The organism is Collinsella aerofaciens (assembly GCF_039758965.1).
GTDB classification, from domain to species: domain Bacteria; phylum Actinomycetota; class Coriobacteriia; order Coriobacteriales; family Coriobacteriaceae; genus Collinsella; species Collinsella aerofaciens_BR.
The window spans coordinates 1-41,741 of record NZ_JBDMSL010000022.1 but is presented as its reverse complement, the minus strand read 5'-3'; the positions used below and the strand labels follow the sequence as shown (position 1 = coordinate 41,741).

Genomic DNA, 41,741 nt, shown 5'->3' with positions numbered 1-41,741 from the left:
GGCCAAAGGGAGCTCAAGCCCATAAGGAGGGCCTACGAGGCATGGGTCGAGGCCGGACTTCCGCTCGATTGGGACAGGCAGGCCTTCGAGGCCGAGCGCAAAATGGATTCTAAAAAACACCTTGCCAAATAGGAGCGTCAGGACGCAAGAAACCCCCGCCGCACGAAGTGCGCAGCGGGGGTTTCTTGCATGTCCGAGGACGTTCTGAAAAGTAACTTCAGGACGGGCCCGGACGATAACAACCGGCTACAAGTCGATGTGCGATTCCTTGATCGGGAACGGCTCCGCGAAGTGGCACGCGCAGCAGTGACCCGGTGCGACTTCCTTAAACTCGGGAAGCTTCTCAGAGCAAATACCCTGCGCGATCGGGCAGCGCGTGTGGAAACGGCAGCCGGTCGGCGGATCCAGCGGCGACGGCGGATCGCCAGCGAGGATGATGCGCTTGCGGGTCTTCTGGATATCAGGATCGGGAACCGGCACGGCAGACAGCAGCGACTGCGTGTACGGATGGTGAGGCTCGCTGTAGAGCGTCTTCCAGTCCGAAACCTCAACCATCTTACCCAGATACATAACGGCAACGCGATCGGAAATGTGCTGCACGACGGACAGGTCGTGAGCGATAAACAGATACGCGGTACCGAACTTGTCCTGCAGTTCCTTGAGCAGGTTCAGAACCTGGGCCTGAATGGACACATCCAGAGCAGAAACTGGCTCGTCGCAGATAATCAGCTTGGGCTTCAGCGCAAAAGCGCGGGCAATACCGACACGCTGACGCTGACCGCCGGAGAACTCATGAGGATAGCGGTTGATGTGCTCGGGGTTCAGTCCGACAACGTCGAGAAGCTCGCGGACGCGCTCAATGCGCTCCTCCTTGGTGCCCACGCCATGAATGGTCATGGGCTCGGAGACGATCTCACCGATGGTCATACGAGGGTTGAGCGAAGCATAGGGGTCCTGGAAGATGAACTGCATCTCGCGACGCATGTCCTTGATCTCATGTTTGCTCATCTCGGCAACATCTTTACCCTGGAAGAACACCTTACCGGCGGTCGGCTTGGTCAGGCGCATGATAGTACGGCCCGTGGTGGACTTACCGCAACCAGACTCGCCAACCAGACCGAAGGTCTCGCCAGGATAAATCTCAAAAGAGATGTCATTTACAGCAGAGACGACACGCTTGGAGAAGCGCTTGGCGAACATGCCGGACTCAGCGGGGAACTCCTTAGAGAGGTGCTCGACCTTCAGCAGCGGAGTACGCTCGTTGGTATCTGCCATTACGCCTCGCCTCCCTTCTTGGAATCCTTGCGCGTACGGGACGTCACAGGAGCGTTCTTGAGGAACTCGGGGTCGCCAGCGTAGTGGCACGCAGAATAGTGACCAGACTCGGTAACAAAACGCTCGGGGCGCTGCTTGCGGCACTTATCCGTCGCATAGGGGCAGCGAGGAGAGAACACGCAGCCCTCGGGCAGGTTCATGAGCGAAGGCGGGTTGCCATGAATCGGCGTAAGCGGCTTCTTCTCATCGATGGCCTGCTCCGGGATGGAGCGGATAAGGCCCCAGGTGTAGGGGTGGCGGCTCTCGTAGAAGATTTCCTCAGCAGTACCGAACTCGACGGGACGGCCGGCGTACATAACCATGATCTTGTCGGCCATATCAGCGACAACGCCCAGGTCATGGGTGATCATGATGATGGCGTTGCCGTTCTTCTCCTGCATTTCCTGCATAAGCTCAATAATCTGAGCCTGAATGGTAACGTCCAGGGCAGTCGTGGGCTCGTCGGCAATCAAAATATCGGGATCGCAGGCAAGAGCCATGGCAATCATGACGCGCTGACGCATACCGCCAGAGAACTGGTGCGGATACTCATTGACGCGCTTCTCGGGCTCGGGAATACCAACGAGGTCCAAAAGCTCGGTGGCACGCTTGAGCGCCTCCTGCTTGGAGTAGCCGCGGTGCAGACGAAGACCCTCGCCCACCTGCTTGCCGATCTTATAGACCGGGTTCAAGGAGGTCATAGGATCCTGGAAGATCATCGCGATGTCGTTACCGCGAATGTGCTGCATCTCTTCCTCGGTCATCTCGAGGATAGAACGACCGCGATAGCGAACGTCGCCGCCCTCGATCTTTCCCGGAGGCATCGAGATAAGACCCATGATGGTCATGGCGGTCACGGACTTACCGGAGCCGGACTCACCAACGACGCCCAGGGTCTCGCCGCGATCGAGCGTGTAGGAGACACCGTCGACAGCGCGAACAACGCCATCCTCGGTGTGGAAATACATCTTAAGGTCATCGACCTCGAGCAGATGCTGGCCCTCGGGAACCGGCTGGTCCTTCAGGTCCACATAGTTCTTGTTCTTCTTCATCCTTATGCGTCCTTCATCTTGACGTCGAGGGCGTCGCGCAGACCGTCACCCAGCAGGGTGAAGGCGAGCACCGTCGAGAGAATTGCCAGACCGGGCATGATCATCATCCAGGGAGCAGTCAGAAGATACTGCTGACCGTCCTGAATCATGGAGCCCCACGAAGGCGTAGGCGGAATAACGCCCATGCCGAGGAAGGACAGAGCGGACTCGGTCAGAATGGCGCCACCAATGTTCATGGTCGCGTAGACCACAATGGAGGCGACGGAGTTCGGGAAGATGTGACGCACGACGATACGAGCATCAGATGCACCCATCGCGCGCGCAGCGTCAACATAATCGTTTTCCTTGACCGTCAAGATTGCAGAGCGGAAGACGCGCGCAATCGAAGGCCAGCCGAGAATGCCGATGGCAAAAAAGACGTTCTGAAGACCACGGCCGATAACGGCGATCATGGCGACAACGAAAAGCACGTACGGGAACGCCAAGAAGATATCCGCACAGCGCATGATGATCGTATCCCAGATGCCGCCGTAGAAACCGGCCAGGGCGCCCATGACCAGACCGATCAACGTGGAGATGGCAGTAGCCATAATGCCGACGGACAGCGAAACGCGTGCACCGTAGATAACACGCACGAGAATGTCACGACCGAGGGCATCGGTGCCAAACGGGTGCTCTGCACACGGAGCCATCAGCGACGTCTCGGCCATGGTGGTCGAGTCGGAAGCCGTTGGCGAACCGAGCCAGGGCTTAGCCCACAGATCTGCGGTCAGGGCAACCACAACGACGATGATGATCCAGCAGACACCGATAACGGCGAGCTTGTTCTTACGAAGACGCTTAAAAGCGTCGCCCCACAGCGTGCGGGACTTGGCGGGAGCAGATGCGGCCTTGGTGGCGGTAGCCTGCTCCTGAGACTGAGAATCAGTTTCCTGCATGAGACGTACCTCCCTTAGGCCTTATCCGACGGACCGCCAAGGCGGATGCGCGGGTCGAGGAATGCATAGCTAATGTCGACGAGCAGGTTGATCACCATGACGACGACGACGATGAGCGTAACGCCGCCCATAACGATGGGCCAGTCACGCATGCTAATGGCGCGATAGACCTCATAGCCGATACCGGGCCAGTTGAAGACCGTCTCGGTCAGGATGGCGCCCGAAAGCATGCCGCCAAAGTCGACACCAATATAGGTAACGACGGGGATGAGTGCATTCTTAAGCGCATGCTTGATGATGATCGCGCGATTGGAGAGACCCTTGGCTTTTGCCGTACGAATGTAATCCTGGTTCATGACGTCAAGCAGCTGCGAGCGCATAATGCGGGCAGCATAAGCGGTCGAAACCGAAGCCAACGTAATGGTCGGAAGCACATAGTGCATCCAATCCTGATACTGAGAGCTGGCACCGCCGGCACCCGAGATCGGCATGGAGAATGCACCGCCCGTGGCGTCCTTGAGAATGACGCCAAAGAACAGTTGCAGCAACATACCGAGCCAGAAGGCCGGGACGGCAACGAGGATCGACGTGGTGAGCGTTACCAAAATATCCCAGAAGGAATAACGCTTTACCGCCGAAATGATACCCGCACCGATACCCATGATTGCCTCGAGCACGATGGCGCACGCGGCAAGTTTGACCGTATACGGATACTTCTGGGCAAAGATTTCCGTAACCGGCAGCTTGCGCTGATACGAATTGCCCAGATCGCCATGAAGCAGGCCGTTCATGTAATACAAGTAACGGTCCACGAGCGACGTTTGAACGGGGTCGCCGTTCTCGTCAAGGATCGCGTTGCCGTCCTCGTCCGACTGGACCAGGTGATAGCGGACGCGAAGCTGAAGCTCCACCTCGGGGGACAGAGCCTTGTCTCCACCGATCAGCTTGATCGGATCTCCCGGCACGATATTCTGGAGGGCGAACAAAATCAGCGTAACGCCCAAAAACACCGGGATGAACTGAAGCACACGTTTAACGATGTACTTACCCATACCACTCCCCTATCTAGGGATTAACCTAAATGGGATGCCGATCGCCAGACCGGCATCCCAAAATTACCATCAGCCAGTTTACCCCAGGTTAGGGAGAACTGTATGTTTCCCATGAGGTCTACGTAAATACTTGACCCTCACGGAAGCTGCAAACTCTTAGGCGAGCTCAGCGGTACCCAGATCGGCGTGCTTCTGCGGATCGACATAGAGGTGCTTGATGCGATCGGAGCCGGCGATGGTGTGCGTGTAGAACATCACCGGGATGACCGGGCAGTCGGCAGCGACCATTGCATCGGCCTCCTGCATCTTAGCGACGCGCTCTTCGTCGTCAACCGTGGTACGGGCCTCGTCGACCTTGGCGTCGAACTCGGGGTTGTTGTAACCAGAGCGGTTGTCGCCACCGAGGGAGTCGGAGTGGAACAGCGGATACAGGAAGTTGTCCATGATCGGGTAGTCGGCAATCCAACCCAGACGACCGAACTGATAGTTAAAGTTCTGATACTGCTCGAGCAGGGCAGACCACTCGGGGGTATCGGAGACAGCGGTAACGCCGACCTTGGCGAGGTCGCCGATGATGGACTCCATGATCTCCTTGTGGCCACCGTCCTGGTTGTAGGACAGAGTCACGTTAATGCCACGATCGCCGTTAGCGCCAGCGGGAGCAACCTTGTCGAGGTACTCGTTAGCCTTGTCGACGTCGTAGGCGCAGAACTCCCATGCGCCCTCCTTGTAGCCATCGATGCCCGGAGGAACAATGCCGTCGGCAGGGGTACGGGTACCCTTGAAGATGGTCTTGCAGATGGCCTCACGGTTGATGGCCAGGGAGATACCCCTGCGCAGGTCGGCGTTGTTGAACGGCTCGGCCGTGTTGTTGCAGGTCAGGTAATAGGTGGAAGGCTCGGCGCCGAGCAGCATGCGCTCGCCGTCACCCATGGTGTAGCCGTCCTTGGACACGCCGCGATCCTTCTTGGCAGCGTCGATCTGAGCAACGGGAACGTCGCAGACATCGAGGTTACCGGCCTGGAACTCCTTGTAAGCGGTCTCCATGTCCTTGATGACCTGGAAGTGGATGCCATCGATCTTGGCCTTGTCGCCATAGTAATCGTCGAACTTCTTGAGGTTGATCTCCTGACCATCCTCCCACTTGCCGTCCATCATGAACGGGCCGTTACCGACCGGCGCAAGGTAGAAGCTCTTGACATCGGACTCGGCGCACTCGGGAACCGGGGCCAGAGCCGGGTGAGAGGCGACGAAGGGGAAGTCGGCGTAAGCGGAAGACAGCTTGACGACGAGGGTCTCATCGTCGGGGCAAGTAACACCGCTGAGCTCGGTAGCGTTACCGGCAAGCAGGTCGTCATAGCCCTCGACCATGGAAAGGTGATAGGAGACCTCGGAAGGGCCGTACTCGGTAGCGATGGCCGACTTGGTGTTGACCAGACGCTCCCAACCGAGCTTGAAGGACTTGGAGGTAACGTCGTCACCGTTGTGGAACTTGGCCTTCTTGATCTTGAAGGTAAACTCGGTGGCGTCGTCGTTGGCCTCAAAAGACTCGCAAGCCAGCGGAACGATCTCGCCCTTCTCGGCGTCATAAGAGGTCAGAGCGTCAAAGAGCTGGTACTCGACCTGAGTGCCCTGGTCCTCCTGGACATTGTAGGGGTCGATGCAGACCGGGTTGTTGATGTAGAAGTTCAGCGTCGAACCGGACTCAGAACCGGAAGCGTCGCCGCCCTTCTTGCCGCATGCGGCAAGAAAAGCCATGGAGCTCGCAGCGAGGGTGCCGCCAACAAAGGCGCGACGACCCATAACGGGCTGGTGGAACATAGAATCAGCCATGCCATCCTCCTTATGAGATAGGACAAAGAAATGTTCAGTCGGACATATGTCGAGACAATCCGATCCGAACCATCAAAACGCCGCCCGCTGCTATGGCTGGTTATGCACAACGGACCAACGTTTCGCAATACAGTAGCGCATTTTATGCACGATTTGGGGCTAATTCCGGTTAACGGTCGAGAATTTCTTTAGTTGGGCGAAGTATGTGGGGATATTTTGACTCTGTTACAAATATGTAAACAAAAAGGGTCCCGCACCTGCGAGACCCATTGCAAACGTATATACGCCGATGCTTAGTAGCCGACGATGCCCTGCGGGAAGAAGAACATGCACAGGACGACGCACACGGCAAAAACAACGGCCATAATTACCGTCAGGCGATCGAGGTTCTGCTCCATGACGCCCGTGGCAGAGCTGGAGTTATACAGCGAGCTAGCGATCATATCCGAAACGCCGGTGCCCTTACCGGAATGCATCAGGACGAGAATCGTCAGCGCCACGGCAGAGACAGCCCAAACGACAAACAGAAGAATCTGGAACGGACCCATAGATAAGCTCCTTAATAGAATAGTTCAAACTCCAGTACTGTACCACAATCCCCCGCTCTCCCCTACCTGCCACTCAAGGACGGGGTGGAAATGGCAGAAATACCAAAAAGGGGGTTGTCCGGTTGTGGACAACCCCCTTCTTACTAGAAAACGGTATTTGTTTTCTATTAGGCCTCGGTGGCGAGCACGCGGCCCGTCATCTCGGCGGAAGGCTCAATACCAGCCATGGTGAGCATGGTCGGAGCGATATCGGAAAGACGGCCGTCCTCGATACCGGTGAGCTGTGCCTTCTCATCAACAATGATGAACGGCACGCGGTTGGTGGTGTGAGCCGTAAACGGATGCTTGGAACCGTCGGAAGCAACGTCAAACATGTGATCGGCGTTACCGTGGTCGGCGGTAATCAGCGCAAAGCCGCCCTTGGCGAGAATCGCCGGGACAACCTTGGACAGGGCATCGTCAACAGCCTCGACAGCCTTAACGGCAGCGTCGAAGACACCGGTGTGACCAACCATGTCGCAGTTCGCGAAGTTCACGATGTAGAAATCAGCGCGATCCTCGTTGATGGCGGCGACGAGCTTCTCGGTAACCTCGGGAGCGCTCATCTCGGGCTGCAGATCGTAGGTAGCAACCTTGGGGGAAGCGACGAGCACGCGCTCCTCGCCCTCCTTGGGCTCCTCGATGCCACCGTTGAGGAAGAACGTCACGTGGGCGTACTTCTCGGTCTCGGCAGTGTGCAGCTGCTTCAGGCCATTGGCGGCGATAACGTCGGCCAGGACGTTCTCGGGGAACGTCTTGGGGAAGGCGACCTCGACGTCAAACGTCGGATCGTACTCGGTCATCGTCACAAAGTGCGAAAGCTTGATCTGCTCGCGCTCAAAGCCGTCGAACTCCTTGTCCGTGAACACGCGGGTCATCTGACGAGCGCGGTCGGGACGGAAGTTGAAGAAGATGGCCGCGTCGCCCTCGTGAATGCCCTCGTTGTGGGCAGCGAAGGGCTCGACGAACTCGTCGCCGCGCGGATCCTTCTCGTAGTAGGCCTTGATACCGGCAACGGGGTCGGTATCGGCATCGGACGCGTTGACCATGACGTCGTAGGCGCGCTGGATGCGCTCCCAACGATTATCGCGGTCCATGGCCCAATAACGGCCCGAGACGGTGGCAACGCGAGCGTCGCAACCGGTCTCCTCGGAGATCTTAGCCAGGAAGGCGCAGAACTCACTCATGTAACCGGCACCGGACTGCGGGTCAACGTCGCGACCATCCATGAAGGCGTGGACGCGAACGGTCTTGACACCGTGCTCGGCAGCCATCTTGACCAGAGCCTCGACGTGGTTCATGTGAGAATGAACACCGCCAGGGCTCATAAGGCCCATGAGGTGGAGAGTCTTACCGTCAGCCTTGACGTCGTCCATAGCCTTGACAAAAACCTCGTTCTTGGCGATGGAGCCGTCCTTGATGGCGTTGTTGATGCGCGAAAGCTCCTGGAACACGATGCGTCCGGCACCGATGTTGAGGTGACCCACCTCGGAGTTACCCATCTGGCCATCGGGAAGACCCACGTCCTCGCCCGAAGCGCCGAGCGTGGTGTGGGGGTACTTCTCGTACAGGCTATCAAGGAAGGGCGTCTTGGCAGCGGCGACGGCGTTCTCGCCATCGGCCGGAGCCAGGCCACAGCCGTCCATGATAATCAGGAGTGCAGGAAGATGACGCTGTGCCATATGTCCTACTCGCCTGCCTTGACGACCATAGAGGCGAAGTCGGCAGCCTTGAGCGAAGCGCCGCCCACGAGGGCGCCGTCAACGTCGGGCTTGGCGACGAGCTCGGCAATGTTGCCGGGCTTGGCGGAACCGCCGTAGAGAACGCGGATGCCGTCGGCGAGCTCCTCGCCGAACATCTCCTTGAGGGTCTCACGGATAGCGCCGCAGACCTCCTGAGCGTCCTCGGCGGTAGCGGTCTTGCCGGTGCCGATGGCCCAGATGGGCTCGTAGGCGACGACGACCTGCTTGGGGCAGGTGATCTCAAGGCCAGCAAGGCCAGCCTTGACCTGGTTCACGACGTGCTCGACATAGGTGCCAGCCTCGCGGACCTCAAGGGACTCGCCGCAGCAGAAGACGGGAACAAGACCGGCGGCAACGAGAGCCTTAGCCTTCTTGTTCTGGTCCTCGTCGGTCTCGTGGAAGTAGTCGCGACGCTCGGAGTGACCGATAATGCAGTAGGTGCAGCCAGCGGACTTGAGCATGTCGCAAGAAGACTCACCGGTGAAGGCACCCTTGGCCTCCCAGTACACGTTCTGTGCACCGAGGGCGATGGGGGCAGCCTGAATGCGGTCATGAACCGTGGTGATGTCGATGGTCGGAGGGCAGACGAGCACCTCGACGCCAGCCGGAACCTCGGGCAGAGCCTGAGCCAGCTCGTCGGCGAGCTTGGCGGCCTCGGCGACGTCGTTGTTCATCTTCCAGTTACCAGCGATAAGAAGGGTGCGATTAGGCATCGAGAAGCGCCTCCACTCCGGGCAGGGCCTTACCCTCGACGAGCTCCATGGAAGCGCCACCACCGGTGGAGATCCAGCTCATCTTGTCGGCCAGGTTGAACTTGTTGACAGCTGCGACAGAGTCACCACCGCCGATGATCGAGGTGCAGTCAGCCTCGGCGAGAGCCTCGGCGATAGCCTGGGTGCCGTGAGCAAAGTTGTCAAACTCGAAGACACCCATGGGGCCGTTCCAGAACACGGTCTTGGCGCCCTTGACAGCCTCGGCATAGAGCTCCTCGGTCTTGGGACCGATGTCCATACCCTCACGATCGTCGGGGATAGCGTCGGAAGCAACAACCTCGGGGACAGCGTCCTCGCCAAAGTGATCGGCAACACGGTTGTCGATGGGGAGCAGGATCTTGACACCCTTCTCCTCGGCCTTCTTGAGCATCTCGCCGGCGCGCTCGACCCAGTCCTCTTCCTTGAGGGACTGACCAACGGACAGGCCCTGAGCCAGGAAGAAGGTGTAGGCCATGCCGCCACCGATGATCAGGGTGTCAGCGGAGTCGATGAGGTGATCGAGAACGCCGATCTTGGAGGAAACCTTGGAACCGCCGACGATGGCGACGAAGGGGCGCTCGGGCTCGGCGAAGATGCCGGTCAGCGTGTCGACCTCCTTCTCGAGCAAGAAGCCGGCGACGGCAGGCAGGTAAGCGGCGGGGCCCACGACGGAACCCTGGGAGCGGTGAGCGGTGCCGAAGGCATCGAGAACGAAGACGTCACCATAGGAAGCGAGCTTCTTGGCGATCTCGGGATCGTTCTTCTTCTCACGCTTGTCAAAACGGACGTTCTCGAGAACGAGGACCTTACCCGGCTCGACGGCGGCGACAGCCTCAGCAGCCTTCTCGCCGTAGGTGTCAGCGACAAAGGCAACGTCGAGACCAGAGAGCTCAGCGAGCTTCTTGGCGACGGGCTCGAGGGACAGCTCGGGCTGGAAGCCGGTGCCCTCGGGACGGCCGAGATGGCTCATGAGGATGACGCGAGCGTTGTGCTCAACGAGGTAGTTGATGGTGGGCAGGGCAGCCTTGATACGGGTGGTGTCGCCAACGACGCCATCCTTGATAGGCACGTTAAAGTCAACGCGGACGAGAACGCGCTTTCCGTCGACATCGATGTCGCGGACGGTCTTCTTGGTAAAGGCCATGTTTGCTTCTACCTTTCGTACGTGTCTGCCTCCCATTACGGCAGACGATTTCTTATAAAAAGGGCGCGACCCTAGGGTGTAAGCCCTATAAGGCCGCGCCCTTCTTTAGACGCTCAACGAGCTATTCGCTAAAAGCTAAATTAAGCAACGAACTTCTCGAAGTACTTGATGGTGCGGACCATCTGAGAGGTGTAGGAGTTCTCGTTGTCGTACCAAGAGGTGACCTGAACGAGGGTCTGGCCGTTGCCGAGGTCAGAGCACATGGTCTGAGTGGCGTCGAAGATGGAGCCGTGGGTCTCGCCGACGATGTCGCGGGAGACGATCTGGTCCTCGTTGTAGGCGAAGGTCTCGGGGATGGTCTCGGCGTAGGCCTTCATGGCAGCGTTGACCTCGTCGACGGTGACCTTCTTGTCAACGACGGCGTAGAGGTTGGTCAGCGAGCCGGTCGGCGTCGGGACGCGCTGGGCGGCACCGATGAGCTTGCCGTTGAGCTCGGGGAGAACCAGGCCGATGGCCTTGGCAGCGCCCGTGGTGTTCGGGACGATGTTCTCGGAGCAGGCGCGGGAGCGACGGAAGTTGCCCTTGCGCTGCGGGCCGTCGAGCGGCATCTGGTCGCCGGTGAAGGCGTGGATGGTGGTCATGATGCCGGACACGATGGGAGCGAAGTCGTTCAGACCCTTGGCCATCGGGGCGAGGCAGTTGGTGGTGCAGGAAGCAGCGGAGATGATGTTGTCCTCAGCGGTCAGCGTCTCATGGTTGACGTTGTACACGATGGTGGGCAGATCGCTGCCGGCCGGAGCGGAGATGACGACCTTCTTGGCGCCAGCGTTGATGTGGGCCTGAGCCTTAGCCTTGCTGGTGTAAAAGCCGGTGCACTCGAGAACGACGTCGACGTCAAGGTCGCCCCAAGGCAGGTTGTTAGCGTCGGCCTCCTTGTAGATCTTGATCTCCTTGCCGTCAACGGTGATGGAATCCTCGCCAGCAACGACCTCGTGATCGCGAGCGTAGTTGCCCTGCGTGGAGTCGTACTTCAGCAGGTAAGCGAGCATATCGGGAGAGGTGAGGTCGTTGATAGCGACAATCTCGGAGCCCTCATGACCGAACATCTGACGGAAAGCCAGACGACCGATGCGACCGAAGCCGTTAATAGCAACCTTTACTGCCATTGTGTCTCCTTTCGTAAGGCCCCCGCGAGCTACAGCGCCCGCCGTTGAGGCCCACAAACTAACCACTCGCCTAATATACCTTTTTTTTGACTTGAATTTCACGAGAATGCTCGAAATTGAAAATCAAATTTACGTTAAAACGTTTTAAATACTAAAATAGCAGCTAAATCCATATATAAGTCGTTACTTCAAACTACCTGTTTGCTTCAATGAGCTTTTCAAGCCGTAAAACACGATGGTAGAGGGCTGACTTCGACAAGGGAGGGTCAGCCATCTCCCCCAAATCACGCAGTGACAGATCGGGATAGCGCTCGCGCAGGTCGCAAAAGACTGCCAAGGCGTCCGGAAGCGTGTCGCGAAGGCCACGCTGCTCGAGCTCATCGATAAGCGCAAGCTGATGTTGGGCAGCACCGGCGCTTCTGGTCTGGTTGGCGAGCTCGGCATTCACGCGACGGTTCACATCGTTCTTAACCAACTTGACCGCGCGCGCCTCCTCAATCTCGGCAACGCTGCGCTTGGCACCGATCAGCTTTAATAGATGCTCGATTTCCTCGGCGCTCTTAATGTACACGGCATATGACCCCCGCCGTGCATTAACACGAGCATGGACCCCAATCTGCTCCAACAGATCGCAAAGTCCCTTGGCATATTGCTCGCCCTGCACAGCGATCTCCAAATGAAAATCGCCGCGTGGATCGGCCACGAAGCCGCCCGCGATGAGCGCGCCGCGGATATAGGCAAGTCTACAGCAAGGACGGGCAACGATATGTCGGGGTACGCCGGCGACAAGTCCTCCCCTACGGTCGAGGATACCCAGCAGAACCAAGGCCTTATCCAGGTCTGGCTGATCAGGCAAGGTGATGAGGTAGTTTCGAACCTTATGCAAGACAGATTTGCGGACGGTGAACTCCGTTTTGAGCTTAAGGATACGATGCGTCAGCGTGATCATCGTGCGCGCGACGGCTCCCGTCTCAGTCGCAACCGTCAAACGATACCGCCCAGAGCCGGCAAGCGAGAGCGTACCGCTCACGCGCGTGAGGGCGGCAAGCGTCGACAAGTCGCAGTATTCACATTCGGGTTCGCAGCGCGCAAGCTCGTCGCGCACCTCAGCGGTAAACGACATGCAGGCCTATGCCTTCGTGTTGGCGCGCGACAGGTCGCGGTGGGAGATGCTCACATGATACTGAGCGCCTTCCAGGTAACGGGCCGTGGCCTCGGCAATGGCAACGCTGCGGTGCTGGCCGCCCGTGCAGCCGATGGCGATAGAAAGCTGCGGCTTGCCCTCCGCGATATAGCCCGGCATCACCGTATCGAGCAGCTGCGTCCAAGCCTTCCAAAACTCCTGCGTCTTGGGATGGTCCAGAACAAAATCGGAGACCTTTTTATCGAGACCAGTCATCGTGCGCATCTCGGGATCGTAGAACGGATTGGGCAGGAAACGAACGTCGATCATAATGTCCGCCTCGACGGGCATGCCGTGCTTAAAGCCAAACGAGAACACGTGAACGTCCATGAGTTGCTGGTCGGACAGCTCGGAAAATGCCATACGTAGCTTGTTGCGCAGCGCAGAGGTGCGCAGACGGCTCGTGTCGATAATCATATCGGCTCGGTCGCGCACGCCCTGCAGCTGAAGGCGCTCGCGCTGAATGGCATCGGCCGTAGTCTCCCCCGGCTTGGCAATAGGATGACGGCGGCGATTTTCGCTGTAGCGACGAATCAGTACCTCGTCAGAAGCCTCCAGGAACACGATGTCGCAGCTCATCTCGCGCTCTTCGAGCGCGGCGACCGCATCGAGCAGCTCGTCAAACAGTCCCTGGCTACGCAAATCGCAGGTGACGGCGAGATGCCTGCCCACGCCCGTATTGATGCCGACGAGCTCGGCAAGCTGGGCGATGAGACGCGGAGGCAGGTTATCGATGCAAAAATAGCCCATGTCCTCGAACACGTGCATGGCCTGTGTGCGGCCCGATCCGGACATTCCGGTGATGATGACGATATCGGGGATGCGCTCCGAGCGCTCCGCCGCATCCATGGCATCTCCCTTTTGCATGTGCTGCCTCCCAAAAACAAGCGCGGGACCCAGCAACCCGGATCCCGCGCGGTCAATTGCCTATATTGAGTATACCGCCCCGAGCGAATACGAGGCCTGTCTTACGCCTCAAGCGCAGCCTTGAACCAACTCGTAATACTCGTGGGGTGCGTGATGGCGGTACCGACGACAACGGCCCAGGCGCCAGCATCGATCGCGGCGCGAGCCTCCTCGGGCGTGTGCACGCGGCCCTCGCAGATGATGGGAAGACCGGGGAATTCCTCGGTCGCCTGACGCAGGAGCGGCAGATCGGGACCGTCGGCCATGGTGCAATCGATAGCGGCAACACCATGAGACAGCGTGGTGGACACCAAGTCGAAGCCCATGTCGACAGCACGACGAATATCCTCGATGGTGGCACAGTCGGCCATCAGGAGCACGCCCTCCTCGTGCAGCGGACGGAAAGTATCCTCGACGGTCTTGCCATCGGGACGCGGACGATCGGTGGCGTCGATCGCCACGATATCGGCACCCGCAGCAACGCAGGCGCGAGCGTGGCGCAGCGTCGGCGTGATGTAAACGCCCTCGTGCCCATCCTTCCACAGGCCGATGACGGGAACCTCACAGCGACCCTTAATGGCGGCAATGTCGGCAAGGCCCTGGCAGCGAATGGCGGCGGCGCCGCCGAGCTCGCAAGCGCGAGACATTTGAGCCATGGTCTCGGGCGTACGAAGCGGCTCGCCCATATACGCCTGAACGCTCACGACGAGCTTGCCCTTCAGGGATTGAATCAAAGGATCGACGGTCATAAGGCTGCAACCTTTCTCAGAACAGCCTCCCGAGGCGTGTTGTCTCGGGAGGCTCCTACAGAAGATACGTTTACTTCAACGAGGCAAGAAGATGCTCAGCGGCACCGATGAGCGGAGCATCGCCCTCCAGAGAACCGATGAGGATCGGCGTGTCCTGAAGCGGATCGAGCGCCTGGCTGGCATAGCCCTCGTGTACCGAATCCTTCCACGTCTGTGAACGCCAATCGGGACCTTGGTGAATCACGCCACCCGAAAGCACGATGACCTCAGGGTCCAGGATGTTAGCGAGCGAGCCCAAGCTGGCACCCAGCGCAAAGCCGGCGTCATGGATGACCTCGGTCGCCTTTGCGTCGCCCGCACGGCACAGGTCGTTCACATCGCGACCGACCGAAGGACGGCTGGGGTCGACGCGACCAAAGCGCTCATCGTACATTCGACCAATGGAAGTGCCCGAAGCAACCGACTCCAGATGGCCGGAACGCCCGCAGGCGCAGGGAATGCCGGCGGCAGCCGAGCACTCGATGTGGCCCATATGGCCGGCAGCACCATGGAAGCCTTGCATCACGCGGCCGTTCTCGACATATGCGCCGCCGATGCCCGTACCGATGCCAAGACACAAGACGGAGAACTTGCCCTTGCCGACGCCCCAGTGGGCCTCGCCCAGAGCATGAGCCTGCACGTCGCCTACAACGGCAACGGGAAGACCGAGGTCCTCGCGCAGACGCGGCCCCAACTGGACGCCGGACCAGCCGGGCATGATCTCGTTGGCATACGCGATGGCGCCCGTCTTGGGATCGACAACGCCGGCGGCACCGATACCGACGCCAAGGACCTCGACATCGGGATTCGCCTCGAGAGCAGCCTTGATGGACGCCTCGATACGCTGGAAGACGGCCTCGCCGCCCTCTTGGGCCTCGGTGGGAACCTCGGCCTCAAAAACGGGATGAGGCACGCTACCGTCAGCCGGGTACTCCATAATGGCAGTCGCAATCTTGGTGCCGCCGATATCAACGGAGCAAATGTACTTGTTCTCCATGTCGCTCTCCTTAGGAGATAAAAACAACTACAGGAAATGCGCCGTCAGGCTAGCCGTCACAGCGCGGTAAAGGTTTTCCAGGTGCCCGAGGTTGGGGTGAAAGTGGTCGGGCGTTGACCTAATGGGTCACGCCCGACCACTTGAGCCCCAAGATCGGGTGCCCGGGGAAGCTTTACAGGAGACCGTTGTCCTGGAGGACCTTCTTAATAGCCTCGACGTTCTCGCCGGTCATGGCCTTCACCGGGCGTGGCATGGTCGGGCTGTCGAAGATGCCCATGAGGTTCATAGCGGTCTTGAAGGCGCCGACGCCACCGGCATAGCCCTGGACGCCCGAGGTGACATCCCAGATGTGCGAAATCTCATTGAGGCGATCCTGCTCGGCCTTGACGGTAGCCCAGTCACCAGCCTGAGCGGCCTTCCACTGACGCACGTAGCCCTCGGGCTCAACGTTGGCGAGACCCGGGACGGAACCGTCGGCGCCACCGAGGTAGGCGCCGTCGACAACAACCTCGTGACCGGTGAGAATGCTCATCGGATGGCCGTTCTTCTCGTTCTCCTGAACGAGGTAGCGGAACGAGATGTCATCACCCGAGGAATCCTTGACGCCGGCCAGAACGCCCTCGGCGCCGAGCTTGGCAAGGAGCTTCCAAGGGAGCTTGGTGTGGACACACACGGGGATGTCGTAGGCGAAGATGGGCAGGTCGAGCTCCTCGTGCAGGATGCGGAAGTGCTCCTCAACCTCGGTCATGCCCTGCAGGGCATAGAACGGGCAGGTGGCGACAAGCGCATCGGCGCCCAGCTCCTGAGCGACCTTGCCGTGCTCGATCATGCGCTCGGTCTCGGTGTCGATGATGCCGACCAGAACGGGAACACGGTGGTCGACGATACGAACGGCCTCGGCGATAATCTGGCGACGGCGCTCGTCGGTGGAGAAGACGACCTCGCCCGAGGAGCCCAGGAAGAACAGGCCATCGACGCCGGCATCGATCATGCGGTTGATGCTGCGCTCAAAGGAGGCAACATCGAGCTGGTGGTCTTCGGTATCGGGAACAACGACGGGAGGGATAACGCCGGTGAATTTCTGAGTTGCCACAAGAATCTCCTTAGTTGTCTGGCGGGCAGCCCTATGCCGCCCACTCTTGTTGGCAGTGTCCAGGCCGTCTAGGCCAAAGAACACGGGTAGAACGTTTGGTTAAAGAAGTCGACGACTTCGTTTTCGAACGCATTGATGCGCTCGTGAGCGTATTTTGCATAGATGATATGCCTCCGGTCACACTCAAGACCGTTGAATACGGCAAACTGATCCTTGGGATCGCTCACGGTATCCATAAGCGATGTGCCCATGAGCACCGATCCGCGCACCCGAGGCGACAGCGCCTCGAGGCCGCCAGGAAGCGGATTGGCAACCGCCGTGCAGGCGAGGCCCCGCTCGTCCAGAGCAGAAACCGCCAGCGCGACTCCGCCGCCAAGACCCTCGCCCCATGCAAAGATGCGGTCGGGGTCCATGCCATCAAGATTGCGCGCCACCTTCGCCAGCGCGCAACCCCAACGGACGCGCTCGACAAAAGCGGGCGAAGAAATCCCCCGCTGCAGGTCGTCCGCACCAGCAACATCGTCATCCAGCGCGAGGACGGCATACCCCATGGCGGCAAATCTCGTCATGTGATGCCAGCCGCGCACAGGCCGATCGATGTCGTGGAACATCAGGCACAACGGCACGCGCTCAGATACTCGGGCACGACCGACAGGCTCGATCAAACGAGCGTGAATCGCATCGTCACCGAGCTCAAAGGAGACCTCCGAGTAACGGGCGCAGAGGTTAACAAAGTCAATCGCCGTAATGGCCAGGCCTTGAATCTCAAGATTCGAAGCGCATGCCTCTAAATCAGAAACATCTGCTTGGACATCACCGCGCCAGTCCCGATATTCTGCGAGCCTTGACGAAACCGTTCCAGGAATTCCCACGAGCCCGGGGACAATAAGCTCGTCAACATTGCTCTCGCACTTAGACATGAGCCTCCCCTCCCTTGCAGAAAAACGGAATGATCAAATCGTCAAAATCCTGAATCTCCTCGTGGCCAAAGCCTTCAAAGAACTCATGACGCTTTTCGCAGGTCAGGTTGTTATAGACCGCAAACTGCGTCGCTGGCGGACAGACGATATCGGCTGTGCCCGTGCCAAACAGCACGGGGCATTTGACCATAGGGGCAAAGTTCTTGGAATCGAAGTACGCCAGCTTGGCATAGGCTTCGTCAATACGAGTCGAGTCCTCGTCAAACCAGCGAGACCAATAGCGCAGGCCCTCGTAGGCAATGTCGTCGGCATCCAAATCCCAGACCAGGCGGAAATCTGACAGGAAGGGATAGAGGATGGCGGCACGATTGATAAGCTCGCTGTTAAGCGCACAGGTCGCAATGCCCAAACCGCCGCCCTGCGACGCGCCGTTCACAAACACACGCGCAAGATCGATGCCCTCGAGCTCGCGAACGATGCGGCACAGGATGCGAATATCTTGATGCAAGCGGACATAGTAGAGGTTGGCCGGGTCGCCGTCGATACCGGCGACGATATGACCGGCAACCGTTGTGCCCTCAAATCCACCAATGTCCTCGGAGGGACCTCCTTGGCCGGGGCAGTCGAGGGCGATGAGTGCCATGCCCATGCCCGCAAACGACGCCTGCTCAAACCAGCTGCGGCTTGCACCCGGATACCCATGGAACTGAAGTACCAATGGCACGGGCTCGTCCGAGACAGGTTTAAGGTATTTGGCATGCAGGCGCGCGCCACACATGCCGGTATACCAGAGGTCGAAAAGCTGGCAGGTCGCGGCATCGGCGACCGATGCCGTCTCGATCGCATAGTCAAGCCCGACGGCGTCGGCCTCAGCCATGCGATCCTTCCAAAAGAGATCGAAATCTGATGGACGGGGCATGGCGCCTCGGTATTCACCAAATTGATGTTGTAGCTCCTGAGCACTTGGCATGGCTCGTGAACCCAACCTTTCGAAATCGCAACGGAGGTGCGCCCGGCAAGGGAACCGGGCGCACGGGAGGGAAAGCGAGGCTACTCGCCGAGCTTGGGATGCAGCAGCGACGGCGCAGCGCCGAGCAGCATCTTGGTGTAGGGGTCCTGGGGGTGCTGGAAGACCTGTTTGGCCTCGCCCTGCTCGACGATCCTGCCGCCATTCATAACGATGATGTCGTCAGAGATATAGCGGACCGTCTGGATGTCATGGCTGATAAACACCATGGCCAGGCCGAGCTCCTTCTTAAGGTCGGTCAGCAGGTTCAGAATCTGCGCGCGGACCGAAACGTCCAGAGCCGAGGTGGGCTCGTCGGCGATGATGGCATCGGGGTTCAGCGACAGGGCACGCGCGATAGCCACGCGCTGGCGCTGACCACCCGAAAGCTGGCCGGGAAGAACCTCGGCGGCGGAGCTGGGCAGGCCGGTGAGCTCCAAGAGCTCCTTGACGCGCTTCTCCTGCTCGACCTCGGTACCCAGGTTGTGGACGCGCATGGGGTCGAGCAGTTGCTCGCGAACGACCATGCGGGGATTGAGCGCCGTGGCCGGGTTCTGGAACACGACCGAGATGACGCGACCCATGTGGCGACGGTCCTCGGCGGTACGTTTGGTAACGTCCTTGCCCTTAAAGTAGACCTTGCCGCTCGTGGGGGCCTGCAGGCCGCACATGACGTTGGCGGTGGTGGACTTACCGCAACCGGACTCGCCGACGATGCCGATCGTCTGACCGGGCATGAGCTTAATCGTTACACCCTGGACGGCGTGAACCAGGTTGGGGTGCAGAATCGAGCCGGTACGGGTCCTAAAGGTGACGTGGACGTCATCAAGGAAGATGATCGGCTCGACGCCGTTGACTGCGGTCTCGCTCATCTACATCACCTCCGCGTGAGGGGTCAAACCATTTGCCTTGAGCACCTCGTCGGGGAGCTCGGAATAGAAGTGCTCGGTGCCGGGCACGCGCTTGAAGACCGGACGGGTGTCCAGGCCAATACGCGGATGGCTCGAGCGGGGCGCGAAGCGATCGCCCTTGGGGAAATCGCGCGGGCTGGGAACGGCGCCGGGGACCTGGTGCAGACGGCCCGAGCCGCTCTCGATGGACAGAACGGAGCCCAGAAGACCGCGGGTGTACTCGTGGATCGGGTTAGTGAGCAGCTCCTTGGTGGGCGCCTGCTCGATAACCTGACCGGCGTACATAACCGTGATGTTATGAGCGACCTCGGCGACCAGCGCCAGGTCATGCGAAACGAAGATCATAGCAAAGCCGAGCTTGGCCTGAAGATCGTTGAGCAGCTTGATGACTTGCTTCTGGACGGTAACGTCCAGAGCGGTCGTAGGCTCATCGCAAATAACCAGCTTGGGGTCGCGGGTAAGGGCCATAGCGATCAGGACGCGCTGACGCTGACCACCGGAAAGCTCGTGCGGATAGCTCTCGAGCGTGCGCTTGGGATCGAGACCGACGAGCTCCAGGAGCTCCTCGGCGCTGCGGGTGCCGCCGCGCTTGGTGAGCTGCTTCATCTGGGCAGAGATGAGCATAGAGGGGTTGAGCGAGGACAGGGCGTCCTGATAGACCATAGCGATATCGGTACCGCGCAGGCCGAACCACTCCTTCTTGCTCATCTTGAGCAGGTCGCGGCCCTCCCAAAGGACCTCGCCGGAAAGATGCTCGTCATCGTCGGTCAGGCCCATGATGGCCAGCGTGGTGATGGACTTACCGCAACCGGACTCGCCCACCAGGCCCATGGTCTGACCAGGACGGACGTCAAAGTTGACATGGTCGACGACGTTGATATCACCGTGATGCTCAAACTGGATGCAGAAGTCACGGACCGAGAGAATCGGCTCGACAGACTCGTCGGGCACATGGCGATCGTCACGCTTGAGCTCGACATCGCGCAGGGCGCCAAGGCGAGCGGAGAGGGACTGGGCCTGCTCCTTGTAGGCGCGAACGGGGTCGGAGACCAGCAGGTCGGCCTCGCGACGCTTGGAGGAATCGGTCGGATCCAGGGCGGCGGAGGGAGCAGCAGCCATGGCGTCGGTAATACCCTCGGAGAGGATGTTGAGCGCCAGGCAGGTGATCATAATGGCCAGGCCCGGGAACAGTGCCTGCCACCAACGGCCGGCAAGCACGCCGCCGCGGGCGTCGGCAAGAATGTTGCCCCACGTGGCGGTGGGCTCCTGGATACCGGCGCCGATGAAGGTCAGCGAGGCCTCGAAGATGATAGCGTCGGCGACCAGGGTAACGGTGAAGACCATGATCGGGGCGATGCAGTTACGCAGAACATGCTTGATCAAAATCCACGGAGCCTTGGCGCCGGAAACGATGACCGCGCGGACATAGTCCTCGCCGTACTCGGACACGATGTTGGCGCGCACGATACGGGCGATCTGCGGAGTGTACATAAAGCCGATGGCGAAGATGATCGACGGCACGGAGTTGCCCAGGATGGAGACGAAGACGGCCGCGAGAGCGATGCCCGGGATGGACATGATGATGTCCAAGATACGCATGATCGTCTCGGAGACGGCCTTGCGCGAAACCGCCGCAAGGGCGCCCACGACCGAGCCGCAGACCAGAGCCATGGCAGTGGCGCCAAAGCCGATAATCAGCGAGTAACGACCACCGTAGAGCATGCGCGACAGGATGTCGCGACCCTTATCGTCGGTACCGAAGATAAATCCGTTGCCGGGAGCCTGGCGAGCCGTAAAGATCTCGACCGGGCTATAAGGGGCAAGAAGGGGCGCCAGAATCGCAGTCAGGGCGACCAGCACCAGCACGACGGCGGCAATCTTAGATGACAGCGTCATCTTCTTCCAGCCACCGAGCTTGAGCCCCTTGGAGGCAGCCTTCTCGAGCTGCTCGGTTTGCTTCTCTCGAATCTTTACCATAATCTACACCGTCCTGATGCGCGGGTTGATGAGCAGGTAGAGCATGTCAACCACGATGTTGATGATGATGAAGGCAAGAGCAACGACGATAACGACGCCCTGAACCAGGTTCGCCTCGTTGCCCTGAACGCCCTGCAGAATCGCGGTGCCCATGCCGGGGAGGTTGAAGATAACCTCGATGACGACGGCGCCGCCCATGAGGTAACCGATCTTAAGACCGAGGGTGGTGACCGGGGTGATCAGCGCATTGCGAAGAACGTTGATACCGACGACGACCTTCTCGGGAACGCCGGCGCCGCGAGCCATACGGACATAGTCCTTGTCGAGCTCCTCGACCATGGCGGTACGCACGATACGAGTCATCTGGCCCGTCAGCGGAAATGCCAAGGCGATAGCAGGCATGATCATACGTCCCAGATAGCCAACCGGATTCGTAGTGAAGTGAGGCAGGGCACCCGATGCCGGGAGCACCTTAAGGTAGGAAGAGAACAGCAGGATCAACAGAACGGCAAGCCAGAACGACGGGGTTGCCAAGCCGGCGATGGAAAAGACGCGGATCACTTGGTCCGGCCATTTGTCGCGATACAGTGCCGCGATGACGCCGAGCAAAAACGAAACGACCGCACCGATGGCAAGACCGATAAAGGTCAGCTGCATCGTGACGGGCAGGGCCGTGGAGATGCGCTTGGCAACAGAGTTGCGAGCAGCACCATAGGTGCCCATGTCGCCATGGATCAAATCGCCCATATAGCGCACGTAGCGCACGGGCCAGGGGTCGTCCAGACCATACTTCTCATGGTACTCGGCAACCGCCTCGGGCGAGGCACCGTCACCCAACGCCGTGTAGGCGGGGTCGGTCTTGGAGAACGACATAAGGAAGAACACCAGGACGGTGACGCCCAATGCCATGATCGGCAGCGCCACAAGACGCCTTCCAATCAAACGTAGCAAGTTGTTCACGTTCTCTCCCCTTTCTTTTGTCGGTAGGACCAACTGGTATATGAGTACGGATACTCATTACAAGACCCGAGCGACATCGTTGCCGCCCGGGTCTTTGTTTCAACTATGAGGATACGGTCCCAACGACCGACATCCTGCATACAGACTCAAGCGAGTCTTACGCCTTGACGGTCGCAACGCCCCTGAAGGACATGCTCGTCGTGCCGATGCCCTTGAAGCCATCGAGGGCCTCGCCGTTGGGCGCAGTGGACGGATCGTCCCAGAAAGCGGAGACGGTCTTGACGTGGACAACGGGGTACAGAACGGCGTTGTCAGCGATGATGTCGAAGCACTCGTTCCACTTCTTCTGCTGCTCGTCGCCCTCGGCGGCAAGAGCCTCGTCCATGAGACCGTGGAGCTTCCCCCACTCAGCGGAATCCTTCCACGGGCAACGGGTCTGCATCCAGACGTTGTCACCGTACCACCAGTTGAGCAGCAGGTCGGGGTCGGCGCCGAAGCAGGACGGATCGCCAGGGGCAAGGAGGATATCGTAGGCCTCGCCGCCGTCGATGGCAGCGTAGGTGGCCGGCGAGGTATCGGTCTGGATGGTCACATCGAAGCCGAGAGCGTCGAGGTCGTTCTTGACCTGGGCGGCCATGCCCTTGATCTGCTCGTTGTCGGTGGTGCGCAGGGTGATGGCGCCCGGGGTGATGCCAGACTCTTCGATGAGCTTCTTGGCCTTCTTGGTGTCAGTCTTGTACACCGTGGAAGCCTCATGATAGTTGGTGAAGCTCTTGGGCAGGTAGCAGCTGGCAGCGGTGGCAAGGCCGGCGAAGGTGTTGGTGATCATCTTCTCGGTGTCGAGCGCGTACATGACGGCCTGACGGACCTTGACGTTGTTCCAAGGCTCCTTGGCGACGTTGAACATGATGAAGCGGGTGCCGAAACCCTGAACGTTATCGATCTTGCAGCCAGCGCTCTCGAGCTGGTCGACGGCGTCAGCGGTGACGAGCTCCATAACGAGCGTGGAGCCCTCCTGCTGAGCGGTAACGCGAGCGGTGGGGTCGGTCAGGATGCTGTACTGAATCTTCTTATCCTCGGCAGCATACTCACCGTTGTACTCGGGGTTGGGAACCAGAGTGATCTCGGTATCGGAGATAGAGTCGTACATCCAGGGGCCGGAGCCGATCGGCTGCTTGGCGCGCTCCTCCTCGGCCTGGGTAGCCGGGGTAACGCGGATGATGGCCAGACGATCCTTGAGCAGGGAGAAGTTGGGGACCTTGGTCTTGACCGTTACAGTGCTGGCGTCCTTGGCCTCGATGGACTCGAAGGGCTGGAAGAACGGAGCATAGGTAGCGGAAGCAGCACAAGCGGTGTAGGAGGCAACGACGTCGTCAGCAGTGACCTCGGTGCCATCGGAGAACTTGGCGCCCTTGCGGATGGTGACCTCGAAGGTAGTGTCGTCCACGGACTTGGGATCGTCGGTGGCGAGCTCGTTGAAGGTGCTGTAGTCGTGGTAATCGATGCCGTAGAGGCCCTCGATAACGTGCCAGTTAGCACCCAGGCCCACAGCGGAGCCGGTGCTGGCGGGGTCGAAGCTGGACGGAGCGTAAGCGGAACCAGCGGTGATCACGCCGCCGCCACGGTTGGCGGAATCGGTGGAACCGGAAGCGGAACCCTCGTCGCTAGAGCTGCCACCGCAGCCGGTGAGACCAAGCCCTGCGACAGCAGCGACGCTGCCGGTGAGGCCGAGGAACGAACGCCTGGACATACCCTTGTTGATGATGGCCATGTCTTCTCCTATCAATAGAGAATCTTACCCGGGAGCACCTAGACTTGCCCCCGCGCAACTTGCGGACGATATATACCTTACCTACCGACGGACCCAACTGAGGTGCCGCGCTCGGCGACCGATACATACATACGCTTGAACGGTATTTACTACCGTTCACCGAATTCATTGACAAACGATTCGCCAGACAGTATGTATCGACGAGGTGAGATATCAGTCTTCGTCAACCCGCAGGATAGCAGGGTTGTTCACCATGACTAGTCAAACGTTTTAGCGTTAATAAAACCCGAAACCAGCAGGCAATCATGGCGAAATAAATGGTTGAAAATCACGCAATCATGTATATCAGTAGTTTAGGCTCGTGTTTAGCTATCGGAATGGCCAGCCGCCGCCTCGGCGCGCTCGGCATTCCACGCAACGAGCGCCTCATGGACCGCCTTGGCAACATCGGCGGGTATGCCGCGAACTTCCGCGATCTCTTGCTCGCTCGCCGCGCGCAAACGCTTCATCGAGCCAAAATGGCGCATAAGGGCACGTTTTCTGGTGGGTCCCACGCCTGGAACGTCATCGAGTACCGAAACCGTCATGGCTTTATCACGCAACTCACGATGGAATGTGATTGCAAAACGGTGCGATTCATCGCGCACCTGTTTAATTAGATAGAGCGACGCGGACCCGGTCGGAAGCACGACGGGAGTCTCGTCCCAAGGCACAAAAACTTCCTCATCGGCCTTTGCCAAGCCACAAACTGGTATATCGAGCCCAAGAGCCTCAAGTTGCTTGATCGCAGCGGTCAATTGCGGCTTACCTCCATCGACAACGAGCAAATCGGGGCGCGAGCCAAAGCGCTCGTCGGTCATGCGCTCGGGAGCATAGCGTCGTCCCAAAACCTCGGACATCGACACGAAGTCGTTTGCCTCGTCCAATTCGGCCTGAATTTTAAAACGACGGTACTGGCTCTTGTCAGCGCGCCCGTTGGTAAACACCACCATCGAGGCGACGGTAAAGGTTCCGTGCAGCGTCGAGATATCGAAGCACTCGATACGCATCGGCGGCGCCGGCAGCGCCAGCGCGCTTTCGAGCTCCAGGAGCGCTTGATTGGTGCGGTCGTCAGCGTACCCCGTGCGCATCATGTAGCGCATGAGGGCATGGCGCGCATTTTTGGAAGCCATATCGAGCAGGCGGTGCTTTTCGCCGCGCTGCGGCCTATGGAGATGGCAAGAGCGTTCGCGCTTGCCTGCAAGCCACTCCCCCAACGCTTCGGCATCCTCAAGCTCGACAGAAAGATTGATCTCGGCTGGAATATCAGCCGTCTCGTCGTAATAGCGCTTAAGAAAGCCCGATTGAAGCTCTTCCTCGTCGACATCCAGGCCTTTATCGAGGATGAACTCGCAAGTTCGAACCGTTCGGCCCTCGCGAACGACAAAGACACACGCGGCAGAGATAGTCTCTTCGCGATAGAAGCCGATGACGTCGATATCGACGCTTGATGGAAAAACGACCTGTTGGCGATCGTCCAGGCCCCTAATGACTTCCAGGCGACGCTTGACGCGCGCCGCACGCTCAAAATCGAGCGTCTCGGCTGCCTCCGTCATCTCGGACGTAAGCTCGTCGACGACATCCTTGCGATGGCCCGACAAGAAGCGTTCGACACGCTTGACGTTCTTGGCATAGTCGGCAGGGGAAATCGCGCCGACGCATGCGCCCGGCCCGCGCCCGACATGGTAGTCAAAGCAGGGACGCCCGTTTTGCGCGCAAATCATATTGACGATGTCTTCTTCGCCCTTATGAGATTCGACGATGCGGCGGCAGCGGCGCCATTCAGCACAGGATGCCGAGCAAATAGGAATAACCTTGCGTAGCGTATCGATGGTCTCACGCGCCGCACGGCTATCGGTATAGGGGCCAAAATAGCGCGTGCCGGGCTTATGGCGCTCGCGCGTGTATTTAATAGCGGGAAATAGATCGCTTTTAGTGATGGCGATAAAGGGATAGCTTTTATCGTCTTTGAGATCGACGTTAAAGTACGGATGGTACTGGCCAATCAGGTTGCGCTCGAGTACAAGCGCCTCATGCTCGGTTTCGACAACGATGTAGTCAAAGCTCGCAACCAATTGCATCATGAGCGGTATTTTTTGGCGCTCATCCTGCAGCGTCACGTATTGACGCATACGGGCACGCAAGTTTTTTGCCTTGCCCACATAGATGACATCGCCCTTGGCATCTTTCCAAAGGTAGCAGCCGGGTTGCGTGGGAACGCGCGAAACCTGTTCGGCAAGTGTTGGAATGTTGTCGTGACCTGCCACGCGCACCTACTTGCGACGAAGCAGCGCCGAGACCTCGGGCATCTTAAAGACGAAGGCAAGGCCAAAAGTCACAGCGAGCGAGACAACGCCTGCAACACAAACGTAGCCCAGGGTAATGAGGATCGAGCTGCCAAGCGCTCCGACAAAGTGCTCAAGTGCCCACATAACGCCGGCGCCCGCGGCAGCGCCCAAGCCACCGAACAGTAGGCCGAAGAAACCGCCATGCAGGATAGACTTGACCTGAAGGCCATGCAGACGACGGCGCAGCCACCACAGTGAGCATCCGACCAAGACCACGTAGTCAACGACGTACGAAAGCGCAATTGCCGGCATACCGTAGCCCAGCACCACGCCAAACAGCAGCACCGAACCGGCCTGACCGATAGCTGAGTACAGGCAATAGCGGCTATAAGGTTTCATATCGAGCAGGGCCGAGAAGCTCTTCTGCATCAGCACGACCACGCCGTAGAGCGGCAGGGAAAGTGCCAGATAGATAAGGAACTCCGACACCAGCGCCACACCGGATTCATCGAACTTGCCGGCGCAGTAAATCATGTTGAGCGGACGCGCGAAGACGATCAGATACAGCGCAAACGGAATCAGAAAGAAGAGCATCTGGGCAACACCGCGCGAAATGCCCGTACGGACGCTGTCGTAATCCTTCTCCTGCGCATCGTGAGAGAGTTCGGTATAGAGTGCCGTCGAAAGCGAGGCGGCGATCAGCGCATAGGGCAATGTGTACCACAGGCGCGCATATGCGATGACGGAAGGGCCGGTCTCGGGCTGCACCACCAGCGCGGCGGCATTGGTAATAGAGGTCGAGACAAACATGCACACCGTGGCGAGCAGCGTCGGGATACCAAGCGCGATCGTCTGTCGCAGTGCGGGGTCCTTAAAGTCGATATGGATATGAGGATGCACGCCATGCTTGCCAAGCGCGGGAATCTGGCAGGCCATCTGGACAAAGACGCCGAGGGTCGTACCAGCTGCGATCAAGATAATACCGGCCTGCTCGCCAAATTGTGCAGACACGGGAGCAAAGCCCATAAAGCTGGCGATGACGATGACATTGTTGAGAACCGGAGCAAACGTCGACCAGAAGTAGTCGCGGTGTGCGTTGAGAACGCCCGAGAACACCGAACCCAAGCCATAAAACAGAATTTGGATAGCAAAGAAGCGGAACATGAACGCAGCGGAATCCATGCTGCCGCCATCGCCCGAAAGGAACGACTGCGTCCAAATAAAGCCGGGAGCAAACACGGTACCCAGCACCGAGATGCCACCCAGCAGCAGAAGCAGAATACCGAGCAGGTTACCGACATACTCGTTCGATGCCTCGCGACCCTGCTCACGCCTCACGCCCATGTACACGGGCAAAAACGCCGTCACGAGCATGCCGCCCATCACGAGTTCGTAGAGCATATTGGGCAGGTTGTTGGCGACCTGATAGGAGGACGAGAGTAGCGACATGCCAATAGCGGCCGCCATTGCCCACGTTCGGATAAAACCGGTAACGCGAGACACGATGGTCAGGATGGTCATAAGCCCGGCGGAACGACCAACCGTGGAGTAGTCCGACGAGCCCATGTCGTCAGTGTCATCTCGAGACGAAGAAGCTTCGGATGAGGGCGTCTGAGGCGCAGATTCTTTTGCAAAATGAGCTCCGCACTTCAATTCTTCCTGCGGCATCGCTCAGTCCTCTCTCGTAATCGCGGCAACCGTCGCCCCGCAAAATGCAATTAAATCATCGGGTGCAAGCTCGAGCTGATAACCACGCTTGCCTCCCGAAATAAAAATGGTATCCCAAAGGACGCATGTCTCATCAATGAGCGTCCGGTAGCGTTTTTTCATACCGACCGGGCTGCAGCCGCCACGAACGTAGCCAGTCGCCGCAAGCAAATCCTTCACATGCATCATGGCCAAGGACTTCTCCCCCGCGGCACGCGCGGCGGACTTTAGATCGAGCTCGTCGGCAACAGGGATGCAGCACACGACATAGTCGTTGGACGGTGTCACGCAGACCAAAGTCTTAAATCCTTGACCGGGCTCCTCGCCAAGCTGCTCCGAAATCGCAACCCCCAGGCCCACCGACTCATCACCATCGTCTTCGTACGTATGTAGAACATAGGAAATGCCGGCGCTTTCCAGCTCGCGCATCGCATTGGTTTTTGGCGTCTTTACAGCCTTTGCCATGACATATCCTTTCCCTCGCATTCGGACGCAAGGATTAAGTATATGTCCAATTCGACTGCATACGTCACTTCGGCACAGCAAGCGCCATCGAATCACAAGGAGTCGATGGCGCCCATAAACTGAATCGCCTATTTATTGAGCATCAAGTTGAGCCTGACGCTCCCGGTCACGCCTGAGCAACGGCGCCAAAAACTTGCCCGTATAACTCTGCGGACAGTCCGCAACCTGCTCCGGTGTGCCCGAAACCACGACGGTTCCGCCGCCGTTACCGCCCTCGGGACCCATATCGATCAGGCGGTCGGCAACCTTGATGACATCAAGGTTGTGCTCAATCACCAGCACCGTGTTGCCCGCATCGACCAAGCGCTGCAGCACATCGAGCAGCTGGCGGACGTCCTCAAAATGAAGGCCGGTCGTCGGTTCGTCCAAAATATAGAACGTCTTGCCCGTCTGGCGTCGATGAAGCTCCTTGGCGAGCTTCACACGCTGCGCCTCGCCGCCCGAGAGCGTCGTGGCGGGCTGGCCCAGGCTCACGTAGCCTAAGCCTACATCGTACAGCGTCTGGAGCTTGCGCTTAATCTGCGGGATATTCCCAAAGAAGGCCAGCGCCTCGGTGACGCTCATGTCGAGCACGTCCGAGATGGTCTTGCCACGGTAGGTGACCTCGAGTGTCTCGCGGTTGTAGCGTTTACCGCCGCAGGCTTCGCAGGGAACGTAGATATCGGGAAGGAAGTGCATCTCGATCTTGATCTGTCCGTCGCCCTTGCACGCCTCACAGCGCCCGCCACTCACATTAAAGGAGAAACGACCCGGCGAGTAGCCGCGCGCCTTCGACTCCGGCGTACTCGCAAACAGCGCGCGAAGATCATCCCACAGGCCGATATAGGTAGCAGGGTTGGAACGCGGCGTGCGGCCAATCGGCGACTGGTCGATATCGATAACCTTATCGATACACTCGATGCCCTCGATTTTCTTATACGGACCCACAGGGCGCGTCGAACGGTGAATGACATTCGTAAGGGCAGGCGCAATGGTGTCGGTAACCAGGGAGCTCTTGCCCGATCCCGACACGCCGGTAACAACCGTAAGCGTACCAAACTCGATCTTGGCGGTAACGTTTTTGAGGTTGTTGGCTCGAGCGCCCGTAATTTTAAGGCAGCCGCGACCGGGCTTGCGCCGTTCATCAGGCACCCGAATCATTCGTTTACCGGTCAGGTAAGCGCCCGTCATCGACTCAGGACACGCCATGATATCGGCAGGCGTTCCCGCCGCGACTACGTGCCCGCCGTTGACGCCGGCTCCGGGCCCCATGTCGATCACGTAGTCGGCGGCACGGATTGTATCCTCGTCGTGTTCGACAACGATAACGGTATTGCCGATATCGCGCAGGCGCTCGAGCGTCTTAATCAGGCGCTCGTTGTCACGCTGATGAAGACCGATCGAGGGCTCGTCCAGAATATAGAGCACGCCCATGAGACCCGCGCCAATCTGCGTTGCCAGTCGAATACGCTGTGCCTCGCCACCGGAAAGCGTCGCCGAGGCACGATCGAGTGTCAGATAGTCGAGTCCAACATCGACCAGAAAACGCAAGCGCTCCAGGATTTCCTTGACGATACGGCCGCCGATAAACTGTTGGCGCTCGGTGAGTTCCAGGCCCTCAAAAAACTCGAGCGACTCACGGCACGACAGGCAACAAACCTCGTAAATGGACTTGCCGCCCACGGTGACGGCGAGCATCTCAGGGCGCAAACGAGCGCCGTGGCAGCTCGAGCACGGCTCCTCGCGAATGTACTTCTCCAGGCGCGCCTTGGTGTTCTCGTTCGTCGTCTCGGTATAGCGTTCGTACAGGATGTTGCGAACGCCCGAAAACTTGGTATCCCACTGGCTGCGACGTCCGTCGAGCTTTTGGTAGTCGACCGAGATCTTCGTATCGCCCAGGCCATCCAAAAATGCACGACGCACGCGAGGGGGCAAGTCCTCCCACGGCGTATCGGCGCTCACCTTAAAGTGTTTGCAGACCGCAGCAAAAATCTGCGGATAGTAGTTCGAATTGCCAAACAGGCTACCAAAGACTCCGTCGGCAATGGACTTCGAGGGGTCCTCAATCAGCGCCTCGGCATCAACGGTTTTCTTAAAGCCCAGGCCGTCGCACTCAGGACATGCGCCATAGGGCGCGTTGAACGAGAAATCACGCGGCTGCAGGTCATCGATGGAGTGTCCATGCTCCGGGCACGCTAACGCCAGCGAATACTCCAGCAACTCGCCTTCGGTCCCCTCGGGAGCGTCGCGGTCGGGCAGCAAGTATACGTTCACATTGCCGTGCGCCAGCGCAGTCGCTTGTTCAACGGACTCGGCAATACGGCCCAGCGAGTTCTCGCGAATCACGATGCGGTCGACTACGACCTCGATATCGTGCTTGAACTTTTTGTCCAGATCGATCGGGTCGTCGAGCGAGCGCACTTCGCCGTCAACGCGCACGCGGCTAAAGCCCTCGGCGCGAAGGTCCTCAAACAGTTTGGTGTACTCGCCTTTTCGCCCGCGCACCACCGGTGCCAGCACAAACGCGCGGCGGCCCTCCCCCGCCGCCAAGACCTTGTCGGCAACCTGGTCGGTCGTCTGGCGCTCAATGACGCGGCCGCATTCGGGACAGTGCGGGGTGCCCACACGAGCGAACAGCAGGCGCAGATAGTCATAAATCTCGGTTACGGTGCCAACCGTCGAGCGAGGGTTTTTAGACGTCGTCTTTTGGTCGATCGACACCGCCGGCGAAAGGCCGTCGATTGAATCCAAGTCGGGTTTGTCCATCTGGCCCAAGAACTGGCGCGCATAGCTCGAAAGGCTCTCGACGTATCGACGCTGGCCCTCGGCATAGATAGTGTCAAATGCCAGCGAGCTCTTGCCCGAGCCAGAAAGACCGGTAATGACCACGAGTTGGTCACGCGGAATGGAAACATCGATATCACGGAGGTTGTGCTCACGAGCGCCGCGAATAACGATAGAAGAATCAGACATGGAAGCTCCTTGCCTCCTATTGCATCGAATCATACTGCCGATGAGTTTAGCGCACTCGACGCGCACAGATGTTCGTAATACAAGATTCGCAGACCTTTAGCTTTGCGTATCGGGTGCTTTGTTTCTCGAAATGCCGTGGAAAGGTTACGGTAATCTAATACTGAACTTAATTTGCTGTAACAGAGGAACGTCCATGACCGAAGATATCCCCCTTGAAATCACTTCGAGCGACATGGCCAATCTGCCCATATTCATCGCCGTCCTTATCGTGGCCATCGTCGTGGTGCGCGTATATTTTTCAATCAAACACAATGAAAAGCCGCCCATTGCCCGCGTCTTTTGGTGCGCGACGCTCCTCATCCCGCTCGGCATGGTAGCTGCATGGATTACGAATCAATTGCTCGTAAATGAGGACAATTCCCTATGGGTCCTTTCTTATTCGGCGCTCGGTGCTACCGCCGTCATACTTCTTGTCGAGCCCTTGGTTTCGGGACTTATCGACCAAACCGATCTTGCGACGGGAACGGTTGCCTGTATTTGCCGTGACATCCTTGTCATCGCCGCTGTTTCAGCGCTCTCGTTCGTTTCACTCGAAATTGCCTGTAACGAAACGTTCTATCGCATTCCCGCCAACTCATTCGGGTTTTCCGTCGGGCTGCTCGCGACGGTTCTGCTCTCCCTTTATTTGCTGGGACAGCGTCATGGAGGCGTCATGGCCCTCGTGCCCGTCGCCTGTTGCATCCTTGGCATTGCCGAGCACTTCGTCATAACGTTTAAAGGCGAGGCCATCCTGCCAAGCGATATCTTGGCCCTTGGCACCGCAATGGAAGTGAGCGAGGGATACGAGTTTACCTTTACCGCCGGAATCGTAACCTCTCTCGCCCTGCTGGAGATTTCCCTGGGGCTTCTTTCGCTTATCCGACCGAGAAAGCTCCGTACGCCCACCCATGTCTTCCCCGCAATCGCCGCTAACCTCTGCGCTTTTCTGCTAGTGACCGTTGTGGGGCTCTCGGGCTTTTCCAGCATCGACTTGGAGCAGGCGCTGAATTTTGGATTTGACCGTTGGCAGCCCATCACCACGTATGCGTCTCAGGGTTTTATCACTTCGTTCACCGAAATGGTCAACGAGTTGCCCATTGAGAAGCCCGAAGACTATACGCCCGATGAGGCGCAGAGCATCGAGCAGGAGCTCTCCGCCACCTACGACAGCACGTATGGCTCGAGCGAGCAGCGCGCGGCGGCCGTTGCCCAGTTCAATGAAATCAAGCCGACGATTGTTGCCGTCATGAACGAGAGTTTTAGCGACCTTTCGTGCTTTGAGCAGCTCCAGGCGGCCGGGTACACCGGCCCCGCATTCTACAACTCGCTTCCCGACACACTTGTTCGCGGCACCATGCTCGCTTCGGTCGCCGGTGGCGGAACGGCGAACTCCGAATTCGAATTTTTGACCGGAGCGACAACGGCCTTTGTCGGATTAGGCAAAATCCCCTATCAGCTATATCAGATGAATGGTGTCAACAGTCTGGCAAAGGACCTTAAGGAGCTTGGGTATACCGCTACCGCTATGCACCCGCAAAACCCCGTCAACTACCATCGAGATAAAATCTATCAGCAGCTGGGCTTTGGAGACTTTCTTTCGATCGGCGATTTCGAAGGTGCGCCCTGTTACCATGCCGGCGTATGCGACTACGCCACCTATGACAAGATACTCGACCTGCTGAGGACCGACGACGCTCCGCAGTTCATCTTCGATGTCACGATGCAAAACCATGGCGGATACGATGTCGGCACCGTTCCCGCCGAAGAGCTGACAAACTATTGGGTCGAGGGAGCCAGCGAGGGCGCCAATAGCGCGCTCAACACCTATCTCACCTGCATCAACGCATCCGACCGGGACCTCGAGTACTTTATCAACGAGCTCCGCAATATCGGCAGACCGGTTGTCCTTGTCTTTTTTGGCGACCATCAGCCGAGCGCCGCAACGACTCTCAACGACGAGCTGTACCCTCAGGAAGATACGGCAAGCCACGCTTTCCGTATCTATCAGTCGACATATTTTGTCTGGGCTAACTATGAAATCGCCGGCAATACCGAGCTCAACGTCTACGACACCGTCGGGGCAAACGAGATTGCAGCCATTACCCTTAATAAGATCGGCGCCCCGCTCACCGACTATCAAAAGGCTCTGCTTGCAACAAGGTCAGATGTGCCCACCATCAATGTCGCCGGCTACCTTGGTGCCGACGGGCTGCGCTACGACTTGGAATCTGAAGACAGCCCATACGCCTCGACGATCGACAAGCTGCAGCGCATGCAATATCTCGAGTTCGCCAGCAAAGTTCAGTAAGCCCGCCCATTCGCTTGGACCCATCGTATTGCAAGCACGCTCGGCCCAAATGCATCGCAAATGACTCCCGCTCGCAAACGAGGGTACAATGACGCTCGTGTCACATCACGGGGCCCCAGCCCCAACATATACAAAGGAGTCATACATGGGTTGCGAGCACGCACAGGCCGCCGGCGGACAAACGTCGCCGTCGCAATTTGAGGAGAACACGCTGTCCGAGGTCAAACGCGTCATCGCCGTACTTTCCGGCAAGGGCGGTGTCGGCAAGTCGTTTGTCACTGGTGCCATCGCCACCGAGCTTGCCCGTCACGGCCACAAGGTCGGCGTCCTCGATGCCGACATCACCGGTCCCTCTATCCCCAAGATGTTCGGTATGAGCGGACGCCACGTCCATGCCCTTGGCAACCTTATGCTGCCCGAAATCTCCGAGCACGGCGTCAAGGTGATGAGCTCCAACCTTCTGCTCCAAAACGAGACCGACCCCGTCCTTTGGCGCGGTCCGGTCATCGCAGGCGCCATTAGGCAGTTCTGGAGCGAGACCTCATGGGGCCCCATCGACTACCTGCTGGTCGACATGCCTCCGGGAACAGGCGACGTCGCTCTCACCGTCTTCCAGTCACTGCCCGTCGACGGCATCGTCATCGTCACGAGCCCGCAGGATCTGGTCTCGATGATCGTCGCCAAGGCGGTCAACATGGCCGAGAAGATGAACGTCCCCATTCTGGGCATCGTCGAAAACATGAGCTATATTGAGTGCCCCGACTGCGGCAAGAAGATCGAGGTCTTTGGCAAGAGCAAGCTCCCCGAGGTCGCAGAACGCTATAACCTCGACATCTTGGGCACGCTTCCCATCAATCCGTCACTCGCCGAGGCCTGCGATAAGGGCGAGGTCGAGACCGCGCTGCCCGATGGCATGTTGCCCAAGGCAGTCTCTGCCGTCGAGGCCATTACCCCGCACGAGACCGACGAGGCCTAAGTGAACACGAGCGCCTTCTATGACGTCCTGGTAATCGGCGGCGGGGCTTCAGGCCTCGCCGCCGCCATTACGGCCGCACGTGCTGGCAAAAGCGTCTGCATCGTTGAGTGCGATGTCGCCTGCGGCCTTAAGCTCCTTGCGACCGGCAACGGCCGCTGCAACCTCTCCAACGAATCGATTGATCCACAGCGGTATAACCACCCCGCATTCGTTGAATCCGTTATGGGCCCCCGGCCCGAACAAGAGCTTATGGGTTTCTTCTCCTCGCTGGGCATCATGACAACCTCCGAGGAAGGCCGGCTGTACCCGCGCTCCCTTCGCGCCGAATCGGTGCGCGACGCGCTTCTCAACGTTTGCGACCGCCTAGGTATCACCTTAATCTGCGGAGCCAACGTTGCCTCGGCGCACAAAGCTTCCGAAGGCTGGACACTCCAAATAGACCGTCCAGCGCGGGCACTCAAGGCAAAGAAGCACGACGACCGAAAATCGGAGCTCCGCTCGCTTCGGAAAGCGCTCACCGATGTCCCTCGCAAGAACGAGGCCCTGGAGGCACATGCCGTAATTATCGCCACGGGCGGCAACCCCACCGGTATCGCCGATACGTTTGGCCTCCCCCTCACCTCGCTGCGCCCCATCCTCTGCCCCGTATCGGCAACGGTCGTTGGCGATCGGGCGGCACTCAAGACGTTGGATGGTCTGCGCGTCCGCGCCCGCTTGACGCTCACCCGTAACCATAGTGAGCTCTGGCACGAAGACGGTGAAGTACTGTTTCGAGCCTTCGGCATCTCGGGCGTCGCTGTCTTCAACCTCTCCCGTCGTATCCAGCGCGGTGATACCATCCTGCTCGACGTTTTCCCCGACCTCTCCAAAGACGAGCTGCTCGATATGCTCAACCGGCGCGTTGAGCTGCTCGGCGGCTTTTCGCCCCGCGATCCCCGTTGGCTCGACGGCATGCTCGCCCCGCAACTCTCCCGCGTCGTCTGCACGGCGTTCGAGCAGTGCCATCCAGGCTCCAACGATGTCATCCACCTGGTCTCGATCCTCAAGCACTTTAAGTTGCTCGTCGAGGGAACAGCCGAGGAGCGCTCGGCGCAGGTCACGCGTGGTGGCGCATCTGTCGAGAGTATCTCAACACCCAGTCTACGCGCGCGCAGCGTTGTCGACGCCCCGCTTTACGTCTGTGGCGAAGCGCTCGACATCGACGCCGATTGCGGAGGCTTTAACCTTGCGTGGGCATGGCTCTCGGGCATTCGCGCTGCAAGCAGCCTGTAGCCGCGCAGTCTATAATCAAAAACGCATTCGGGCCGTCTGGGATACCGGACGGCCTCTTTCTTGCCTCTAAGGAGACCTCGATGATCGAAATCACCCAAGTCAACGCTTCGCTCGATGAAGCCGGCGATGAAAATGCCTGCCTCATTGTTGGCAAGCGAGTCGCCAAGCGCGTCCTACGTTGCAAGGACTCCGAGATCAAGTCCATCGAGCTCCACCGCAAGTCAATCGACGCTCGCAAAAAACGAGACGTCCATTTTATCCTGAGCTTTCGTGTTGAGCTGACCAGTCCCCACCTCGAGCGAGAAGCGGTCGACAGCGTTTCCGAACGTGACCGCTCGCGCGTACGCGCGATAGAAGACGATGAGCCTTCATTCCCCTTCCCCATTTCCGACGCATCCAAAGAGCGCCCCGTCGTTGTCGGCGCCGGATGCGCCGGCCTTTTCGCTGCGCTCACGCTCGCCGAAGCAGGTCTTAAGCCCTTGCTTATCGAGCGCGGCGACCCGGCATTTCGCCGCTCGCAGGCGATCGACCTCTTTCTAAAGGAGCGCATCCTCGACCCCGAGAGCAATATTCAGTTTGGTCTGGGCGGCGCGGGGACCTTCTCGGACGGCAAGCTCAATACGGGAACAAAAAATCCCGCCCATCGCCTTATCCTCGAAACCTTCGTCGAGGCAGGTGCGCCCCGCGATATTCTGTGGGATGCCAAGCCGCACATTGGCTCCGACATCCTTCCCACGGTTGTCACCGCTATATCCCGGCGCATTGAGCAGCTCGAAGGTGTCGTCCGTTATCGAACGAAGCTCGTCGACATTCGCATCGACGCGTCTGGCGCCATCACCGGCATTGATGTCCAATCGTCCCAAGACGCCGTTTACGAGCCAATCGAGACAAAGCACCTCATCCTCGCCTGCGGGCATTCCGCTCGCGATATTTTTGAGCTCCTTAAGAGCCACAACGTGGCCCTCGCACAAAAGACCTTTGCCATGGGCGTTCGCATCGAGCATCCGCAACGCGACATCGACCGAGCCCAATATGGAGCCTCGGCGGGACATCCTGCCCTCGGAGCAGCCCCCTACAAGCTCGTCGCCCATCTTCCCAACGGCCGCAGCGTGTTCTCGTTTTGCATGTGCCCCGGCGGACAGGTTGTTGCCGCCTCTTCAGAACCGTGCCATCTGTGCGTCAACGGGGCCAGCCTCAATGCCCGCGACGGACGCAACGCAAATGCCGCCCTGCTCGTTAACGTCACGCCTGAGGACCTTCCCAACGATGACCCGCTCGCCGGCATCGAGCTCCAGCGTGCCTGCGAGGCGGCCGCCTATCGCCTGGGCGGTTCCAACTGGAACGCACCGGCACAACTCGTCGGAGATTTCCTCGCAGGACGCGGCAGTAAGGCGCCCGGAAAGGTAAAGCCCACCTATCCGCTCGGTGTGACCTGGACGGCAATTGACGAAGCCCTGCCGCAGCATATCGTCGAGTCGCTCCGCCTGGGACTTCCCCTACTCGGAAAAAAGCTACGAGGCTACGACCGTCCCGATGCCGTTCTTACCGGCGTGGAGACTCGTTCGAGCTCACCGGTCACTGTCACCCGAGACCGAACGTGCCATGCCGTGTCGACCCCGGGCCTCTACCCTTGTGGTGAGGGAGCTGGATATGCCGGCGGCATCATGAGCGCGGCCACCGACGGCATCCGTTGTGCTGAAGCCCTGATCGCAGACCTCTAACGCACGAATTCCAGCGCGCAAAAGACATAGGCCCCGAGCTCCACAGGGAACTCGGGGCCTGTTCGCTATTTCTTAAACCGTGCACCCTGGCGTTTTCTGCCCGATGCGAACGTGGAACCCTTACGGGCCTGCGAACGTAAGCGCTCGATCGTCTCGCCCTCAGACGCACCCTCGAGCATCGCCCGAATCTGAACGACGGCATCGCGCAGACGCGCCGCCTCCTCAAAGTCCATGGCGGCAGAAGCGTTACGCATGTCCTCTTCCATGGTTTCGACGATCCGCACGAGCTCGTCATGCGGCAGTTCTTCCAACTGCTCCGCAAGCGTCTGCTCGGGCGCCACCGTTTCCGGCACGCCGCCCTCACCCGACTCATCGGGCGTATAGAATGCGCCATGGCCAAGAGAGTCGCCCTTCGAGCGCCCCTTGGAACCCACGGTTTTTTCGGCCTCGGCAATAAAACTTGAGATGTCGTTAATGGCCTTGTGCACTGTTTTGGGCACAATGCCATGCTCTTCGTTATATGCCATCTGAATCTCACGACGGCGCCGCGTCTCCTCGATGGCCTCTTTCATCGAATCGGTCACAACGTCCGCATACATGATGACTTCGCCATCGGCGTTACGGGCCGCACGGCCAATCGTCTGAATCAGCGAACGGCGGTTGCGCAAGAAGCCTTCCTTATCGGCATCGAGAATTGCCACCAGTGAGACCTCGGGGAGATCCAAACCCTCGCGAAGCAGGTTGATGCCAACGAGAACATCGATCTTGCCCTCGCGCAGCGTTCGCAAGATCTCGACACGGTCCATTGTCGCCGTATCAGAGTGCATGTAATTGACCTTAATGCCCGCATCAAGCAGATGGTCGGTCAGGTCCTCGGCCATGCGCTTGGTCAACGTGGTCACCAGCACGCGCTCCTTGCGTGCAACGCGCTCGCGAATCTCGTCCTCAAGATCGTCAATCTGCCCACGAACCGGACGCACATCGATCTTGGGATCGAGCAGACCGGTCGGACGAATAATCTGCTCAACGTCGTTCTGGCTAACCCGCAGCTCATAGTCACCCGGTGTTGCCGAAACGTAGATGAACTGGGGAATCCTCGCCTCAAACTCATCGAAACGAAGCGGGCGGTTATCGAGCGCCGAGGGCAGGCGAAAACCGTGTTCCACCAGCGTCACCTTACGCGAGCGGTCACCTTCGTGCATACCGCGAATCTGCGGCACCGTCACATGGCTCTCATCGATGATGCAGAGCATATCCTTAGGAAAGAAATCGATTAGGGTAAACGGCGGCTCACCCGGCTTGCGACCGTCCAGATGACGCGAGTAGTTCTCGATGCCGTTGCAAAAGCCCATCGTCTCGAGCATCTCAAGATCATAATCGGTGCGCTGCTGCAGACGTTGCGCCTCGAGCAACTTGTCGGTCGCCTTGAGCTCCGCCACGCGCTTCTCGCACTCTTCGCTGATCGATTTCAGAGCCGCCTTGACCTTCGGCTTCTCGGTCACGTAGTGCGATGCCGGCCATACGGGGATTGCCTCGTACTCACGAAGCATCTCACCGGTGACCTCATCGATCTCGGCAATCAGCTCGACCTCGTCGCCAAAGAACTCAAACCGCAACGGATGCTCGGCATAAGGCGGATACACGTCGACAACATCGCCGCGCACGCGGAACGTGCCGCGTGCCAGGTCATAGTCATTGCGATCATATTGAATGTCGATAAGTGCATGGATAAAGTCATCGCGCTCGAGCGGCACCTTCTTGTCGACGTTTGGAGCTAGGCCCGCATAGTCCTCTGGAGAGCCGATGCCATAGATACACGAGACCGATGCGACAACGATCACATCGCGTCGAGAGAGCAGTGACGCGGTCGCCTGATGGCGCAGCATCTCGACCTCTTCGTTAATCGAGGAGTCTTTCTCGATATATGTATCGCTTTGCGGCACATACGCCTCGGGCTGATAGTAGTCGTAGTACGAGACGAAGTAGACCACAGCGTTGTTGGGAAAGAACTCTTTGAGCTCGCTCGCAAGCTGAGCGGCGAGCGTTTTATTCGGAGCCATGACCAGCGTCGGCTTTCCCAGGGCCTCAATAGTCTTTGCCATCGTGAAGGTCTTGCCCGAACCAGTCACGCCCAGCAAAACCTGATAGCGGTCTCCGTCCCTCACACCCTGCACAAGCGACTCAATGGCTTTAGGCTGAGAGCCTGCAGGGTCATAGGGAGACACGACCTTAAACGGCACGTCAGAGCCTTCAACGCCAAAACGCTTAAGTTCACCACCAACGCGTTCTACTTCAAATTCCGCCATGGATACTCCTAACTCATATATCTGCAGTATACGCAGGCGGCAGGCATAGTCCTATACGAACCGATCGGGATAGAGGGTCTTGTAGCGAACCCAGGCATTATTGACACGAATCAGATACGCCTGCGTCTCGGGAAAGGTGATTGCATTATGAAGCGACGTACTCTGCTGCGCCCATCCGTCGACATTGCCCATGCCGGCGTTATAGGCGGCAATGGCACTGTCAGTCGACCCGTTAAAATACGCTAGAAGATACGAGAGATACGCACAGCCAAACTCGATATTCGTAGCCGGATCGTTAAGGTTGTCGGCCGAATACTCGCCACCGTCGACAAGGCCCTTGGCGATCATATCCTGGGCAGTCTCGGGCATCAGCTGCATCAATCCCTGAGCACCCTGATTCGACTCGGCCTCGGGATCCCAATTCGATTCAGACTTAATGACAGCGCACACCAGATACGGATCCAGATTATGCGAAATACTGGATTGCTTTACATACGCCTCGTAGTCAATCGGATACAGCGGCTTAAAGAAAGCGGCAGGAGCATACGAGTAAACGAATGAGATAAGGCCGAAGGCAAAAACGGCAGCCAGCGGTATAAGGCGATACCACGTAAGGAAACGTGTCTTAGGCATCGGCCTCCTCCTTATCCACTACATCCCCGAACCCATGGCGCGAAAGCCATGCGTCCAGTTGTTCAAAGAGCGAGTTATCGTCTGCCGCATTGTCAATCACAGTTGTAGCGAGATTGCACAGCGCAGACTCTTCGGGCTGGCAAGCAGAACGGGCATCGAAATCAGATGGCTCCATGCCACGTTGAATAGCGCGCTCGCGACGAACTGACAAAGGGGCGCTGATGACCAAAATTTCATCAGCCAAGCCAAATGCATCCTCAAAACCAGTCGGAGCAGAAACCTCGACCACTGCAAAGCGATAACGAGGAGATGAAACCGTACAACAAACCGGATCGAGAATCCTAAGCGAAAGCTGTTCAATGAGAACGGGATGCACAATGCCATTGAGCCGTGCGACCGAATCAGGAGAAGCAAAAGCTCGAGAAGCGAGGATGTTGCGGCGAATGCCGCCATCCTCATCCAAAATGTCCCAACCGAATTCATCCGCGAGAGCATTGACGATATCAGAGCCCGGCACATACAGCGATTTTGCAAGCTCATCCAGATCGATAAGCATAGCGCCACGAGATTCGAAATAGCGGCAGGCAGTCGACTTACCCGAAGCAATATTGCCCAAGACAAATACGGTAAACATCAAGCCCTCCCTAACGCCAATGCGAGTAATTATCGCTCAAATACTCTAGAAGGACTCAAAATACAGCCAAACAGTAAGAGCGCATACGGGGGAGCTAGGTCCCAAAGTACACCGTGTGTACAACGCAAAAAAGGGGGAGGCCGCGAGGCCTCCCCCTTCTCAGTTCAAGCGTACGGCTCGGTGCCGTCCACCGGTCAGCGGCGCCCTGGCCTCCCACGGGCTGACCCCGCAGTACTCTCGGCGCGATGG

The 41,741-nt window shown here is 58.7% G+C and carries 32 protein-coding genes; 4 read left to right on the top strand and 28 right to left on the bottom strand.

Features of this window, described 5'->3' with window-relative positions:
• Positions 1-246 precede the first annotated feature (246 nt).
• From ABHU32_RS08075 to uvrA, 25 genes are all read right to left on the bottom strand, one after another.
• Positions 247-1,275, bottom strand: a complete 1,029-nt coding sequence (locus ABHU32_RS08075; protein ID WP_022094888.1) for an ABC transporter ATP-binding protein — start codon at positions 1,273-1,275, stop codon at positions 247-249.
• Positions 1,275-2,366: an ABC transporter ATP-binding protein gene (locus tag ABHU32_RS08070; protein ID WP_055310514.1), complete on the bottom strand. Its 1,092-nt coding sequence runs from the start codon at positions 2,364-2,366 to the stop codon at positions 1,275-1,277. Before ABHU32_RS08070 ends, ABHU32_RS08075 begins: the two co-directional genes overlap by 1 nt.
• A 2-nt stretch (positions 2,367-2,368) precedes the next feature.
• Positions 2,369-3,304, bottom strand: a complete 936-nt coding sequence (locus ABHU32_RS08065) for an ABC transporter permease (RefSeq protein ID WP_346979582.1) — start codon at positions 3,302-3,304, stop codon at positions 2,369-2,371.
• Positions 3,305-3,318: 14 nt separating this feature from the next.
• Positions 3,319-4,356, bottom strand: coding sequence for an ABC transporter permease (locus ABHU32_RS08060; protein WP_195520694.1), 1,038 nt, complete (start codon positions 4,354-4,356; stop codon positions 3,319-3,321).
• Positions 4,357-4,512: 156 nt separating this feature from the next.
• A complete protein-coding gene (locus tag ABHU32_RS08055; protein ID WP_229077154.1) occupies positions 4,513-6,189 on the bottom strand; it encodes a peptide ABC transporter substrate-binding protein in 1,677 nt (558 codons plus the stop codon).
• Between the two features lie 293 nt (positions 6,190-6,482).
• A complete protein-coding gene (gene secG / locus ABHU32_RS08050) occupies positions 6,483-6,737 on the bottom strand; it encodes a preprotein translocase subunit SecG (protein ID WP_006236144.1) in 255 nt (84 codons plus the stop codon).
• A 167-nt stretch (positions 6,738-6,904) separates the two neighbouring features.
• Entirely contained in the window at positions 6,905-8,458 is a 1,554-nt protein-coding gene (gene gpmI, locus ABHU32_RS08045) for a 2,3-bisphosphoglycerate-independent phosphoglycerate mutase (protein ID WP_006236146.1), read from the bottom strand.
• A 5-nt stretch (positions 8,459-8,463) separates the two neighbouring features.
• Positions 8,464-9,231, bottom strand: a complete 768-nt coding sequence (tpiA, locus tag ABHU32_RS08040) for a triose-phosphate isomerase (RefSeq protein ID WP_089572945.1) — start codon at positions 9,229-9,231, stop codon at positions 8,464-8,466.
• Positions 9,224-10,414 (bottom strand): phosphoglycerate kinase, encoded by a 1,191-nt coding sequence (locus tag ABHU32_RS08035; RefSeq protein ID WP_346979581.1) that lies wholly within the window; start codon positions 10,412-10,414, stop codon positions 9,224-9,226. Before ABHU32_RS08035 ends, tpiA begins: the two co-directional genes overlap by 8 nt.
• A gap of 140 nt (positions 10,415-10,554) precedes the next feature.
• Positions 10,555-11,580, bottom strand: coding sequence for a type I glyceraldehyde-3-phosphate dehydrogenase (gap, locus tag ABHU32_RS08030; RefSeq protein ID WP_055286941.1), 1,026 nt, complete (start codon positions 11,578-11,580; stop codon positions 10,555-10,557).
• Between the two features lie 193 nt (positions 11,581-11,773).
• Entirely contained in the window at positions 11,774-12,703 is a 930-nt protein-coding gene (gene whiA / locus ABHU32_RS08025) for a DNA-binding protein WhiA (RefSeq protein WP_195544121.1), read from the bottom strand.
• Positions 12,704-12,709: 6 nt separating this feature from the next.
• On the bottom strand, positions 12,710-13,630 hold the full coding sequence (gene rapZ / locus ABHU32_RS08020; RefSeq protein ID WP_022094878.1) for an RNase adapter RapZ: 921 nt from the start codon (positions 13,628-13,630) through the stop codon (positions 12,710-12,712).
• A gap of 101 nt (positions 13,631-13,731) precedes the next feature.
• On the bottom strand, positions 13,732-14,418 hold the full coding sequence (locus ABHU32_RS08015) for an N-acetylmannosamine-6-phosphate 2-epimerase (RefSeq protein ID WP_022094877.1): 687 nt from the start codon (positions 14,416-14,418) through the stop codon (positions 13,732-13,734).
• A gap of 70 nt (positions 14,419-14,488) precedes the next feature.
• Positions 14,489-15,454: an ROK family protein gene (locus ABHU32_RS08010; RefSeq protein WP_270226818.1), complete on the bottom strand. Its 966-nt coding sequence runs from the start codon at positions 15,452-15,454 to the stop codon at positions 14,489-14,491.
• A gap of 172 nt (positions 15,455-15,626) precedes the next feature.
• Complete coding sequence (locus tag ABHU32_RS08005) at positions 15,627-16,547, bottom strand: dihydrodipicolinate synthase family protein (RefSeq protein ID WP_035138887.1); 921 nt, start codon at positions 16,545-16,547, stop codon at positions 15,627-15,629.
• 68 nt (positions 16,548-16,615) lie between these two features.
• Entirely contained in the window at positions 16,616-17,467 is an 852-nt protein-coding gene (locus ABHU32_RS08000) for an acetylxylan esterase (RefSeq protein ID WP_346979580.1), read from the bottom strand.
• Positions 17,460-18,437, bottom strand: coding sequence for an acetylxylan esterase (locus ABHU32_RS07995; protein WP_138339845.1), 978 nt, complete (start codon positions 18,435-18,437; stop codon positions 17,460-17,462). The genes ABHU32_RS08000 and ABHU32_RS07995 overlap by 8 nt, the downstream gene beginning before the upstream one ends.
• 80 nt (positions 18,438-18,517) lie before the next feature.
• Positions 18,518-19,345, bottom strand: a complete 828-nt coding sequence (locus ABHU32_RS07990) for an ABC transporter ATP-binding protein (protein ID WP_346979579.1) — start codon at positions 19,343-19,345, stop codon at positions 18,518-18,520.
• Complete coding sequence (locus ABHU32_RS07985; protein ID WP_035138893.1) at positions 19,346-21,361, bottom strand: dipeptide/oligopeptide/nickel ABC transporter permease/ATP-binding protein; 2,016 nt, start codon at positions 21,359-21,361, stop codon at positions 19,346-19,348.
• 3 nt (positions 21,362-21,364) lie between these two features.
• The gene (locus tag ABHU32_RS07980; RefSeq protein ID WP_035138896.1) at positions 21,365-22,321 is read right to left on the bottom strand and encodes an ABC transporter permease; all 957 of its coding nucleotides are present in this window, start codon (positions 22,319-22,321) and stop codon (positions 21,365-21,367) included.
• 157 nt (positions 22,322-22,478) lie between these two features.
• Positions 22,479-24,092 (bottom strand): ABC transporter substrate-binding protein, encoded by a 1,614-nt coding sequence (locus ABHU32_RS07975; protein WP_346979578.1) that lies wholly within the window; start codon positions 24,090-24,092, stop codon positions 22,479-22,481.
• A 365-nt stretch (positions 24,093-24,457) separates the two neighbouring features.
• Positions 24,458-26,398, bottom strand: a complete 1,941-nt coding sequence (gene uvrC / locus ABHU32_RS07970) for an excinuclease ABC subunit UvrC (RefSeq protein WP_346979577.1) — start codon at positions 26,396-26,398, stop codon at positions 24,458-24,460.
• Between the two features lie 6 nt (positions 26,399-26,404).
• Positions 26,405-27,985, bottom strand: coding sequence for a murein biosynthesis integral membrane protein MurJ (gene murJ / locus ABHU32_RS07965; protein ID WP_346979576.1), 1,581 nt, complete (start codon positions 27,983-27,985; stop codon positions 26,405-26,407).
• A 105-nt stretch (positions 27,986-28,090) separates the two neighbouring features.
• The gene (ybaK, locus tag ABHU32_RS07960; protein ID WP_006236166.1) at positions 28,091-28,591 is read right to left on the bottom strand and encodes a Cys-tRNA(Pro) deacylase; all 501 of its coding nucleotides are present in this window, start codon (positions 28,589-28,591) and stop codon (positions 28,091-28,093) included.
• Between the two features lie 132 nt (positions 28,592-28,723).
• Positions 28,724-31,603: an excinuclease ABC subunit UvrA gene (gene uvrA / locus ABHU32_RS07955; RefSeq protein ID WP_346979575.1), complete on the bottom strand. Its 2,880-nt coding sequence runs from the start codon at positions 31,601-31,603 to the stop codon at positions 28,724-28,726.
• A 193-nt stretch (positions 31,604-31,796) separates the two neighbouring features.
• On the opposite strand from uvrA, the gene ABHU32_RS07950 reads away from it, so the two are divergent.
• From ABHU32_RS07950 to ABHU32_RS07935, 4 genes are all read left to right on the top strand, one after another.
• On the top strand, positions 31,797-33,950 hold the full coding sequence (locus tag ABHU32_RS07950; protein ID WP_346979574.1) for an LTA synthase family protein: 2,154 nt from the start codon (positions 31,797-31,799) through the stop codon (positions 33,948-33,950).
• Positions 33,951-34,095: 145 nt separating this feature from the next.
• A complete protein-coding gene (locus ABHU32_RS07945) occupies positions 34,096-34,926 on the top strand; it encodes an Mrp/NBP35 family ATP-binding protein (protein ID WP_055310500.1) in 831 nt (276 codons plus the stop codon).
• The gene (locus ABHU32_RS07940) at positions 34,927-36,198 is read left to right on the top strand and encodes an NAD(P)/FAD-dependent oxidoreductase (RefSeq protein ID WP_346979573.1); all 1,272 of its coding nucleotides are present in this window, start codon (positions 34,927-34,929) and stop codon (positions 36,196-36,198) included.
• 80 nt (positions 36,199-36,278) lie between these two features.
• Positions 36,279-37,919 (top strand): NAD(P)/FAD-dependent oxidoreductase, encoded by a 1,641-nt coding sequence (locus ABHU32_RS07935; RefSeq protein WP_346979572.1) that lies wholly within the window; start codon positions 36,279-36,281, stop codon positions 37,917-37,919.
• A 65-nt stretch (positions 37,920-37,984) separates the two neighbouring features.
• Here ABHU32_RS07935 and uvrB read toward each other — a convergent pair whose 3' ends face one another.
• Genes uvrB through coaE form a run of 3 tightly spaced genes read right to left on the bottom strand, consistent with a single transcriptional unit; the run spans position 37,985 to position 41,492 of the window.
• On the bottom strand, positions 37,985-40,225 hold the full coding sequence (gene uvrB / locus ABHU32_RS07930) for an excinuclease ABC subunit UvrB (RefSeq protein ID WP_346979571.1): 2,241 nt from the start codon (positions 40,223-40,225) through the stop codon (positions 37,985-37,987).
• Positions 40,226-40,276: 51 nt separating this feature from the next.
• Positions 40,277-40,858 (bottom strand): lytic transglycosylase domain-containing protein, encoded by a 582-nt coding sequence (locus ABHU32_RS07925; protein WP_022093787.1) that lies wholly within the window; start codon positions 40,856-40,858, stop codon positions 40,277-40,279.
• On the bottom strand, positions 40,851-41,492 hold the full coding sequence (coaE, locus tag ABHU32_RS07920) for a dephospho-CoA kinase (protein ID WP_161145582.1): 642 nt from the start codon (positions 41,490-41,492) through the stop codon (positions 40,851-40,853). The genes ABHU32_RS07925 and coaE overlap by 8 nt, the downstream gene beginning before the upstream one ends.
• Between the last annotated feature and the right edge of the window lie 249 nt (positions 41,493-41,741).

Bases quoted from the DNA above. Each gene is read 5' to 3' on its own strand.
- ABHU32_RS08010 (WP_270226818.1), bottom strand. From the start codon at position 15,454: ATGGAGAACAAGTACATTTGCTCCGTTGATATCGGCGGCACCAAGATT.
- ABHU32_RS07985 (WP_035138893.1), bottom strand. From the start codon at position 21,361: ATGGTAAAGATTCGAGAGAAGCAAACCGAGCAGCTCGAGAAGGCTGCC.
- ABHU32_RS07945 (WP_055310500.1), top strand. From the start codon at position 34,096: ATGGGTTGCGAGCACGCACAGGCCGCCGGCGGACAAACGTCGCCGTCG.
- ybaK (WP_006236166.1), bottom strand. From the start codon at position 28,591: ATGGCAAAGGCTGTAAAGACGCCAAAAACCAATGCGATGCGCGAGCTG.
- rapZ (WP_022094878.1), bottom strand. From the start codon at position 13,630: ATGCAAAAGGGAGATGCCATGGATGCGGCGGAGCGCTCGGAGCGCATC.
- uvrB (WP_346979571.1), bottom strand. From the start codon at position 40,225: ATGGCGGAATTTGAAGTAGAACGCGTTGGTGGTGAACTTAAGCGTTTT.
- ABHU32_RS07975 (WP_346979578.1), bottom strand. From the start codon at position 24,092: ATGGCCATCATCAACAAGGGTATGTCCAGGCGTTCGTTCCTCGGCCTC.
- gpmI (WP_006236146.1), bottom strand. From the start codon at position 8,458: ATGGCACAGCGTCATCTTCCTGCACTCCTGATTATCATGGACGGCTGT.
- uvrA (WP_346979575.1), bottom strand. From the start codon at position 31,603: ATGTCTGATTCTTCTATCGTTATTCGCGGCGCTCGTGAGCACAACCTC.
- coaE (WP_161145582.1), bottom strand. From the start codon at position 41,492: ATGTTTACCGTATTTGTCTTGGGCAATATTGCTTCGGGTAAGTCGACT.
- secG (WP_006236144.1), bottom strand. From the start codon at position 6,737: ATGGGTCCGTTCCAGATTCTTCTGTTTGTCGTTTGGGCTGTCTCTGCC.
- tpiA (WP_089572945.1), bottom strand. From the start codon at position 9,231: ATGCCTAATCGCACCCTTCTTATCGCTGGTAACTGGAAGATGAACAAC.
- gap (WP_055286941.1), bottom strand. From the start codon at position 11,580: ATGGCAGTAAAGGTTGCTATTAACGGCTTCGGTCGCATCGGTCGTCTG.
- whiA (WP_195544121.1), bottom strand. From the start codon at position 12,703: ATGTCGTTTACCGCTGAGGTGCGCGACGAGCTTGCGCGCTGCGAACCC.
- ABHU32_RS07935 (WP_346979572.1), top strand. From the start codon at position 36,279: ATGATCGAAATCACCCAAGTCAACGCTTCGCTCGATGAAGCCGGCGAT.
- murJ (WP_346979576.1), bottom strand. From the start codon at position 27,985: ATGGGCTCGTCGGACTACTCCACGGTTGGTCGTTCCGCCGGGCTTATG.
- ABHU32_RS08000 (WP_346979580.1), bottom strand. From the start codon at position 17,467: ATGTCTAAGTGCGAGAGCAATGTTGACGAGCTTATTGTCCCCGGGCTC.
- ABHU32_RS08065 (WP_346979582.1), bottom strand. From the start codon at position 3,304: ATGCAGGAAACTGATTCTCAGTCTCAGGAGCAGGCTACCGCCACCAAG.
- ABHU32_RS08035 (WP_346979581.1), bottom strand. From the start codon at position 10,414: ATGGCCTTTACCAAGAAGACCGTCCGCGACATCGATGTCGACGGAAAG.
- ABHU32_RS08015 (WP_022094877.1), bottom strand. From the start codon at position 14,418: ATGACCGTCGATCCTTTGATTCAATCCCTGAAGGGCAAGCTCGTCGTG.
- ABHU32_RS08070 (WP_055310514.1), bottom strand. From the start codon at position 2,366: ATGAAGAAGAACAAGAACTATGTGGACCTGAAGGACCAGCCGGTTCCC.
- ABHU32_RS07990 (WP_346979579.1), bottom strand. From the start codon at position 19,345: ATGAGCGAGACCGCAGTCAACGGCGTCGAGCCGATCATCTTCCTTGAT.
- ABHU32_RS08075 (WP_022094888.1), bottom strand. From the start codon at position 1,275: ATGGCAGATACCAACGAGCGTACTCCGCTGCTGAAGGTCGAGCACCTC.
- ABHU32_RS07950 (WP_346979574.1), top strand. From the start codon at position 31,797: ATGACCGAAGATATCCCCCTTGAAATCACTTCGAGCGACATGGCCAAT.
- ABHU32_RS07925 (WP_022093787.1), bottom strand. From the start codon at position 40,858: ATGCCTAAGACACGTTTCCTTACGTGGTATCGCCTTATACCGCTGGCT.
- ABHU32_RS08060 (WP_195520694.1), bottom strand. From the start codon at position 4,356: ATGGGTAAGTACATCGTTAAACGTGTGCTTCAGTTCATCCCGGTGTTT.
- ABHU32_RS07995 (WP_138339845.1), bottom strand. From the start codon at position 18,437: ATGCCAAGTGCTCAGGAGCTACAACATCAATTTGGTGAATACCGAGGC.
- ABHU32_RS08055 (WP_229077154.1), bottom strand. From the start codon at position 6,189: ATGGCTGATTCTATGTTCCACCAGCCCGTTATGGGTCGTCGCGCCTTT.